General features: G+C 74.4%; 47 protein-coding genes, 1 tRNA gene and 1 pseudogene (1 of these 49 running past the window's edge). 21 read left to right on the top strand and 28 right to left on the bottom strand.

The window, feature by feature from the left end:
• Positions 1-93 precede the first annotated feature (93 nt).
• The gene (locus tag ACFY04_RS22285; RefSeq protein ID WP_389119005.1) at positions 94-522 is read right to left on the bottom strand and encodes an OsmC family protein; all 429 of its coding nucleotides are present in this window, start codon (positions 520-522) and stop codon (positions 94-96) included.
• Between the two features lie 63 nt (positions 523-585).
• Positions 586-1,641 (bottom strand): cell division protein ZapE, encoded by a 1,056-nt coding sequence (gene zapE / locus ACFY04_RS22290; RefSeq protein WP_389119103.1) that lies wholly within the window; start codon positions 1,639-1,641, stop codon positions 586-588.
• An 84-nt stretch (positions 1,642-1,725) separates the two neighbouring features.
• Here zapE and ACFY04_RS22295 point away from each other — a divergent pair, with 84 nt between their 5' ends.
• From ACFY04_RS22295 to msrB, 4 genes are all read left to right on the top strand, one after another.
• Entirely contained in the window at positions 1,726-2,508 is a 783-nt protein-coding gene (locus ACFY04_RS22295; RefSeq protein ID WP_389119007.1) for a pyrimidine reductase family protein, read from the top strand.
• A 148-nt stretch (positions 2,509-2,656) separates the two neighbouring features.
• Positions 2,657-3,124 carry an indole-3-glycerol phosphate synthase gene (locus tag ACFY04_RS22300; RefSeq protein ID WP_389119009.1) on the top strand — a complete coding sequence of 156 codons (468 nt, stop codon included), beginning with the start codon at positions 2,657-2,659 and terminating at the stop codon, positions 3,122-3,124.
• 61 nt (positions 3,125-3,185) lie between these two features.
• Entirely contained in the window at positions 3,186-4,583 is a 1,398-nt protein-coding gene (gene murC, locus ACFY04_RS22305; RefSeq protein ID WP_389119010.1) for a UDP-N-acetylmuramate--L-alanine ligase, read from the top strand.
• A 23-nt stretch (positions 4,584-4,606) separates the two neighbouring features.
• Positions 4,607-5,020: a peptide-methionine (R)-S-oxide reductase MsrB gene (gene msrB, locus ACFY04_RS22310; RefSeq protein ID WP_389119011.1), complete on the top strand. Its 414-nt coding sequence runs from the start codon at positions 4,607-4,609 to the stop codon at positions 5,018-5,020.
• Between the two features lie 49 nt (positions 5,021-5,069).
• Here the strand turns inward: msrB and ACFY04_RS22315 are convergent, their stop codons facing one another.
• The 4 genes from ACFY04_RS22315 to ACFY04_RS22330 form a co-directional block, all read right to left on the bottom strand.
• Complete coding sequence (locus ACFY04_RS22315) at positions 5,070-6,359, bottom strand: MFS transporter (RefSeq protein WP_389119012.1); 1,290 nt, start codon at positions 6,357-6,359, stop codon at positions 5,070-5,072.
• Positions 6,360-6,362: 3 nt separating this feature from the next.
• Positions 6,363-6,899 (bottom strand): DUF5825 family protein, encoded by a 537-nt coding sequence (locus tag ACFY04_RS22320; RefSeq protein ID WP_389119014.1) that lies wholly within the window; start codon positions 6,897-6,899, stop codon positions 6,363-6,365.
• A complete protein-coding gene (locus ACFY04_RS22325; protein WP_389119015.1) occupies positions 6,896-8,779 on the bottom strand; it encodes a RiPP maturation radical SAM C-methyltransferase in 1,884 nt (627 codons plus the stop codon). The genes ACFY04_RS22320 and ACFY04_RS22325 overlap by 4 nt, the downstream gene beginning before the upstream one ends.
• Before the next feature lie 115 nt (positions 8,780-8,894).
• Positions 8,895-9,017, bottom strand: coding sequence for a hypothetical protein (locus tag ACFY04_RS22330; protein ID WP_258309265.1), 123 nt, complete (start codon positions 9,015-9,017; stop codon positions 8,895-8,897).
• Between the two features lie 251 nt (positions 9,018-9,268).
• Between ACFY04_RS22330 and ACFY04_RS22335 the strand changes: the two genes are divergently transcribed.
• Both ACFY04_RS22335 and ACFY04_RS22340 read left to right on the top strand, forming a co-directional pair.
• On the top strand, positions 9,269-13,759 hold the full coding sequence (locus tag ACFY04_RS22335) for an Hsp70 family protein (protein ID WP_389119017.1): 4,491 nt from the start codon (positions 9,269-9,271) through the stop codon (positions 13,757-13,759).
• A 5-nt stretch (positions 13,760-13,764) separates the two neighbouring features.
• Entirely contained in the window at positions 13,765-15,117 is a 1,353-nt protein-coding gene (locus tag ACFY04_RS22340) for a serine/threonine-protein kinase (protein ID WP_389119019.1), read from the top strand.
• 57 nt (positions 15,118-15,174) lie between these two features.
• Here ACFY04_RS22340 and ACFY04_RS22345 read toward each other — a convergent pair whose 3' ends face one another.
• On the bottom strand, positions 15,175-15,618 hold the full coding sequence (locus tag ACFY04_RS22345; protein ID WP_389119020.1) for a nuclear transport factor 2 family protein: 444 nt from the start codon (positions 15,616-15,618) through the stop codon (positions 15,175-15,177).
• A 512-nt stretch (positions 15,619-16,130) separates the two neighbouring features.
• On the opposite strand from ACFY04_RS22345, the gene ACFY04_RS22350 reads away from it, so the two are divergent.
• From ACFY04_RS22350 to ACFY04_RS22365, 4 genes are read left to right on the top strand one after another with little or no spacing between them, the layout of a single operon-like run.
• Positions 16,131-18,515 carry a nitrate- and nitrite sensing domain-containing protein gene (locus ACFY04_RS22350; protein ID WP_389119021.1) on the top strand — a complete coding sequence of 795 codons (2,385 nt, stop codon included), beginning with the start codon at positions 16,131-16,133 and terminating at the stop codon, positions 18,513-18,515.
• The gene (locus ACFY04_RS22355) at positions 18,512-18,928 is read left to right on the top strand and encodes a roadblock/LC7 domain-containing protein (RefSeq protein ID WP_030012808.1); all 417 of its coding nucleotides are present in this window, start codon (positions 18,512-18,514) and stop codon (positions 18,926-18,928) included. The genes ACFY04_RS22350 and ACFY04_RS22355 overlap by 4 nt, the downstream gene beginning before the upstream one ends.
• The gene (locus ACFY04_RS22360; RefSeq protein WP_389119023.1) at positions 18,928-19,302 is read left to right on the top strand and encodes a DUF742 domain-containing protein; all 375 of its coding nucleotides are present in this window, start codon (positions 18,928-18,930) and stop codon (positions 19,300-19,302) included. The genes ACFY04_RS22355 and ACFY04_RS22360 overlap by 1 nt, the downstream gene beginning before the upstream one ends.
• Complete coding sequence (locus tag ACFY04_RS22365) at positions 19,289-19,894, top strand: ATP/GTP-binding protein (protein ID WP_389119024.1); 606 nt, start codon at positions 19,289-19,291, stop codon at positions 19,892-19,894. Before ACFY04_RS22360 ends, ACFY04_RS22365 begins: the two co-directional genes overlap by 14 nt.
• 192 nt (positions 19,895-20,086) lie before the next feature.
• Here the strand turns inward: ACFY04_RS22365 and ACFY04_RS22370 are convergent, their stop codons facing one another.
• From ACFY04_RS22370 to ACFY04_RS22390, 5 genes are all read right to left on the bottom strand, one after another.
• A complete protein-coding gene (locus ACFY04_RS22370; protein WP_389119026.1) occupies positions 20,087-20,995 on the bottom strand; it encodes an NAD-dependent epimerase/dehydratase family protein in 909 nt (302 codons plus the stop codon).
• Positions 20,992-22,113, bottom strand: a complete 1,122-nt coding sequence (locus ACFY04_RS22375; protein ID WP_389119028.1) for a cytochrome P450 — start codon at positions 22,111-22,113, stop codon at positions 20,992-20,994. Before ACFY04_RS22375 ends, ACFY04_RS22370 begins: the two co-directional genes overlap by 4 nt.
• 116 nt (positions 22,114-22,229) lie before the next feature.
• A complete protein-coding gene (locus ACFY04_RS22380) occupies positions 22,230-23,723 on the bottom strand; it encodes an AMP-binding protein (RefSeq protein WP_389119030.1) in 1,494 nt (497 codons plus the stop codon).
• Entirely contained in the window at positions 23,723-24,478 is a 756-nt protein-coding gene (locus ACFY04_RS22385; RefSeq protein WP_389119031.1) for a glycosyltransferase family 2 protein, read from the bottom strand. Before ACFY04_RS22385 ends, ACFY04_RS22380 begins: the two co-directional genes overlap by 1 nt.
• The gene (locus ACFY04_RS22390; RefSeq protein WP_389119032.1) at positions 24,475-25,509 is read right to left on the bottom strand and encodes a 3-oxoacyl-ACP synthase III family protein; all 1,035 of its coding nucleotides are present in this window, start codon (positions 25,507-25,509) and stop codon (positions 24,475-24,477) included. The genes ACFY04_RS22385 and ACFY04_RS22390 overlap by 4 nt, the downstream gene beginning before the upstream one ends.
• 179 nt (positions 25,510-25,688) lie before the next feature.
• Between ACFY04_RS22390 and ACFY04_RS22395 the strand changes: the two genes are divergently transcribed.
• Together ACFY04_RS22395 and ACFY04_RS22400 are read left to right on the top strand one after the other, a co-directional pair.
• Positions 25,689-27,170: a hypothetical protein gene (locus ACFY04_RS22395; protein WP_389119034.1), complete on the top strand. Its 1,482-nt coding sequence runs from the start codon at positions 25,689-25,691 to the stop codon at positions 27,168-27,170.
• 19 nt (positions 27,171-27,189) lie between these two features.
• Complete coding sequence (locus ACFY04_RS22400; RefSeq protein WP_373038685.1) at positions 27,190-27,516, top strand: hypothetical protein; 327 nt, start codon at positions 27,190-27,192, stop codon at positions 27,514-27,516.
• Between the two features lie 9 nt (positions 27,517-27,525).
• On the opposite strand, the gene ACFY04_RS22405 is transcribed toward ACFY04_RS22400, so the two are convergent.
• The 8 genes from ACFY04_RS22405 to ACFY04_RS22440 are packed head-to-tail and all read right to left on the bottom strand — an operon-like array spanning position 27,526 to position 38,359.
• On the bottom strand, positions 27,526-28,857 hold the full coding sequence (locus ACFY04_RS22405; RefSeq protein WP_389119036.1) for a protein kinase: 1,332 nt from the start codon (positions 28,855-28,857) through the stop codon (positions 27,526-27,528).
• Positions 28,854-29,795, bottom strand: a complete 942-nt coding sequence (locus tag ACFY04_RS22410; protein WP_389119038.1) for a PP2C family serine/threonine-protein phosphatase — start codon at positions 29,793-29,795, stop codon at positions 28,854-28,856. The genes ACFY04_RS22405 and ACFY04_RS22410 overlap by 4 nt, the downstream gene beginning before the upstream one ends.
• Complete coding sequence (locus ACFY04_RS22415; protein ID WP_314248747.1) at positions 29,792-30,454, bottom strand: VWA domain-containing protein; 663 nt, start codon at positions 30,452-30,454, stop codon at positions 29,792-29,794. The genes ACFY04_RS22410 and ACFY04_RS22415 overlap by 4 nt, the downstream gene beginning before the upstream one ends.
• 36 nt (positions 30,455-30,490) lie before the next feature.
• Positions 30,491-30,619 carry a hypothetical protein gene (locus ACFY04_RS22420; protein ID WP_373038682.1) on the bottom strand — a complete coding sequence of 43 codons (129 nt, stop codon included), beginning with the start codon at positions 30,617-30,619 and terminating at the stop codon, positions 30,491-30,493.
• Positions 30,616-32,301: a hypothetical protein gene (locus ACFY04_RS22425; protein WP_389119040.1), complete on the bottom strand. Its 1,686-nt coding sequence runs from the start codon at positions 32,299-32,301 to the stop codon at positions 30,616-30,618. The genes ACFY04_RS22420 and ACFY04_RS22425 overlap by 4 nt, the downstream gene beginning before the upstream one ends.
• Position 32,302: 1 nt before the next feature.
• The gene (locus ACFY04_RS22430) at positions 32,303-34,726 is read right to left on the bottom strand and encodes a GTPase-associated protein 1-related protein (protein ID WP_389119042.1); all 2,424 of its coding nucleotides are present in this window, start codon (positions 34,724-34,726) and stop codon (positions 32,303-32,305) included.
• On the bottom strand, positions 34,723-35,997 hold the full coding sequence (locus ACFY04_RS22435) for a hypothetical protein (RefSeq protein WP_389119044.1): 1,275 nt from the start codon (positions 35,995-35,997) through the stop codon (positions 34,723-34,725). The genes ACFY04_RS22430 and ACFY04_RS22435 overlap by 4 nt, the downstream gene beginning before the upstream one ends.
• A gap of 1 nt (position 35,998) precedes the next feature.
• Positions 35,999-38,359 carry a hypothetical protein gene (locus ACFY04_RS22440; protein WP_389119046.1) on the bottom strand — a complete coding sequence of 787 codons (2,361 nt, stop codon included), beginning with the start codon at positions 38,357-38,359 and terminating at the stop codon, positions 35,999-36,001.
• 185 nt (positions 38,360-38,544) lie between these two features.
• Between ACFY04_RS22440 and ACFY04_RS22445 the strand changes: the two genes are divergently transcribed.
• Positions 38,545-40,605 (top strand): phosphocholine-specific phospholipase C, encoded by a 2,061-nt coding sequence (locus tag ACFY04_RS22445; RefSeq protein ID WP_389119048.1) that lies wholly within the window; start codon positions 38,545-38,547, stop codon positions 40,603-40,605.
• Here the strand turns inward: ACFY04_RS22445 and ACFY04_RS22450 are convergent.
• On the bottom strand, positions 40,592-41,296 hold the full coding sequence (locus ACFY04_RS22450; protein ID WP_389119050.1) for a hypothetical protein: 705 nt from the start codon (positions 41,294-41,296) through the stop codon (positions 40,592-40,594). The genes ACFY04_RS22445 and ACFY04_RS22450 overlap by 14 nt on opposite strands.
• Before the next feature lie 72 nt (positions 41,297-41,368).
• On the opposite strand from ACFY04_RS22450, the gene ACFY04_RS22455 reads away from it, so the two are divergent.
• Positions 41,369-42,124 (top strand): alpha/beta fold hydrolase, encoded by a 756-nt coding sequence (locus tag ACFY04_RS22455; protein WP_389119051.1) that lies wholly within the window; start codon positions 41,369-41,371, stop codon positions 42,122-42,124.
• A gap of 79 nt (positions 42,125-42,203) precedes the next feature.
• On the opposite strand, the gene ACFY04_RS22460 is transcribed toward ACFY04_RS22455, so the two are convergent.
• Positions 42,204-42,276: transfer RNA gene (locus ACFY04_RS22460), tRNA-His, on the bottom strand.
• 74 nt (positions 42,277-42,350) lie between these two features.
• The gene (locus tag ACFY04_RS22465) at positions 42,351-43,112 is read right to left on the bottom strand and encodes a hypothetical protein (RefSeq protein ID WP_389119052.1); all 762 of its coding nucleotides are present in this window, start codon (positions 43,110-43,112) and stop codon (positions 42,351-42,353) included.
• An 88-nt stretch (positions 43,113-43,200) separates the two neighbouring features.
• Between ACFY04_RS22465 and ACFY04_RS22470 the strand changes: the two genes are divergently transcribed.
• Entirely contained in the window at positions 43,201-44,046 is an 846-nt protein-coding gene (locus ACFY04_RS22470; protein ID WP_389119054.1) for a LysR family transcriptional regulator, read from the top strand.
• Positions 44,043-45,167 carry a M24 family metallopeptidase gene (locus ACFY04_RS22475; RefSeq protein ID WP_389119056.1) on the top strand — a complete coding sequence of 375 codons (1,125 nt, stop codon included), beginning with the start codon at positions 44,043-44,045 and terminating at the stop codon, positions 45,165-45,167. Before ACFY04_RS22470 ends, ACFY04_RS22475 begins: the two co-directional genes overlap by 4 nt.
• Positions 45,168-45,170: 3 nt before the next feature.
• Here the strand turns inward: ACFY04_RS22475 and treZ are convergent, their stop codons facing one another.
• Complete coding sequence (treZ, locus tag ACFY04_RS22480; protein ID WP_389119058.1) at positions 45,171-46,916, bottom strand: malto-oligosyltrehalose trehalohydrolase; 1,746 nt, start codon at positions 46,914-46,916, stop codon at positions 45,171-45,173.
• Between the two features lie 110 nt (positions 46,917-47,026).
• Between treZ and ACFY04_RS22485 the strand changes: the two genes are divergently transcribed.
• Positions 47,027-47,590: an FHA domain-containing protein gene (locus tag ACFY04_RS22485; protein WP_389119059.1), complete on the top strand. Its 564-nt coding sequence runs from the start codon at positions 47,027-47,029 to the stop codon at positions 47,588-47,590.
• 207 nt (positions 47,591-47,797) lie between these two features.
• Entirely contained in the window at positions 47,798-48,643 is an 846-nt protein-coding gene (locus ACFY04_RS22490; RefSeq protein WP_389119061.1) for a 2OG-Fe(II) oxygenase, read from the top strand.
• 23 nt (positions 48,644-48,666) lie between these two features.
• On the opposite strand, the gene ACFY04_RS22495 is transcribed toward ACFY04_RS22490, so the two are convergent.
• Positions 48,667-49,971 carry a M14 family zinc carboxypeptidase gene (locus ACFY04_RS22495; RefSeq protein ID WP_389119105.1) on the bottom strand — a complete coding sequence of 435 codons (1,305 nt, stop codon included), beginning with the start codon at positions 49,969-49,971 and terminating at the stop codon, positions 48,667-48,669.
• A gap of 331 nt (positions 49,972-50,302) precedes the next feature.
• Between ACFY04_RS22495 and ACFY04_RS22500 the strand changes: the two genes are divergently transcribed.
• The gene (locus tag ACFY04_RS22500) at positions 50,303-51,523 is read left to right on the top strand and encodes an RNA-guided endonuclease InsQ/TnpB family protein (RefSeq protein ID WP_389119063.1); all 1,221 of its coding nucleotides are present in this window, start codon (positions 50,303-50,305) and stop codon (positions 51,521-51,523) included.
• Between the two features lie 15 nt (positions 51,524-51,538).
• On the opposite strand, the gene ACFY04_RS22505 is transcribed toward ACFY04_RS22500, so the two are convergent.
• Positions 51,539-52,786, bottom strand: coding sequence for an FAD-dependent oxidoreductase (locus ACFY04_RS22505; protein ID WP_389119065.1), 1,248 nt, complete (start codon positions 52,784-52,786; stop codon positions 51,539-51,541).
• On the opposite strand from ACFY04_RS22505, the pseudogene ACFY04_RS22510 reads away from it, so the two are divergent.
• A pseudogene (locus ACFY04_RS22510) lies at positions 52,736-53,168 on the top strand (LysR family transcriptional regulator substrate-binding protein); the annotation flags it as partial. The gene ACFY04_RS22505 and the pseudogene ACFY04_RS22510 sit on opposite strands and share 51 nt — an antisense overlap.
• A 27-nt stretch (positions 53,169-53,195) precedes the next feature.
• Here ACFY04_RS22510 and treY read toward each other — a convergent pair.
• Positions 53,196-55,466 (bottom strand): malto-oligosyltrehalose synthase, encoded by a 2,271-nt coding sequence (treY, locus tag ACFY04_RS22515; RefSeq protein WP_389119067.1) that lies wholly within the window; start codon positions 55,464-55,466, stop codon positions 53,196-53,198.
• An 82-nt stretch (positions 55,467-55,548) separates the two neighbouring features.
• Here treY and ACFY04_RS22520 point away from each other — a divergent pair, with 82 nt between their 5' ends.
• On the top strand, positions 55,549-56,865 hold the full coding sequence (locus ACFY04_RS22520) for an MFS transporter (RefSeq protein ID WP_389119069.1): 1,317 nt from the start codon (positions 55,549-55,551) through the stop codon (positions 56,863-56,865).
• Here the strand turns inward: ACFY04_RS22520 and glgX are convergent.
• Positions 56,850-57,439, bottom strand: the end of a protein-coding gene (gene glgX, locus ACFY04_RS22525) for a glycogen debranching protein GlgX (protein ID WP_389119071.1). 1,525 nt of this gene lie beyond the right edge of the window; 590 of the gene's 2,115 nt are visible here — the last part of the coding sequence; its start codon lies off the right edge, out of view — the gene reads right to left on this strand; the stop codon is at positions 56,850-56,852. The genes ACFY04_RS22520 and glgX overlap by 16 nt on opposite strands.

The following is a 57,439-nucleotide window of genomic DNA, read 5'->3' on the forward strand; positions in this document are numbered from 1 at the left end:
CGCCCGGCCCCCGCCCGCGCCGCGGCGCTGGCGGGGGGGGGGGCGCGCGGCGGCCCCCCCCCCCCCCCCCCGCCGGGGCGGAAGCGGGAGCGATCAGACGAGCTTGGCGCTCAGGGTGATCGTGGTGCCCGTCAGCGCCTGGCTGACCGGGCAGTTCGCCTTGGCGTCCTCGGCCGCGGCGGTGAACGCGTCGGCGTCCAGTCCCGGTACCTCGCCCTCGGTGGTGAGGTGGATGCCGGTGATGCCCTTGCCGGGCACGAAGGTGACGGCCGCCGAAGTGGTCAGCTTGGCCGGGGGGTTGCCCGCCTTCGCGAGGACGTTCGAGAAGGCCATGTTGAAGCAGCTGGAGTGCGCGGCGGCGATGAGCTCCTCCGGGCTGGTCCGCCCGTTCGCCGCCTCGTCGGTGCGCGCGGGCCAGGAGACCGGGTAGCTGCCGAGGCCGGACGAGTCGAGGGAGACGACGCCCTTGCCCTCGAACAGGTCGCCTTCCCAGACGGCGTGTGCGTTGCGTGTGGCGGCCATGGTGGATCCCTTCGTAGAAGTGGGAAACGGCCGGGCTCCCGAAGGTTCCCGGCGTCCCCAAACCTACTGGGAGACCAGGGGCTTCGCGTCGCGCGCCAGCGCGGTGAGCCGCGATATGGCGCGGAAGTACTTCTTCCGATAGCCGCCGTTCAGCATGTCCTCACTGAACAGCCGGTCGAAGGGGACCCCGGAGGCCAGCACCGGGATCTCGCGGTCGTACAGCCGGTCGGCCAGTACCACCAGCCGCAGCGCCGTCGACTGGTCCGGCACCGGGCCGACGTCGGTCAGGCAGACCGCCGTGAGGCCGTCGGTCAGCGCGCCGTACCGGCTGGGGTGCACCCGCGCCAGGTGTTCGAGCAGGCCGGGGAAGTCGTCCAGGCTCGCGCCCTCGGTCGCGTACGCGGCCTTGGTGACCTGTTCGTCCGAGAACGGCGCCGGGGCCTCCGGGAGACCGCGGTGGCGGTAGTCCTGGCCGTCGATCCGCAGCGGCCGGAAGTGCGCCGACAGCCCCTGGATCTCGCGCAGGAAGTCGGCGGCGGCGAAGCGGCCCTCGCCGAGCTTGCCGGGGAGCGTGTTGGAGGTGGCGGCCAGCGCCACACCCTGCTCGACGAGGCGGCGGAGCAGCGAGGACACCAGCACGGTGTCGCCCGGGTCGTCCAGCTCGAACTCGTCGATGCACAGCAGCCGGTGTCCGCCGAGGGTCTGCACGGTCTGCTGGAAGCCGAGCGCGCCGACCAGGTTGGTCAGCTCCACGAAGGTGCCGAAGGCCTTGAGCGCGGGCTCGGCCGGGGTGGCGTGCCACAGGGAGGCCAGCAGGTGGGTCTTGCCGACGCCGTAGCCGCCGTCGAGGTAGACCCCGCGCGGGGCGGCGGGGGCGGCCGGCTTCTTCGAGAACCAGCGCTTCCTGCCCGCGCCGCTGGCGTGCGCGCCGCCCAGACCGGCGGCGAAGCCGCTCAGCACGGTGACGGCCTCGGACTGGCTGGGCTGGGTCGGGTCCGGGTTGTACGTGTCGAAGCGCACCGAGTCGAACCGCGGCGGCGGCACCATCTCGGCCACCAGCCGTTCGGCGGGCACCCGCGGCTCGCGCGCGCAGAGGGCCTGGGGCCCCGCGTCGGCTATGGGGGGCCGGCCGGAGGTGTAACCGGAGGTGGAGAGAGATGTTGACACAGCTCTTAACTCTACGGGGCGTGGCACACTGCACCGATGCGACGCCTGTTCCCTGTGACCGATCAGACATCAGCCTCGCCCCAGGACCGGGCCGACCGGGAGTGGTCGCTCGACGAGCTGGCGGAGGCCTACGCGTACCCCGCGCTGAAGGCGGACGGCCACTGGCTCCGGGCCAACATGGTCTCCACCCTGGACGGGGGCGCCCAGCACGAGGGCCGCTCGCAGCCCATCTCCGGCGAGACGGACATGCGGATCTTCGGCACCCTGCGGGCGCTGGCCGATGTGGTGGTCGTCGGCGCGGAAACGGTTCGCCAGGAGGGCTACCGCCCGGCCCGCGCGCGGGAGGCCTTCGCCGCCCGCCGCGCCGCCTCCGGACAGGGCCCGGCCCCCGCCATCGCGGTGGTCACCGCCAGCATGGACCTGGACTTCTCGCTGCCCCTGTTCACCTCCCCGCTGGTGCCGACCCTGGTGGTCACCGGGGCCGCCGCGCCCGCAGCCCGGGTGGCCGACGCGGCCCGGGCCGGGGCCGAGGTCGTGGTGGCCGGTGACGGCGCGGGCGTGGACGCGGCCCGGGCGGTACGGGAACTCGCCGCGCGGGGGCTGCGCCGCCAGCTCACCGAGGGCGGCCCCCGGCTCCTGGGCCAGTTCGTGGCCGCCGACGCCCTGGACGAGCTGTGCCTGACGATCTCCCCGATGCTCGTGGCGGGAGGCGCCCAGCGAATCGCCGGCGGCCCCTCCGTCACGGTTCCGCACCGGCTCGCGCCCGCCTGCGTACTGGAAGAGGCCGGGTTCCTCTTCACGAGCTACCGTCGGATCTGACAAGGCGCGGAATTTGTCGTTCCGCTTTGCTTCCGCTGGGCACATAACTGGGCAGGTATGTCTGCGCAGGGCCCCGTGCGACGGCGGGGCAGGATGGTTTCCGCAGGGGCCGGCCGGCCGGCCTCGGCCCATGAAGGAGAGGGCGTCCGTGTTCACGAGCGTATTGATGATCGAGCAGCCGCTGACCGCGGTGGACGTGGACTTCGTCACCAACCTGCACGGGGACGACGCGGTCTCCTTCATCGTGCTCATGCAACCCCGGGGCGACCAGGACCGACTGCTGCGCGCCATCGACGACGTAGCGCTCGGTGAGCTCCCCGAGGCCATCCGTGAGGGCGACGAACCCGAGGGCGAGGCCGCCCTCGGCCCCGCCGCGCACGCCCTCGCGCACTCCCTGAACGCGCTGCGCGCCAAGGGCGCCAAGGCCGTCGGGCAGATCATCGAGGACCACCCGCTCGACAAACTGAAGTCCGTCGTCGAGGAGCACGAGGCAGACGAGGTGATCGTCCTGACCGCCCCGCACTTCGTGGAGGAGTTCTTCCACCGGGACTGGGCCTCGCGCGCCCGCCACAAGGTCGGCGTTCCCGTGCTCAAGCTCTTCGCCCACAACGAATAGGCTTGGGGCCAGTCAGAGCCTCACGCGCACCCGCAAGAAACACGACCCTGGAGCGACCTGAATGAAGCCCGGCCTGCCGACCGCCATGGAACGGCCCCACTTCATCGGCATCGGCGGCGCCGGCATGTCCGGCATCGCGAAGATCCTGGCCCAGCGCGGAGCGCAGGTGGCCGGCAGCGACAGCCGCGGTGACTCCGAGACCGCCGAGGCGCTGCGCGCCCACGGCGCCACGGTCCACGGCGGACACGCGGCCGGGAACCTCACCGCCGACTCCACCTGCGTGGTCGTCTCCAGCGCGATCCGCGCCGACAACCCCGAGCTGGCCCGCGCCGCCGAGCTCGGCATCCCCGTCGTGCACCGCTCCGACGCGCTGGCCGCCCTGATGGACGGGCTGCGGCCGATCGCCGTCGCCGGCACGCACGGCAAGACCACCACCACGTCGATGCTGGCGGTGTCCCTCTCGGCCCTGGGCCTGGACCCCTCGTACGCCATCGGCGGCGACCTGGACGCCCCCGGCTCCAACGCCCACCACGGCGAGGGCGACATCTTCGTCGCCGAGGCGGACGAGAGCGACCGCACCTTCCACAAGTACACCCCGCAGGTCGCGATCATCCTCAACGCGGAGCTCGACCACCACGCGAACTACGCCTCCATCGACGAGATCTACGAGTCCTTCGAGACCTTCGTCGGCAAGGTCGTGCCCGGCGGCACCCTCGTCGTCGCCCACGGCCAGGAGGGCGCCGCCGAGATCGCCCGCCGGGTCGCCGGCCAGGAGGGCCTCACCGTCGTCACGTACGGCGAGGAGGAGGGTGCCGACGTCCGGATCACCAAGATCACCCCGCGCGGCCTGACCAGCGAGGTCACCGTGATCCTGGACGGCCGGATGCTCACCTTCACCGTCTCGGTCCCCGGCCGCCACTACGCGCACAACGCCGTCGCGGCCCTCGCCGCGGGCGTGGCGCTCGGCATTCCGGCGCACAACCTGGCCAGCGCGCTCGGCAAGTACACGGGCGTCAAGCGCCGCCTCCAGCTCAAGGGCGAGGCCGCGGGCGTCCAGGTGATCGACTCCTACGCGCACCACCCCACCGAGATGACCGCCGACCTGGAGGCCATCCGCGGAGCCGCCGGTGACTCCCGGATCCTGGTCGTCTTCCAGCCGCACCTCTTCTCCCGCACCCAGGAGCTCGGCAAGGAGATGGGCCGGTCCCTGGCCCTCGCCGACGCCTCCCTGGTCCTGGACATCTACCCGGCTCGTGAGGACCCGATCCCCGGCGTCACCAGCGAGCTGATCATCGCGGCCGCGCGGGCGGCGGGTGCCGACGTCACCGCCGAGCACGACAAGGCGGCCGTCGCCGACGCCGTCGCGGGAATGGCCAAGCCCGGTGATCTCGTTCTCACCATGGGCGCGGGAGACGTCACGGACCTCGGTCCGGCCATCCTCGCCCGGCTGTCGAGCTGAAGGTACGAGGGAGCGGGAGAGTCATGTCCTACGAGGTCGAGAAGACGGACGAGCAGTGGCAGGCGGAGCTGACCCCGTCGGAGTACCAGGTACTGCGCCTGGCGGGCACCGAGCCGGCCTTCCGCGGTGAATACACGGACACCAGGACGGAGGGCGTCTACTCCTGCCGCGGCTGCGGGGCCGAGCTGTTCCGCTCGTCGGAGAAGTTCGAGTCGCACTGCGGCTGGCCGTCCTTCTTCGACCCGAAGGACACCGACGCGGTCGAACTGATCGCGGACACCTCGCACGGGATGGTCCGCACGGAGGTCCGCTGCGCGAAGTGCGGCTCCCACCTGGGCCACGTCTTCGAAGGGGAGGGCTACCCCACCCCCACGGACCAGCGTTATTGCATCAACTCGATCTCGCTGCGGCTGACTCCGGGCGGCCAGGGGAGCTGAACCCCTCCGGTTCCCTTCGGGTCCAGGTCCCGTAGGGAACCGGCCTCGGTCACGGGGCGGGCGGCAGTACGGCAGTGCCGGTGCGCTGCGGCAGCCAGAAGCAGGACGCGGCCAGGAGTGCCGCCGTCGCAGCGCCGGTCAGCACCGGGACGTTCCCCAGCCAGGCCGCCAGCGCGCCTGCGGACAGGGCCCCGACCGGGACGGTGGTTAGGAGTGCCGCCTGGGCGAAGCCGGCGACGCGGCCCTGGAGGTGGTGCGGGGCGATCAGTTGCTGGGTGGTCGTCATGGAGATCGCCCACACGGTCGCCGCGATGCCGAAGACCAGTTGGTAGGTGAGCAGCGCGGGGAAGGCGAACCCCAGCGACGCCGCCGGGACCAGGAAGATCGCGAGGGCTGCCACCACCGCGCAGATCCGTGTCGCCCGGTACAGCTCGACGGACGTCGCGAACCGGCCCGCGAGTAGAACCCCGGCTACGGTGGCCACACTGAACGCGGCGTACACGGTCCCCAACTGCCATGCAGAGAGGGCGAGTTCGCGACTCGCGTACACCACGAAGAGGGCGTCCGCAGCCCCGCTGCCGAGGTTGAACCCGGCGCCCGCGAGCACCTGCCGGCGCAGCACCGGTTCCGCCCGGACCACCGCCAGCCCCTCGCGGAGCGCGGCGAGCCGGGGGCCCTGGCGTCCGGTGGGCTCGGCAGGTCTGTTCAGCGAAGCGGGCAGGGCGAACAGCAGCGCGGCCTCGACCGCATAGGCGGCGCTGCCGGCCAGCAGGGCGGAGGACGCCCCGACGAGACCGACGAGGACGCCGCCCAGGGCGGGGCCGCCGATCATGCCCGTCGTACGGGCGCCGGTCAGGGCCGAGTTGCCGGTCAGGAGCTGCTCGGGCCTGACCACTCGGGGCAGCGCCGCCTGCAGCGCCACCGAGAGGGTCCAGGTCAGCGTGCCCGACAGGGCGGCCACCACGTACAGGTGCGGCAGACCGAGGCTCCCGAGTGCCCCGGCGAGCGGCACCGAAGCGACGACCACCACCTGGAGCGAGGTGAGCGTGACGGCCAGGCTGCGCAGCCGGGCCCGGTCGGCGAGCACACCGGCGAGGGGGCTGAGCACGGCGCCGGGGAGATAGGTCAGGGCCAGCAGCGCCGACGCCCCGAACGGGCCCGCGTCCAGTCGGGTCACGGCCAGCATCGCCAGTGCCAGCGCGGTGATCTGCCGTCCGACGGAGCTGGCCGCCTGTTCGCCGCAGAGCAGCAGGAACGGCCGGTGCCGCCGCAGCGCACCCAGGGGCGTGCCGCCGCCGTCGGCGGCCGTGGACGGGGGTCGGGTCGGCGACGAGGTCACCGGTCAGACGCTCGTGCAGGGGACGGGCCAGCGGCGCAGGCGCGGCGGCAGTGCCACCACCCACCCCTGCGTGACCAGGACGAGACGTTCGTCCGCCAGCAGGGACACGGCCTCGCGCCGTGCCGCGTCGAGCTCGTCGAGGGCCGTGGGTTCCTGCACGGTGAGGAAGGCGCCGAGCAGCGAAGGCTGGTCGATGGTGAACCGGGCCGAGGCCGAGGGATCCCTGCGGTCCATGACCGTCACGAAATCCGGCCCGCGGCGGTGGTAGAGCAGGCCGTACGCGTACCGGGACCGCCACACGGCCGCCTCGTCGGACCTGCCGGACCTGCCGGACCCGTCCGGGGAGGCGGGCCGGGGAGCCGGTGGCGGGAGGTGGTGCAGCAGCTCGGTGTCGAAGGGCAGGGCGTCGCTGTCCGGGACCCAGCGCACCGTGAGCGCCCGACTCTGGCAGTCGCGCAGGAAGCGCACGGCGTCCGCCGCGCCGCGTCCGCCCGTGCCCAGCGGCAGCGGCTCGTCCACCACCACCTGCGCGCTGGTCATATGGCCGCCACCTCGGTGCCGGCCCCGGCACCGTCCGTGACGGCGACCGTGCGGACCGGAGCGTTCCGCAGAGGCAGCGACACGTACGACCGTCCGTCGAAGAACAGCAGTCCCAGGGACATGCCCTCGCCGAGCCACTCCGTGAGCCGTTCCGGGGTGACCGGATGCCCCTCCTCGGTGAGGAGCCGGTGCAGGGCGGACCCGGAGCGGCCGTGTTCCAGGTGCCGGAACGCGGCGGCCTCCCAGCCGCTGAGCCGATGCGTCCGGGCCGGCCATCCGCACCGCCGGTCGTGTACCAGCAGGTCGCCGTCCGCGCCGGATTCCATCAGCAGCGTCGAACCGGCGTGCCCGGCCCGCCAGTCCCCGACGGCCCGTATGAGCCGCTCCTCCGCCCTGCCGCCGATCCCGCGCGGCGGGGTGTCGAAGAGGTACACGAGATCGGCCAGTTCCTCCTCGGGGAGGTCGTACACATGGCCGTACATCTCGGCAGGGGTCCGCTCGGCGAAGCCGAGGGCGGGATCGGCGAAGTGCGGGCTGAACCGCTCCAGCTGGATGCGGAACGCGCCGCCCGGCGGCTGCAGGTGGACGAGTGCGGGGATCTGGTCGACGACCGGGTCGTAGTCGTCCGCGGTCTCGCCCGGGAACCCGTACAGGTAGTTCCACGTGCACGTGAGCGACCGGTCGGCGCATTCCCGGAGCGTGCGGACGTTGCGGGAGCCGGTGACGCCCTTGTCCATGAGACCGAGGACGCGGTTGTTGAGGCTCTCGATCCCAGGTTGGATGTGCACCGCTCCCGAGCGGGCCAGGAGCGCCAGCTGGTCCGCGTTGAGGTTGGACTTGACCTCGTAGTGCATCAGAAGGTCCCAGCCGCTGTCGGCGGCGAGCGGCAGGAAGTCCGTGAAGTACGCCATGTCGATGATGTTGTCGACCGTGACGATGTCGAGGATCCGGTGCCGCCGGACGAGCCGGTCGACTTCGGCCCACAACTGCTCACCGGGCTTGGCGCGGAACGCCATCGCCGAGCCGTTGAGACCGCAGAACGTGCAATGGTGCTTCTCGCCCCACCAGCAGCCGCGTGCGCCCTCCACGACCAGTTTCGGACGGACGTACTCGGCCACCGGGGAGGCGTCGAGCTCCGCCTGCCAGATGTCGTAGTCGGGCGAGGCGATGTCACGCGGCGCCACCGTACGCCGGGTCTCCTCGTTCGCCCGCGAGGTCCCGCCGTCCCACCAGCACAGGCCCGGTACGTCGACGGGCGGGGTCCCGGCGTCCAGGTGGGCCAGCAGGGCGGGGAACGCGTACTCCCCCTCCCCGCGCACCACATAGTCGACGAAGGGATGGTTGCGGTGCAGGGCGTGGCCCATCGGCCCGTCGCAGTTGCTGCCGCCGAAGACCACGGTGAGGCCGGGACGGCGGCGCTTGAGCTCGGCGGCGAGCGCGAGCGAGGACACGTTCTGCATGAACGTGCTGGTGAACCCGACGACGTCCGGGTCCTCGTCGAGGATCTCCGAGGCGCTGCGGGAGATGAAATCCGCCGCGTGGACCCGCATGGCATGCGCCTTGTCCACCGGGATCCCGCGCCGCTCCGCGTACGCGCCGAGCCGTGCGACGCCCCAGTCGGGGTCCGCGTAGAGCACACCCGAGAAGACCCAGTCGCCAAGCCCGTCGAAGATCGAGTCGCTGCCCACCTCGGCGTGGTCGGCCGGGCGAAGCAGTCCGTCCGTCCGCTCCAGCAGGAATTCCGCCCAGCGCAGCGAACCGTGGAACTCGTGGATCTCGTCGAAGGGCCGGGTGCTGGTCAGGAGGGAGTGCAGCAGGCCGATCTGGAGCGAGGGCAGGTCGACCGGCTGCCAGGGCATGGTCACCAGATGGACGCGCATGCGGTCCTCCCCGCCCGGCCGTTCTCCGTCCGCCGGGCCGGCCGATCGGCAGCCCGGCACGGGGCCTCGGCGCCCGGTGTCCTCAGTGCCGCGCCGGGCGCCGACTCCCGCGCGGTCAGGACGACGGTCGCTTGTCGATGGTGAGCCGGTCGCGCTTCCTGGCCTCGTCGCGGACGGCCACCTTCTTGATCTCCGGCTTGGTCCGGGTGTCGTCCTCTGGTGCCCTGTCGCTTTCCATGGTGCCTCCCGTTCCTCAAGTCCGCCGACCCTAAAGGCCGTTACCCGTGGTACGCAAGGGATGATTTCGGCCGACGGGGCAGTGTGCCCTCCTCCGGGGCGGCGTCGGTTCCGCCGAGCCGCCGGGCCGGATTCGAACCTGTGTCCACCCGGAGATCGCGAGCAGTCCCGCAGTCCCATCTCCCTTTGTCCCCAGGGTCGTTAGCATGTGAGATCAGGGCCCGGCCTTGTGATGCAGGGGGATGAGGACAGGTGTGGCTCAACAGGTCTTCGGACGGCAGACCCCGCAGCCTGCGCAAGGCGCTGAAGCTGGTGGAGCAGACCTTCCGGCCCGCACTGCTGACCGGAAGAGACCTGGACCAGGCCGCCGAGGCCTTCGGCCGGGCGCTCGTGGAGGCGCTCGACCACGACCCGGCGCTGGCGGCCGACCTGCTGGAGCGGCCGGGGCGTCGCCTGCCCGCCGAGGGGTACGCGGCGGCCCTGGGGCCGGCCCGGAAGGCGGCACTGCACGAAGCCGTCGGGCACGGCGACCGTACCGTCCTCACCGTGATCGCCGAGGCGGCGGGCCGCGCCGGAGACCTCGCGCTGGAGCGTGAGGCCGGGGGCCGGCTGGCGGTGCTGGCGGGTGAGCGGGACAGCGCCGACAGCCTCGTCTCCTTGCTGCGGCGCCGCCAGGACGCAGGTCTCCTCGACATCGGCACGGCGACGCAAGCCTTACGGGCGTACACCGGGAGGGCCGCGCTCGCCCACGACGCCGCGCTGTGGAGCACCTTCTTCGACCACCTCGCCGACCCCCTGGTGCCGGACCTGTACCCGGTGAAGCTCTTCCTCGGCCGCGGCGGCGATGCCGTGCGGCTCGCGGACAACCCCGTACGCAAGCGCGAGGCGCTGGACTGCTGTGCGGCCTCGCAGCGGATCGACGACGTCCTGGCCGCACTGGAACTGGCCCGGGCCGAAGGCTTGTCCGAGCGGGTCCGGGACTTCCACGAGCGGGCCGGTGAACTCCTCCTCGCCGCGGTCCGGCCCGCCGAGGCGCTGGCGCACTGCGAGCAGGCCGGCCGGCGCGATCTGGTGAGCCGCTGCCACGAGCGGCTCGGCGATCACCGGGCCGCGCTCGCGACCTGTCCCGCGGAGGAGCCCGACCGGCTGGCCTCCCTGGCCGCCGCCTGCCGCCCGGACATCGACGACCTGGTGCAACGGGGCGACCGGACCGCCGCCCTCGGGCTCGTCTCGGACATCCTCGGCCAACTGGAACGGGCCGCGGGGCCGACGGAGCTGATCGCCGGCCGGAAGGCCGAGCTGGAGGGTTTGCGCGCGGCCGTCGTCGCGGTCGAGCGGCGCCGGCTGGACGATCTGCTGCGGCAGGCACCCGCCGCGGACCGCCCGGCCGTGCACCTGGAGTGGAGCCGGTTCGAGGAGGCGGCCGGCGAGCCCGCGCACGCGGCGGGGCATGCCGAGGACGCCGGTGATCTCTACCGTGCGCACACCCTCTTCCGGAAGGCCGAGCGGTTCGGCGACGCCGACCGTGTCCTCAAGAGCGAGGACTCGGCCGAGGGCCGGGCGGCTCGCGCCGCGGCCCGCGAGGCCGGCGGCGACCTGCTCGGCGCGGCCCGCCTGCACGAGCAGGACGGCCGGTACGAGGAGGCTGTCGCCCTCTACGGCCGGGCGGACGACGCCTCGGCGGCGGCCCGCTGTCTGATCCGCTGGAAGGGCGAGGAGGCGATCGAGGACCCGCGGCTGGCCCCGTTCCTGCGCCGGACGGGCGACTTCGCCGAGCTCGTCGAGCGCTGCCTGGACGCCATGGAGCGCAGGGGACGCGACTCGGCGGCCCCGGGGCTGCTGAGGTCGCTGGTCGAACAGGACGACGCGGCCGTCCCCGAGCTGCAGCGGGAACGGGTGAGCCAGGCCCTGGACGCGATCGGTGCCGTCGGCCGCAAGGCGTTCGAGGAGCGGGCCGCCGAGTGGGCGCAGCGGGCCCGCGCCGAGACGGACGCCCGCTTCGCCACCGTCTGGGGTCTCGACCTCGGGACCCACTCGTGCGTCGCCGCCCTCTACGACGCGCGCAGCGGGCAGCCCGTGATCTGTCCGGACGGAGTGAACTCCCAGTTCGCCTCCACCTTGACGGTGACGAAGGGGGGCGAGGAACTCGTCGGACTGACCGGCGACCAGATCCTCGCCTCCTGGGTGGTCGGCCACATCAGCGCGTCCAAGCGCCGGATGGGCGACGGCATGTCCTACACCATCCTCGACCGTTCCTACCGGCCGGAGGAGGTCGCCGCCCGCCTGATCGCGCACGCCCGGACGCTGGTGGAGAAACACCTCGCCGGGCAGGTACGGGAACGGCTCGGTGAGCTGGCCCGCGAAGCGCTCGGGCAGGTTCGCGAGGACTGGCTGGACTGGGCGGCCGAGCACCACGACCTCACACTGAAACGGGAGGAGGCGATCCTCACCATCCCCGCGTACTTCCTCAACAACGCCAAGCACGCCACCCGCAGCGCGTGCGAGATCGCCGGGGTGAAGGCCCGGCGCCTGATCCACGAGCCGACCGCGGCCTGCCTGGCGGCCGCCGCCCAGCGGCGGCTGAGCGGCGAGGTCACCGTCGTGGACCTCGGCGCGGGCACCCTCGACGTGAGTGCCATGGAGGTCCAGGGCAACCGCTACCAGGTCCGGAACATCCTCGGCGACAACGAGTACGGCGGGTACGACTTCGACCGCATCGTGGCCGACGAGCTCGCGCGGCGGCTCCGCGCCCGCGGACTCGAGGTCCCGGCGACCGGCCGGGCGCGCCGACGGCTCGAACTGGCCGCCGAGCACCTCAAGATCGCCCTCTCCTCCCAGCGCGAGGCCGAATACACCCTCAACGCCTACCTCGGGCAGCCGGAAGTGCGCCTGGAGCTGACCCGCGACGAACTCGCCGCCCTGCTCGCCGACTCGCTGCGCACCCTGCGCGACGTCTGCGAGCGGATGATGGACGAGCGCGGCCTCCCGCCCGACCACCTCGTCCTGGTCGGTGGCCCGATGCTCTCGCCGCTGATCAGCGGGACCGTGGAAGAGGTCTTCGAGGCCGACCGCACCGTCCTGTCTGATGCCCGGACGGCCGTGGCCTGCGGTGCCGCACTGGAAGGGGCGGTGCTCTCCGGCCACCTGGAGGACATCCAACTGGAGGACGTGACCCCGTTCGACCTCGGGATCGCGGTCGCCGAGGCCGACGGCACCAGGGGCTTCTCCGTCCTCATCGAGCGGAACACGCCCATTCCGACCCAGGAGTCGAAGATCTACACCACGACCCAGGACCTTCAGGCGCAGGTGGACGTCGAGGTCTACATCGGCGGGATCGATCCCCGTTCGCTGGTGGGGGTCCTGCGGCTGACGGGCATCCCTCCGGTCGCGCGCGGAGTACCGCAGATCGAAGTGACCTTCGGCTTCGACAGGAGCTGCGTCCTGACGGTCACGGCGCGCGACACGGTGACCGGGAACGGCAGCTCGGCCGAGTTCACCGAGACGACCCTGCTCGCACCGGGCCAGATCGAGACGATGTCGCGGCGGCACACCGTCCAGCGAGAACTGGAGGAACTCAGGCGCGCCCTGCGCCGGCTGGTCGAGGAGGCGGCCGAGCTCGGCGACTGCGAGCCGCTCTGCCACGAGTTCCGCGAGCGCCTGAGCGCCCACCGGCCGTCCCGCCGGGCCCTGGACCCGGCCACGCAGGGCATGCTCGCCGAGATGTACGGCCCGCAGTCGGCCGAGCTGGAGGGCGAACTCCTCTCCCTGCGCGCCCCGTTGCGGGACCTGCTGGCCACCGCGCGGGACCACCTCTCCCAGCCGGTCCTGGCGGAACGGGCAGCCGCGGGACAGCACCTCGCCCACCAGCTCGGGGTGCACCTCGGCGCCATGCGGCAGGGCATGGCCCGGCTGACGCGCTGGAACGGCGTGCTCGCGGCCCTCGCCGCCGTGGACAGCGACCCGCTGACGCGCTTCCGCGCCCTGCACGACGCCGGTGACCACGGCCGGGCGCTCCACGCGCTGGAGGAACTGGCCGAGCCGCTCACCGACCCCGAAGACCTCCGGCGGCGGCTGCACTGCCTCGCCGGCGCCGGGGACGCAGAGGGCTACCGGCGGACGCTGCTGGCCGACGCGGCCCGGCTGCGCGCGGTCGTGCTCGACCCCGGGGAGCCCGGGGTGTTCGTGGCATCGGCCAGGTCCGCCCTGGTCCGGGTGGTGGACGGCAGCGGCCGGGAGGGCAGCGGTTTCCTGATCTCGGACCGCCACGTCCTGACCAGCCGACGGTGGTCGGCGCAGGACCCCGAGGCGATGACGGTGCGGCTGGCCGAAGGGGAGCGGGCCGTGCGCCGGGTCTTCCGCGCCGACTCCTCCGCCATCGACACGGCCGTGCTGCTCCTGGCCGAGCCGGTGCAGGCGGCGCCGCTGCGCCTGGGCTTCCCCCGGCTCGTGCACATCGGCGACCTCGTCTGGGCCCCCGCCCCGGACGACGCTCTGCTGCCCGGCATCGTCGAGAAGTTCGAGGTCTTCCCGGAGCAGCGCCTCCAGTTGTTCAAGACCGATCTGGGACTGCCCCCCGAAGCGGCCGGCGGCCCCCTGCTCAACGAGCTCGGCGAGGTGATCGGCACGCTGGTCCTGCGCGCGGAGTCGGAGCCCGCCTTCGCCGTCACGACCGACGCGCTGGCCGCCCTGCTCGCGAGCGCCGGATTCGGTCTGACGGGCGCGGCCGGCGGAGACGGAAGGTGAGTGCGGTGACCGGCGCCACGGACGGCCGGCTGCTCGACGGGCGCTACCGGCTGGGCGCGGCGCTGGGGGCGGGCGGGATGGGCGAGGTGTGGCGCGCCCACGACGAGCTGCTCGACCGGGAGGTCGCGCTCAAGCTGATCCACCCCGCCGCGGCGCAGGACACGCACTTCCGGGCCCGGTTCGAGCGCGAGGCCAGTTTCACCGCACGGCTGGCCGGAGACCCGCACATCGTCACGGTCTACGACTTCAGGAAGGACCCCTGCTACCACGTGGTGATGGAGCTGGTCGAGGGCAGCTCGCTGGACACCCTGGTCCGCGGCGGGGCCCCGCCGCCCCTGACCGACGTACTCGCATGGGCCCGCCAGATCTGCGCCGCGCTGCACACCGCACACGCGAAGGAGATCGTCCACCGGGACCTCAAGCCGTCGAACGTCATCCTGACCCGGACCGGAACCGTCAAGGTCGTGGACTTCGGCATCGCCGCGCTGCTGCCCGGAGCCGCGCCGGGCCGCCGGGGCCTGACCAAACTGACGGTGAGCGGGCACTTCCTCGGCAGCCCGCCCTACGCCTCCCCGGAACAGATCCAGGGCGTGGCGGTCGACGCCCGCGCCGACCTCTACTCGCTCGGCTGCCTCCTGTACGAACTGGTCACCGGGGCGCCGCCGTTCGGAACCGGAGCGGCCTACTCCGTCCTCGCCCGGCACCTCCACGAACCTCCGCCCCCGCCGACGGAGCTCCGCCCCGGCCTGCCCGCCGGCCTGGAACGGCTCATCCTCGATCTGCTGGCCAAGGACCGGGAGGCCCGGCCGCCGGACGCCGCGGCCGTCGGCGGGCGGCTCCGGCAGCTGGAGGCGCCTAGTGGCTACACGCCCACGCTGGCCGACCCGCTCGCCGACGCGGACGCCCCGCGATCGCCGGACGGCGGGACGTCCCCGGCCGGCGCGCTGCACCTCGCGCGGGTCTTCGACTTCCGGGGGCCCGACGGAGCACCCGCCATCGCGCCCGACCGTGAGCACGTGACCTCCGCCGAGGAGTGCACCGCCCTGCTCAGGTTCCTCAGGGAGGCTCCCGTGGCCCTGCACGGCCTCGTCCCGGAACCGGACCGCCTTGATCCGGCCCGGAGCAGGGTGGTGCCCGCCGGATTCCGCACCGACGGCCTCTGGGTCTGGTCCGACCAGATCGCCTACTACCTCGAACGCTACCGGTGCGCCCCGGACCCGGCCCTGCGCCACCACCTCGCGCAGCGCGCCCAGCACCGGCCGGACGTTCCGGCACGGCTTCTGAGCGCTGCCGGAAAGCTCGTACGGGGCGAGCCCCAGGGATCCCTGACCGGCCGCCCGGCCGCCGATGCCAGGTAGTCCGCGACCTCGTCGCCCCCCGGCCGCGACCCGAAGGACCCGGACAAGGCCGGTTCTTCACCGGTTCCCGGCCTCGAACGCCCGGGCGACGGCGAGGCTGTCCTCGTAGACGTGGTGCCGGGTGACACGTCCGTTCTCGACGGTGAGGTGCAGAGCGAACCGTGCGCGGTACGCGCGTCCGGTGGGCCGGGCGGTCCGGCGGATCTCGCCGAGTACGACGGCGTCGGTTCCGTCGATGAGGATGCGTTCGACCTCGGTCCCCGCGTCCTCCGGTACGTGGTGCTCGGCAAGCTCGCGATAGTGGGCGGCCGCGTCGGCCCGGGTGGACCGGTGCCGGATCCACGGCGTGGCAGTACGGCCGTGCTCGGCCTCCGGCCAGTCGAGCTTCCAATCACCCTGCTCGGCATACAACTCGGCGATGCGCTCGGGGTCCCCCTCGCCGATCCGGCGCAGCAACTCCTCGACGACGGCGCGGGTGTCCGTCGGTACGGCCATGGACATGGCTGACCTCTCCGTCCAGATTCCGCGTCCTCCGACGCGGAGAGATCACCGATCCTGCCCGTGCAGGCATGCCGAGACGATTACCTCTGAGGTAGGGCAAGTCCGTTGCACCCACCACAGGTCATCCAGTGGCTCATGTCCGTACGGGCCGGCCGGCGCCGGCGCCGACCGTTCTCGTCACCGCAGTCGGTTCACGGTAGCGAACCGGCCGGCGGCCCCGTACGGGGTACGGGCGGGTCAGGTGGTGCAACTCGCGGACCAGCGGCTCGGCATGGTGCGACGCATGGGCTCACCCTGCCACCGGACACCCGTGACCTCCACCGGTTAACCGGCGGCCGGAACCCGAGGGGGCCGTCTTGGTGTCGAGTACGTCGCGGTTCGATTCCGATCCGATCTCTGGCCTGCGATGATTTCCCGCAACTAGCACGCTTCGGCCTCTGAAGACACCTATCCGAATCTCCGCCATGTCTGGTTATGATCGGCCTCCCGCCGTCCCCCGCTCGCGAGGACCGATGTCTCCCATAGAACCCGAAGGCGTACGACGGCAGTCGACGACCCGTCGGCGGCGCACCGTGCGTCTGCGCACCCTGCTGATCTGGCTGGCGGTGGTCCCCACCCTCGCGATGGGCACCCAAGTGACGGTGACCGCGGAGCGGTTGCTGGCCCAGGCGGAGAAGCTGCGGTCCGACGTGGCGGCCGCCGAACAGGTCGGCGCCCCGCTCTACACGCTCATGGTCGACATGCAGGCCGAGCGGACGGCGACCGCCGCCCGGTGGGCGGGCGCCGACGGGTCCGAGGGCGAACTGCGCGCCCGCCGCGATGCCACGGACCTGGCCGCGGCCGAGTTCCGTCGACTCGCGGTCGATCCCTCGCGGTCCTTCGTGGACGTGACCCGACTGCTGGAGAAGCTGGACGCCCACCGGCAACGCGCGGACACCCGCAGCGGCTCCGCCGACAGCACCCTGGCCTACTACTCCGATGTGATCGGCAAGGTCATCCAGGTCTACCAACAGGAGTTCAGCCACGCAGAGGACGCCGAACTCGCCCAGGCGAGCCGTCCCGTGGTGTCGATGCTCCAGGCGACCGAGATGGTGGCGCGCGAGGACACCGTCCTGGCCCTGGCCGGACCGTCCGGGGACCTGAGCTACGTCGGCTACGACCAGTTCGTCAGTGCCCTGGGCGCCCAGCGGTACCTGCACGAGGCGCTGATCGTGCCGCACCTGACGGTCCGGGACCAGCGGTCCTACGAGCGGGTCGTCGGCTCCCCGGAGTGGCAGACCAAGACGCGCATCGAGAGCGCGGTCCTCTCCGGGCACAAGGACATCGCCACGGGCATCAGGCTCTCCGCCGAGACCCGCGGCTGGTCCTCCGCGCACGCGACCTTCTCGGTGCAGATGACCACGCTCAACATCGACCTGGCGCGTTCGGTGCTCGCCCGCGGCGAGGCCAAGGCCGACGACCTGCAGGCCGAGGTCGCCTGGCTGATCGGGGGCAGCGCCGGCGGACTGCTGGCCGTCGTGATCGTGGTCGTCTTCACCACCCGGTCGGTGCTCCGCCGCCTGAACGACCTGCACGAACGCACGGTCACCGTCGCCGAGGAGACCCTTCCCGAGGTCGTCGCCCGGCTCCAGCGCGGGCAGTCGGTGGACCCCGACGCCCTGCCGACCGTGAGCGGGGACCGGGACGAGGTCGGGCGCATCAGCGACGCCTTCGCCCGGGCCGTGGCGGTGTCCGTCGACGGACACCGCGAGCTCGCCGCCGAGCGCCACGGATTCGGCCTCTTCGCCTCGGGCATCGCCTCGCGCACCGGAAACCTGGTCAGCCGCCAGCTGAGCCTCACCGAGGACCTCCAGGACACCTTCGGCCACGACGAGGCACTGCTCGCCGAGCTGATGCGGGCCGACCAGCTGACGGTCGGCATGCGGCGGCAGATCGAGAACCTGCTCATCCTGGCCGGCGGCGAGGTCCCCGACCCGCACACCGAGCCCATGCGCGTCGCCGACCTGCTGCGCGAAGCGGCCGCGGAGGTCGAGGACTTCCGGCGCATCGAGCGGCAGGCCCTGGACGAGACCAGCGTCGAACCGAGCGCGATCAGCCAGATCAGCCACCTGCTCGCGGAGCTGCTGGACAACGCCACCCGGTTCTCCCCGCCGAAGTCCAAAGTGGTCATCCGCGCCGAACTGGTGACGGACGGGCTGTCGGTCGAGATCGAGGACCGCGGGCCGCGCGTGAGCCCCGAGCGCTACGAGGAGATGAACGGGCGCCTGCACGAGGCCCCGCCGTACTCCGTGCTGGCGCAGAACGCGCACCGGCTCGGCCTCTTCGTGGTCGGGCACCTCGCCGACCAGCTCCGCGCGACGGTCACCCTGCGCCGCTCGGTGTACGGGGGCACCTCGGCGGTGGTGATCCTGCCCAGGCAGCTGCTGGTGGCGACCGACGCGCAGGCCCCCCGCGAGATCGAGCCGCAGGCCCGGGTCCTGGAGCTGCTCCCGGCCCCGGCACCGGCCCCGACCTTGGCCCTGGCCGCCTCCGTGCCGAGCCTGCCCGCGGCGCCCGAGCCCGGGCCCGCCCCCGAGCCCGCCCCGGAGCCCGAGCCGGTCGTGCACACGAGCGCCGGGCTGCCGAGCCGCCGTACGAAGGCACCCGCAGCCGTGCCCGTGCCCGTGCCCGCAGCGCCCGCGGCCGTGCCCGCACTCGTACCCGCGCCCGCGGTCCGCCCGGCCCTCCCCGAGCGCGTCCCGCAGACCCACATCGCCGAACAGCTGCGCGAGCCCCGCGCGCAGGAAACCGTGGTCCGGCCCGACACCGCGACACCCGAAGAGGTGGCCGATGCCTGGGCGGACTACGAACAGGGGACCCAGACAGTGGAAGAAGAGCTCCGACGGGATCAGCCATGACCACCTCACCGAACACCGCGGCATCCAACGACGCGATCTACAGCGTCCTCGACAACAACCTGAGCAGGATCGCCGGCGTCCAGGGGGCCGTGCTGCTCTCCAACGACGGCATCAAGCTCAGCGCCTACCTGCTGGACGAGCCCCAGGCCGAGCGCATGGCGGCCGCGGCCTCCGGCATCGCGTCCACGATGAAGGCGATATCCCGGGAGATCGACGGCGGCCGCGTCATCCGCCAGCTCGTCGAGATGGACGACCGGTACCTCTGCATCGTCGGATGCGGCGAGGGCAGCACGCTCATCGTGGTGACCTCCCGCAAGGCGCGGCTCGGGGAGCTGGGCGGCGAGGCCGTACGGACCGCCCAGGCGCTCGGCGAGTGGCTGGGCACCCCCGAGCGCGGCCAGCCGTCCGCGTAATGCCGCAGGACGAGCCACAGCCGCAGCCGGCAGGCCGCCGCCGGACGCGGCTGTACGCCCTGACCGACGGGCGTACGGCTGCCGCGCACTCCGTCCTCACCATGGACACCACGATCACCGCGGCGGCCGACGGCGAGGTGGACGGGACCCTGCCCACCGAGTGGCAGGAGATCCTCGCCATGTGCGCGCCGCCGGGCGGACGGGCGGTCGCCGAGATAGCGGCGCGGATGCACATCCGCCTCACCCCGATGACGCTGCTCCTCGGCGAACTCGCCGACCGCGGGCTGATCCACCACCGGCCGCCCCTGGCGGCCGCCGAGACCACCGACGTCCACCTGCTCATGAGAATCAGGGACAGCCTTGCCCGGATATGACACGACCGAGACCGCCCACCGGGAACCGGCCCCGGTCAAGATCCTCGTCGCCGGTGGGTTCGGGGTCGGGAAGACGACCCTGGTGGAGACGATCTCCGAGATCGAGCCGCTGCGTACGGAGGAGCGCCTGACGTCCGCCGGTATCGGCGTCGACGATCTCGACGGCATCGAGTCCAAGACGGTGACCACCGTGGCGATGGACTTCGGCCGGCTCACCCTCACCGACGCCGGTGTCGTCCTCTACCTGTTCGGCACGCCCGGCCAGGAACGCTTCTGGTTCATGTGGGACGACCTGCTGAACGGGGCGCTCGGTGCGATCGTGCTGGTCGACACCCGGCGCCTCGACCGCAGCTTCCCGGCCGTGGACTTCTTCGAGAGCCGCGGACTGCCCTTCGTGGTCGGCGCGAACTGCTTCCACGGCGAACAGCCCTACACCGCCGAGGAGATCGGGGCGGCGCTGCACCTGCGCGATCCGAACACGCCCGTCCTCATGCTCGACGCCCGCTCCCGTACGGACGTCCGCGGCTCCCTGCTCGCGCTGCTCGACCTGATCATCGCCAAGGCGCAGGCCCCGGCGGCCGTCAGCCGCTGAGCTGGGCCGTCTCTTTCGGATCTTGTCGGATGAGCCCGGGTCGTCCGGTGCGGTGCCTCGCAAGGCGGAGGGGCGCTCGTGTACTGGACGTACTCAAGTGCCCCGACAACCTGGGGGTCCCCCCGGACGGAGTCTGGGGGATGAGGTGCCGTGCCGGGCGGGCCGGGCCCGGCAAGATCCGGAAGAGACGGCCTAGGGCCGGGCTCCGGTCACCGAGGCCAGGTGGTCCGCCAGGTTCCGGTGCGGGACCCAGCCCTGGGCGCGGGCCCGGGTGAGGTCCAGGACCACCGGGTGCGCCAGCTGGTCCACCGCGTAACGGCTGAGGGCCGGCTCGGCCCCGGCCACCGTCGCCACGGCCTCCGCGACCCGGGCCGCCGCGGCCGCCACCGGCAGCGGGAGGTGCCGGATCCGGGCCCGGACGCCGTGGGCGCGCAGGACCGCGCGGACCGCCGCGTCGCGGCCGTACGGCTCCCCGTCGGCGATGTTGTACGCGCCCGGCGCCCAGGCCGCCGCCGTCAGACAGGCCCGCGCCAGGTTCTCCACCGCGGTGAGGCTGAGCGTCACGTCCGGGCCGGGCAGCAGCAGGGTGCCCGCCCTGACCCGGGAGAGCAGCCGGGGCAGCAGCGTGGTGTCGCCCGGCCCGTAGACGGCCCGGGGCCGCAGCACCACCGCCCCGGCGGCCAGCGCCAGGGCCTCGCCCTCCGCCTTCGTCCGGCCGTAGGCGTTCAACTGCCCGGCGCGCGGGTGCTCCTCGCCGACCAGGCCGCGGTCGTGCCGCGGATCGTAGACACTGGCGCTGCTCACCCACACCACGGGCCGCCCGCCCGCCGCTTGGAGCAGCCGCACCGTGCCGTCCACGTTGACCGCGCGCATCAGCGCCGCGGCCCGCGACCCGGGGGCCGGATCGCCCACGGCCGCCGCGCAGTGCACCACCAGGTCCACGCCCGCCAGGTCCGGCGGCTCCGCGGCGGCGTCCCAGAAGCGGTGGGTGCCCACCGGGCCCGGCCTGCGGCCCAGGCACACCACGTCGGCCCCGGCCGCCGCGGCGGCGCGGGCCACGTGCCCGCCGCAGAAGCCGCTCGCGCCCGTGACCGCGATCACGCCCCGGCCTCGGAGACCCCGGCCCGTACGGTCAGTACGCGCCAGCCGGGCAGGGCCGCCCCCCGGTCCACCCGGGCCCGCGTCACCACCGGCCGGTACGGGGCCAGCGCGCCGAGGACGTCGGCCAGCTGGGCCCGGGCCAGCCGGGCTCCGGGACACGCGTGCGGTCCGGCGCCGAACACCAGCCGGTCCACGGCCGGGCCGGCGGGCCGCACGGCGTCCGGGTCGCGCCGGTGCGCCCCGGCCGCGTGCCGGGCGACCAGCAGCAGCCGGTCGCCGCCGCGCACCGGGCAGCCGCCCACGACCCCGTCCGCCGCGGCCACCCGGGGCAGCAGCGGCGAGGCCGAGGTGACCCGCAGCAGCTCGTCGGCGAGCACCGGCCGCAGGGCCTCGTCCGCAGCCTGCTCCCACAGCCCGGCGTCGGCGCACCAGGCCACCGCCCGGGGCAGCGCGGCGACGGTGGTGTTGACGGCGGCCACCGCCACCATCGCCGGCAGGGCCTCGCCGGCGGGCCCCAGGAGCCGGCGGAGCCGGCCGGCGGCGCGGGCCGCGGCGGCCTCGGCGCGCGGGCGGCGCGGCCCCGGCAGATGGCTGCGCACGGAGGCGGCCGCCGCCTCGGCCGCAGCCCCGGCGACCGCCCGCGGGTCGGCGCCGGACCCGAGCAGGGCGCACACCACCGACCCGGAGAGCTCCCGCGCGAGGTCGGCGAGGTCCACCTCGCCGCCCCGGTCCAGCGGCGCGAGACGGCGTACGAGCAACGGCCGCCAGAGCGACCGGAGATCCTCGACCCCGGCACCGCCCAGAGAGCCCGCGAGGCCCCGCCGGTCCGCCCGGTGCCCGCCGCCCTCCTGGTCGAAGAGCACGCCCCCGGCCCCGCCCCCGCCGGCGCGCAGGGCCGTCCGCGCGGCGGCGCCCGTCGTACCGGCCGCCGTCCGGTCGAGCGGCAGCCGGGTCAGGGCCTCCCGGTAGGCCTCCGGGCCGTGCACCAGCAGGGTCCGGCCGAGCCGGCGCACCGGACGGCCGCGGGTGGCGGCGAGCAGCCCGAACAGCAGGGGATGGCTGCGCAGATAGACCCGGCGGTCGCGGCGGCGCGCCCTGGTGTGGGACGTGGTGCTCATCAGGGGGTGTACCTCCGTGGAATCGGCGGGCCGGGCAGGGGTGGCCAGGGAGGGCTCCGGGCGCGCGGCCCCGGAACCGGCCGTGACGCGGGTCCCCGGACCGGCGGTACGGGCTGTCATCGCGCGGGGCCCAGGCGTCGCGCCGCGAGGGCGGCCGTCGCCGCCCGGTCCGGTTTGCGCGAGCGCCCCGACAGCGGGATCCGTGCGAGCAGCAGGGCGTCGGGCCGGGCCGTGCCCATCCGCCGCACCGGCTCCGACAGGGCGGCGCGCAGGGCCCGTTCGTCCGCGCCCCGCCGCGGCTGCACGACGGCGACGAGCCGTTCGTCGCCGTCACCGGCCGGGATCCCGACGAGCACGGCCAGCTCCACCCCCGGCACGTGCAGGGCGGGCTCGTACAGCCCCGGGTAGATGTTCTCGGCCCGGCGCAGCACCATGTCCTTGCTCCTGCCTTCGAGGACGATGCGGCCCGCGCCGTCCAGCCGCGCCCGGTCGCCCGTACGCACCCACGGGTCGGGCTCCTCCCCGAGGTAGCGGTGCCGGGCCGCCGGGCCGGACAGCAGCAGCTGCCCGTGCTCGTCCGGCTTGGCGAGCACGCCCGGCAGCGGCGCCCCGACCAGGTCCCCGGACTCCCCGGCCTCCTCGAAGGCGGACTTCTCGCGCGACTCGACCGCGGCGGCCGGGAACAGCTCGGTCAGCGCGTAGACCCCCCAGGCCTCGGCGGCGCCCGCCGCGCGTACGCGTTCCAGCAGCCCGGCGCCGGCCGGGGCCGAGCCCGTCCACACCCGGCCGTGGAAGCGGGCGCCCGCGCCCAGCGCGTCCCGCAGCCGGGGCGGGGTCAGATAGGTGTCCTCGGGCCGCAGCCGGTGCAACTGGCGGGCCAGTACCCGGGAGTTGCCCGCCGGGAGGGCGACGGAGGCGCCCCGCGCCAGCGAGGGGACGAGGACGAAGAAGGTGCCGCCGAGCACCGGCCGGTCCCCGCGCGCGTCGAAGAGGGCGGAGACCGTGGTCATGCCGGCGGCCAGGCTCGCCCGGGTGTGGACGACGGCCCGCGGCAGGGAGGTGGTCCCGGAGGTGAACACGATCACCGCGTCGGCGTCCCCGTCCAGTCCGTCGCCGGGCGCGGGCACACCCTGGCGGGGCGCGCCCAGGTCCAGCGCGGGCGCGCAGCCCGGCAGCCGGGGCCCGACCGTGGCCACCGGCCCCAGTTCGGCCAGGTCCGGCAGCGCGAGCCGGGCCCGGCGGGCCAGCGGCCGCGCCCAGCCCGCCACCGCCTGCGCGGCCGCGTCGGCCAGCACCAGCGCGGGCCGGGCCAGCGCGAGGCGGGCGCGCAGCACGTCGGGCCCGGCCCCCGGGTCCAGTACGGCCCCGCGCAGCCCGAGCCGCCACAGTGCGAGCAGGACGGCGAGGGCGCGCGGCCCGGGGCGTACGGCGACACCGACGGTGTCCCCGGCGCGCAGCCCGCGCGCGTGCAGGGCCGCGGCGAAGGCGTCGGCCAGCTCGGCGAGTTCGCCGCGGGTGGCCCGTACCCGGGGCGCGCCGGTGCGGGTGGCGGTGAGCACGGCGGGCCGCTCGGGGCGGCTGCGCAGTGCGCGGTCGAGGTGGTCCAGCATCAGCGGGGGTCGTCCGTTCCGTGCGTGCCGCTGCCCTGGTCGAGGTACCAGCGGGCGGTGCCGGCGATCCCGTAGGCCCGCAGGCGCCGCGTCGAGTTCTCCACGACCATCTCCCGGCAGTGCGTGATCCGGTCGGTGTGGCGGCGTACGGCGTTGAGGAAGAGCCGGTCGGTCGGCGAGGGGCGCCGGGGCATCCCGCCGACGCTCAGGTACAGCTCGGCGGTGATGGCCATGTTGTTCCCGGCGTGCATGCGGTACGGCGCCCGGTAGCCGCGGCGCCGGGCGTGCCCGGGCCGCAGCCGGCCGAAGAGCGCGGCGAGGGCCACCAGCGCGCCGAACCCGGCACGGCCCAGCGGGCCGTGCTCGTCGCGGCGGGCCACGATCCGCCCGCACACCAGCCCGGGGCTGCGGACCAGCGCGGTACGGGCGGCGCCGGTCCAGCCCGGCCGGGGCAGGCAGTCGGCGTCCGTACGGGCGAGCAGCGCCGCCCCGCGGCCGATCGCGTACCGGAAGCCGGTGTCCACCGCGGAGCCGACCCCCTTCTCCGGCTCCTCGATCACCTCCACCGGGAAGGGCGCGCCGGCCGCGAACGCGCGGGCGACGGCGCCCGTACCGTCCGTCGAGGCGTTGTCGACGACCAGCAGGGTGAAGTCCCGGTCCCGCTGCGCGGCGAGCGCCCGCAGGGTCTCGGCCAGCCGGGCCTCCTCCTCGTGCGCGGGCACCACCACCCACAGCGGCGCGGCCGCGGCCGTCACGACTTCTCCCAGACCATCGTCATGATGCTGATGCCGCCGCCGAGACCCACGAACAACACCCTTTCCCCTGGGGAGAGTTCGCCGAACACCCGGTCCAGCTGGAGCCCGATGCTCGCGCTCGCCACATTGCCGAGCTCGGGCACCGTCACCACCAGCTTCCCGGCGGGCACCCCGGTCAGTACCGCGAACCGCTCCAGGTACGGCACCGTCACCTGGTGCACCAGCACCTTGGCGAAACCGTCCCAGTCCATCCCCGTGCGGTGCAGCGTCCGGTCGATGACGGCGGTGCCCACCTTCTCGAAGACGCCCCGCAGTTCGTGCCCGTCGCCGCGGAAGTAGGTGTACGCGTCCCCGCGCGGGTGCCGTGACCCGCCGCCCGGGATGCCCCCGACCTCCCAGTGCTCCGAATGGGTCTCGGTGTCCACGTCGATGATCCCGCCGCGCTCCACGGCCTCCACGACCACCGCCGCGCCCGCGTCGCCGAAGGTGTACCCGGCGAAGCCGTCGCGGAGTTCGGCGAGATCGGCCGGGTCCCTGCGCACCGCCCGGCTCGGCGTCTCGCCCGTGACCACCAGGGCCCGCCGCGCCCGCCCGGCGAGGATCACGGAGCGGGCGAGGTCGATCCCGTTGACGAAGCTGTTGCAGGCGTTGGTGACGTCCAGGGCGTGGGCCCGCGACCCCAGTTCCGCCTGCACGATGTGCGCGGTGGCCGGCTCGACCAGGTCGCGGGAGGCGGACGCGAACAGCAGCAGGTCGACGTCGAGCGGACCGAGTCCGGCGGCGTCCAGGGCCCGGCGGGCGGCGCCCACCGCGAGGGTGGAGGCGTACACGCCCTCGCCCGCGACGCGGCGCGAGACGATCCCGGTGGCCTGCGTCAGCAGCCTCGGCGGCAGCGTCAGCCCACTGCGGAGCGCCACCTCCCGCTGAAGGGCGTCGGAGGACAGCACCTCGTCGGGCAGCAGGCTGCCGACGGCGGTTATCCCGGCGCGTATCCCGGCGCGCGGCAGCGGATCACATGGCTGAAAGAACATGCACACACGATGACAAGCCGGCCGCGCCGGAGCCTGAGTACGGATGCTCAGTTCGGCGCCACCGGCCGCACAGGCCGCCTGAGTACGCGGACCACCGGGGGCACCTCCCGCCCAACCCCGGGACAGCCAGGGCCCGTTTGCATAGGGTGGGACGACACGGCCACGGGGGAGGACGCGACATGGCGGCACGCCGATTACCGGTGCTGGCGCAGTACCGGGACGACGCGGTGACCCGGCTGCTGTGCGCGGGAGCACACCTCGACGAGGGCTTCGCCCGCGAGGTGGACGTGGAACTCACCGAGGACCGGCTGCGCGCCACCGGGCTCTCGCTCGGCATCGACCTGGTGGCCCTGGCCCGCCACGCGCGGGCCTCCGTACGGCGGATCGACCGGCGCGACCGGCGCCTCGCCGGGCTCTGCGCGGCCGGCGTGTGGGCTGCGGTACCGGCCGCGCTGTACGGGCTGGTCGCGGGCCTGCCCGCCCTCGCCCTCGCAGCCGCCGCCGCGTTCGTCCTCGCGTACGCGACCGCCTGGGCCCTGGTCCGGCAGGCCGAGAACGGGGCCCGTACGGCGGCGCTCGGCGTCGAGCACGGCGCCGGGCGGGCCAAGGACCTCGCCCCGGAGGTCGGGGCGGAGGTGGAGGACCGGCTGCTGGAGCAGAAGCGGGCCAACGTGGTTCCGTACACGGCGGGGGCCGAGCGCACCAACCCGTTCGTCGGCAGCGGCTCGAAGATCAAGGAAATGGTCTGGCAGCCCATCGACGTCAGCCGGCCCGCCGACGATCCGGCGGGCGGCGGCAAGCTGGCCATCAAGCCCTTCGACGCCGTCGACCTGCACAGCTTCGTCGCCCGCGAGATGGAGCACATCGCCGGGCTGAAGGGCCTGCGGGCCCGCAACCGGCTCTACGTGATAGGCGATCACGTCTCCTACGTCGGGCCCGACCTGCTCCCCGACCGGCTGCGCCGCCCGCGCGCCCAGATCCCCAGGCAACTGGTGCAGGCCGGAGTGGTGCAGCCCGGCGCCGGCATGCGCACCTATCTCAGCCTGGAGCGGACCGGCGAGGGCGGCCGCGTCATCGTCTCCATGCACCTGCGGGCCCGGCTCCAGCACCCCAGTCTCACCTGGGAGGTGGCGGCGTACGGGATCCCTCCGCTGCAGTCGCGCTTCTACCGGGTGCACGAGCTGCCGCCGGGCGGATGGGAACGCTGGTGGGACCTCTTCCGCATGGCCACCACCGCCACCGGGCCGGCGCTGTTCGGCGCCCCCGGACGGCTGGTCCGGCGGGCTGCCGCCCGCGGTGAGCGGGCCCGGTCGCTGGAGAGGCTGCGCCGCGAGATCGGCCGGCGGCACCTGCGCTTCGACTACGGAGCCGTGGACAGCCTCCGCGAGCGGGTCGCCGACTGGGCTCAGCTGGGCTTCTCGGAGCGGACGGACTCCCAGGACTTCCTCCAGCGTCTCCAGCAGGGCGTGCTGATAGCGACCGAACGGTTCCTGAAGGACCACCACGTCGACACCAGCTCCTACGACCAGGCGCAGCAGGTGATCAACACCCACACCTACACCTTCCAGGGCGATATCCACGCCAGCAACATCGGCGCCCACGGCACCGTCAACCAGGGCGGTCAGGCACAGACTTCGGGGAAGCCGCCCGGGCAGCCCTGAGCGAGCACGAGGAGCACGCGTGAGCACCTACCACTTCCACGGGAACATCTCCGGCCCCAACAACATCGGGGACAACGGCACCATCAACATCGGGCAGCAGGACACCGCCGCGCAGACCCTGCGCCTGGCCACCGAACTCGCCCAGTGGCTCCGGGCGCAGGGGGCGGCGCAGGAGCGGCTCGACGCGGCCCAGGCCCTGCGCGGCGAGCTGGACCGGGCCGGACAGGAGGGGCGCGCCGCCGAACCGGGCCTGATCCGGCGGTCGCTGGAAACCATCACCCTCGGGCTGGGCGCGGGCAGCACCGGCCTCGCCCTCGCCCAGGAGATCAGCCGCCTGCTGGGCTGACGGGCCGTCTCACCTCGCCCGTACGACGGCCCGCGCGCCGCCGAAGTCCAGCTCCAGCCCCGAACGCAGCGGCACGGTCTGCCCCGGGGCGATCTCCTGCGTGCTGCCGTCCGCCCGGGTACCCGTCCACGCCGACCCGGAGCGGTTGGCCAGCCCGAACTTCCCCGGCCGCTGCGGATGCTCGGTCAGCTGCGCCACCAGCGTGCCGTCGCCGTAGTCGTGCCGGGCCGGCTCCGGCGCCAGGTGGTGCGCCTGCACCCGCGAGGACCGGTGCAGCAGGATGTGGTGCTCGGAGCGCGGCGGGGGCGTGGTCAGCACCAGCCGGGGCGGCAGCACCAGCGCGTTCCCGCAGCTCCAGCAGGTGCCCGGGGTCGCGGACCGGGGCTCGGTCATGTTCTGCTTCCCGCAGTGCGCACAGTCCACGACCGCGTCGAGGACCGCCCGGAGCGCGTCGCGCCACTGCGACTCCCGCACCCGGGCCGCCGGGTCGTGCAGGCCCCGCGTGAAGTTCCTGGTGAACAGGGCGCGCAGGGAATCGGGCACCACCGCCCAGGTGGCCAGTACCGTGGCGTGCTCCACCGGGTCGGGGGCGTTGGAGCGGTCCTGCGGGTCGAAGAGGAACAGCGGGTCCTTCCCGTACAGCTTGCGCTCGGCGGCCTCGTCGAAGCAGCGGATGTCCAGCTCCCGCCTGCCCATCAGCGGGTGATGGTTCATCAGCAGCATGAACAGCAGCACGGACAGGGAGTGCAGATCGCTCTGGGTGCCGGGGGAGACCCCGGGCTCGCCGCGCACCAGCTCGGGCGCCATGAAGGCCATGGTCCCCGAGATGCCCGTGCTGTCGCCCTCGACCACCGCGTTGTCGTTGTCGCAGACCAGCACCTCACCGGTGGCCGGGTCGAAGAGCAGGTTCCCCCAGGAGATGTCCCGGTAGGCGATCCCGCGCGAGTGCAGCGCCTGGTACGCCTCGACCGTGTAGAGGCAGGCGGTGAGCAGCGCGCGGATCGTGGTCCGCAGCTTGCGGCGGAAGAGCAGCGGCAGGCCCTTGAACCGGTCCGGGCGGATGTCCATCAGGTAGCCGAAGCCGCCGCGCCCGTCGCCCACGAAGTCCCGGGGCCACAGGAAGCGGTCGTCGTCGAAGCCCCGGTCCACCAGCTGGCGGACGATGTCCTCCTGCTCCGGGGTCGCACAGGCCGGGTAGTACCACTTGAGGGCCTGGTCGCCGGCCGGGGTGCGCACCCGGTAGACCTCCCCCTGGCCACCGGCGCCGAGCAGGTCGAAGACCTCCACGCCCAGGCCGCTGTCGGCCGTCAGCCGGGTACCGCTGTCGAGCATGCCGCTCATTCGTCACTCCTGTACGGGTCTGTCATGTCGGCCGGGTCGGCGGCGCCGGCGCTGTCGGGCGGCACCCCGCCGGGTTCGGTCAGGGCTGGGGCGGCGTGCCAGGCCGCCACCAGGGTGGTGTCGTCCCCCGAATGCCGGGAGGCCTCGGTCAGCCACTCCGGCAGGGCCGCCCGGACGCACTCCGGCCCCTCCTCCGACAGCCGGTCGTCCAGTCCGGCCATGAACTGCCGGAAGCCGGTGTCCGAGGCGAAGCTCTTGGACAGTCCGTCGGTGGAGAGCGACACCAGCCGTGGCGCCCGCGCGGGGGCGGTCACCGGCGCCCAGTGCGTACGGACCCGCAGCCAGGCCTGCGGGGAGCACAGGGACTCCGTCTCGTCGCCCAGATCCGCCTCGTCCGGCGCGAGCGGTACGGTCACCTGCCCGTCGTCGGTCACCACGGTCAGCTCCCCGTCGCCGAGCTGCCAGGCCGCGAAGACCCGGGGGGTCAGCACTGCGCCGACGAGCGTGCTCCCGTACAGCACCAGCTTGTCCGTCGGGGACAGCCCGGGCTGGCCCGGCGAGCTGCTGCGCTCCCAGTGCCCGAGCGCCTCCTCCTGCCAGGCGCTGACCAGCTGGCGGGGCAGCGTGTACTGGGCGTAGTTCATCAGCCAGGCCAGGCTGGGCGGCCGCGTCCCGCCCCGGGGCTCGGCGAGCGCGGCGAACTGCCGGGCCTGCCGGACGAACAGGTCCACGGCGAACCGGGACCCGAAATGACTGCGCGCGTGCGCCGCCGATCCGTGGCCGTCGGCCACCGCCATGATCAGGGGCTGTGCGGCGGTGCCGAGCCCCTCCGCGTCGTGGTGGTCCTGGTTGAGCGCCTTGTTCACGCCCTGGACGCTGCCCTGGACCGTGTCCCAGAGCGGCAGCGGTCCGCGGGTCATCCGCACGGGCTCGCTCACCACACGTCGTCATCGTCGTCGTCGAGCACCGGCGGGGCGTACGGCGGCTGCTTGACGGTCGCGTCCGCGAAGCCCGCCACCGGCTGGGAGGCCGCCTTCACCGCAGCCGTGGAGGCCCAGCGGATCGCCGCCGCCAGCTGCTTGGGGCTGTTCGCGTCCAGCGGCTGGAGCTCGGGATTGCCCAGGAACTCCTGGAGCACGTTGCGGTCGGCGTCCGCGCCGATCGCGATGGCCACCCGGACCGCCTTGCGGCCCCAGGGCGTCGCGTCCACCGCCCGCAGCCCCGCCTTCCAGTCGTCCGTCGGCACCCCGTCGGAGACCAGCGCCAGCACCGGCTTCAGGGCACGCTGCGGCATCGGCGGGGTGTCCAGTTCGCGCGCCGCGAGCTGGAGGGCCTCACCGAGATTGGTCATACCGTCCACCTGCACGTCCTGCCAGGTGAACTGCTCGACCGGCACCGGGTCCTTGTGGTGCCAGCGGGCCGTCGTGGAGAACGTCATCGTGCGCAGCAGCAGTTGGGCCGCCGGATTGTCCTGCGCCACCGAGAGCATCTCCGGAATCGCTTCTCTGATCGCGTAGTTGAGCTGACCGATCTTCTCGCCCTGCATCGAGTACGAGCAGTCGATCAGCCAGATGAAATGGACGGGCCGGTTCGCCATCGGCCCGCCGGGGATGTCACTCACCGCGTGTCTCCTTCAACTTCCGGTCCATTGCGGGATGTACCGCACCAGCGCCGCCACCGCGGCGGCCGCCGTCATCACGACCGCCGACACGAACAGGACCGTCATCATCCGTCGGCCCCGCGTGATCTGCGGTGTCATCATGGGGTGTTGCTCCTTTCCTCACTGGCCGCTACCTGCGGGTCCTGGGTGCCTCGGGTGTCCTGACGGGCCTGAGTGCCGTCCGGCCGGGCCCGCCCGTCCGGCCGCTCCCGCCGGTCCCGTACGAGCCGTCCGACGCGCAGCCCGGTCCGTGACAGCAGCCACAGCACCGGCTCCGCCGCCCGCCGCCCTTCGGTGTCCAGGGCGCCCGCCCCGGTCGCGGCGCGGGCGCTGACCACCCAGTACCGGGCCGCCGCGAAGTCGTGGCCGAGGGTGCGGACCAGCTCGTCCAGCCCGATCCCGGTCAGCCACGCCTCGACCGGCTCCGTCGGCCGCGGCAGCGAATCCAGCTGGTCCAGTACGTCCCGCTTGGTCACCACGGTGGCCACGGGGAGGCGTCCGCGACGGCCGCCGAGCCCCTGCAGCTCGCCGGTGAACCCCGCGTACGTCTCCACCGGGCCGAGGTCGGCCGGCCGGGCGGCCTGCGCCCGTTCGGTGTCGCCCGCGTGCAGGGCACGGCGTACGACGGGTGCGGCGAGCACGTCGGTCACCAGCAGGACCCCGTCGGCGTGCGCGAGGTAGCCCTGGCCGCGGGTCGTGTCGGCGTCCCGGAGGGACTCGCCCATCGGGTCGTACAGGTAGAGCAGCCGGCGCCGGCGGCCGTGCCCGACCAGCAGCATCAGGGCGCGCGGCTGCCCGCCCTGGGTCTTGAGGGTCCACCCGGTCCGGTTCAGCTGCTGCCCCAGGGTGTTGGCCTCGCGGAGGTCGTCGGGGGAGGCGTACTCGACGGTCAGCCGGGATTCGTGCGACCAGGACCGCAGTCCGTCGAGCATGGCCGCCAGCAGCATCGTCTTCCCGGCGGAGGTGCCCCCGATCAGCGGCAGGTGCACGACCCGGGTGGTGCCGACGGCCGGCGGCAGGCCCCGGTCGCAGTGCGGGCACCGGGCGGCGAGCCCCCGCCGCCCGGTCATGAGGGTGCTCGGCAGGGCCTTGCCGCAGCGGCAGACGTGCCGCAGGGCGCCGAAGGCGCCGGGCCGCAGCTCACGGTGGGCGGCGCCGCAGCCCGGGCAGAGGTGCACGGCCAGCGGGAACGGCCGGTAGCAGCCGGGGTAGGGGCACTTCATCCGGATGCCCAGGACCAGCTTCCACAGCCGCTCCGCGACGCGCCCGGCCAGGGTGGCGGCCAGGGCGGCGAGCGCGACCAGGACGAGCTCGGCCGCGAAGAACAGCGCGACGCCGGCCAGCAGGACCGAGGCGAGCAGCGCGGACAGCAGCGCGGCCAGCGCCGTACCGGGGGCCAGCAGGCGCAGCAGCAGCCGGCCGAAGCCGTTGTCCGCGAGCTCACCGGTCTGCCCGTTGCGGCCGCGCAGCAGGCGGCGGCGCACCACCTCGCCCAGCCAGTGCCGGGTCAGCAGGAACCAGACGGTCAGCGCCGCGGCCTGTCCGGCGAACCGGGCGTCCAGCCACATCTGTCCGGCCCAGTACGCGGGCCGCGCCGGTTCGGGACCGGCGTACGGGGTGATCCGCGGGTCGGTGCCGCCCGGAGGATGCGTCCGGAAGGCGGCCCAGGCGGCCGACAGGGCCAGCGCCAGGAACCGCCACAGCCCGTAACCGAGGCACACGGCGACCCCGACCACCCCGGTGAGGGTGGCGAGGACCCGCGCGATCAGCTCCGGATCCGTCACGTCAGCCCCCGTTCCCGGCACCGCCGGAGCGGCGCCCTCCGAAGCGTTCGCGCAGGCGGCCGAAGGCGCCGGGCCGCTGCCAGCCGCGGAACTCGTCCGCCCAGCGCCCGCCCAGCCGGGCCAGCGACTGCTCCAGCTCGGCCAGCTCCGCCGCCGCGAGGCTCCGCACGGCCGGCCGCAGCACCCCGTCGAGCAGGTCCGTGCGGGCCTCCTGCCAGGCCGGGCCGGCCTGCGGCTGGGAGGACCACACCGTGAAGCAGTCCGCGGCATAGCCCGGATCCAGCCGCAGCCGGTCACGGACCGCCGGCGTGCGCGCCGCCGCCCGGTAGGCGGCCAGCAGCTCCGTGTCGTTGCTCTCGATCAGCGCCCGCAGCTCGCTGTCCGGCCGGTCCGCGGCCAGCAGCCGCGCGCACAGGGCCGCGTACGCGCTCTCCCGCGGGCCCGGATCCGGATCCAGCGACCCCAGGTCCAGCGCCTGGCGGACCCAGCCCCCGCCCGCCGAGCCCGACCGCAGGTTCCGCACCAGCTCCAGCAGCAGCAGCGACGGCCGCAGCCGGGCCGGGATCTCCTCCTGGAACTGCCCGAGGAGCTCCGGAGCCAGCTCCGCGGCCTCGGTGTCCCCCGCCGGGGCCCGCACGGCCGCCTGCACGAGCAACTCCCAGGTCCCGGCCTCCCGGTGGACCTGCGCCCCGGTCGCCATCAGCACCAGCCCGGCCTCGCCCGCCCCCGGCGGATCCCCGTCCCACACCAGCCGCATCGCGGTCCGCAGCACCAGCGGCTCCGCGTACAGCGAGACGCCCGAGTGGGCCAGCAGCGCGTTCAGGGCGCCGATCCGGTCCGGAGCGGGCGCGGCCGGCGCCGCGGCCTCGGCGCACATCCGCAGGTGCGGCCGCGCGTCGGCCGCGGTCGGCCGCAGCGCGGTCCGCTCGAACAGCCGCCGTCCGGCCGCCGGATCGCCCGCCGCGAGCGCGTCCAGCCGGTCGAGTACGAGGGCGCGCAGCCCGGGCAGTTCGGCCAGCGCGGCCCGCACTCCCGCCCCGTACGCCCGCTCCGGATCGCTGAGCAGCGCGAGCGCCAACTGCCGGGCCGTGCCGGGCAGCAGGTCGCTCACGTCCACCCCGAGCACCGAGGCCACCCGCAACAGCCCGGCGGGATGTGCCGGTTCGGCCGCGGGGCCGCCCAGCGCCGCCCGCAGGCCCGGTTCCAGCTCCGCCGCGAGCCGGCCGCGGACGGCCGCGCCCAGGGCGCCCGCGGTCGGCAGGGCCGCGGGCGGCGCGCCGGTCCGTACCGCCTCGGTCAGGGTCAGGGCCACCAGCGGCTCGCACACCGTGGGCGGGGCCCAGCCGTCCAGGGCCGCGAGCAGCCGCCCGGCCGCGGCGACCTCCGCCGGGTCCCGGTCCCCGGCCGGGCGGCCCAGCGCCCGGGCCAGCGCGTGCAGCCGTACGCCGTCCAGCGCGTCCCGGTGCCCGGCGGCCCAGTCGGCGGCCGCGGTCCGGCCGGGGGAGGGCAGGGCGATGTCCGCGGCCAGGGCGAGGGCGGCCAGCGGGCCGGCGTCGTAGGGCCCGGCGGCCAGCCGCCGCACCTCGGCGACCAGATCCTGGCGCTGCGCCTGCCAGACGCGCGCGGCGGTGTCGGCCCACACGTCCGGTTCCCCGGCGGCGGTGGGGGCGGTGGCGCGCGTGGCGTCGTAGACCCGGTAGCGGTGTTCCTGCCCGGCGAGGCCCAGCCCGTCCTCGGGCATCACCCCGATGATCTGCTGCCGGGCGAGCTGCGGCCGCCGGGTGTAGGTGGTGAAGGTGAGCCACTGCCCGCGCTGGTGCGGCAGCACGCTGCACGCGAGCATGATCCAGCGGGCGACGGCCTCGCTGTCCGCCTCCACGAGCACGATCTGCGGGGCGTCCTGGTCCTCGCCGAGCCGGCGCACATCGGCGAAGAAGGCGGCCAGCCAGGGCCCGCGGGCGGCGACGAAGGCGGCCAGCGCGGCCCGGTCGAGGCGGCCCGGCGCGGGCACCGCGGCCAGCACGGGGGCACCGGCCTCCGGGGTCGCGGCGGCCCACTGCGGCGAGCCCCAGGCGGTGATCGGCAGTTCGCCCACGGCCGGACCGGAACCGGCGGGCTGCGGCAGGTGCACCGCGTGGGCGTGGAAATTGCCCCAGCGGCCGCTGTAGTCGGCGCCCGTGTACACCGAGCGCGCCAGCAGCCGGCTGCCGTCGGCCAGCACGTTCAGGCTGAGCGCCTGCGGGAAGGCGGCCAGCTCCTTCGGCCCCGGGCGCGGCGGCGCGTCCCGGGGCGGCTCGTAGCCGATCAGCTGCTCCGCCTCGCGCAGCAGCGCGGCCGGCACCCCGGGGCTGACGGCCGTGAACCGGAAACCGGAGCCGTCGGGACCGGGCGGCGCCGAGGTGTAGTGCAGTTGGGCGAGATTCATGAGTTCCCCTCGGAGCCGGTACGGCCACCCGGGCCGGCGGCGCCACCGGTGCGCGGCAGCAGCCCGCCCAGCCCCAGCAGCCACAGCAGCGGATCCTCCACACGCAGCGGCCGCGGACCCGACTTCGGGGCGTCGGCCGGCGCGTGCGCGGGCGGCGGCGAGCCGAGCGCCGACAGCCCGAACAGCGACAGCTGGGCGAAGTCCCGCTCCAACTGCCTCAGCAGCGCCCCCGAGTCCCAGCCGTCGAGGAGCGAGCGCATCTCCTCGTGCACCGCCCGCCGGTCCTCTTCGTCGAGCGCGCCGGCGCCGTGGCCGGCATTGCGCAGCAGCGGCGAATGCGGCTCCAGCAGCGGCGCCAGCGAGTCCGTCTTGGTCACGGCCACCGCCACCGGGGTGGTGACCCGGCCGCGCGAGGAACCCCGGCCGTGCGCCCGCAGCTGCGCCGCGAGATCGGCGGCGATCTGCTGTGGCGGGGTCTCGATGACCGGCAGCGGCGGCCCGTCGTCCACCGGCAGCCGGTCGCGCACCGCCCGCATCTGCAGCGGGTCCACGAGCAGGATGATCCCGTCGGCGGCGGCCAGGTAGTGGGTGTAGCGGTCCATGGCCTCGGCGCTGCCGAGGTCCTCGCCCGCCGCGTCGAAGAACACCAGCGCGGTGTGCCGGCTGCCGTCCCCGCGCAGCCGGCGCCGCAGGGGCAGGCTCAGCCGGTACAGCAGCGGGTCGTTGAAGCCGAGGGCCGCCGGCCGGGTGGCCTCCGGCAGCCGCAGCCGGTCGTAGAGGTCCTCGGCCAGCTCGCGGTCCCGGCGCTGGGTCTCGCCGCCCATCGCGGTCACCGACGCCCCGTACGCCCGGCCCACCCTGCCGCGCATTTCGTTGAGCAGGACCGAGACGTACGTGCTCTTGCCGGACGCCTTGGGGCCGAGCAGGGCGATGATCCGGGTGTCCTGGTCGCAGTAGTCGCTCGGGAAGTCGCTGTGGCAGCGGCGGCAGACCCGGACCGGGGTGGACCCGCCGCAGGCGGGGCAGTCCGCGCGGGATCCGCCCCCGTTCGTGGTCAGGCGCAGCCCGAGGCCGCGCGGGGCCGTGAAGACCGGGCCGCGCATCTTCAGTGCGGGAGGCACGCTCGGGCCCATGAAGTCGGCCCATATGGTGTCGAGTTCGGCGCTGCAGGGCTTGGCGCCGCGCACCCCCGTGGCGGACATCTGGCAGCGGTAGGGCAGCCGGGCCGCCGGGGACCGGTCGAAGCAGTAGGGGCAGACGACGGAGGTCATGTCAGCGGACCACCAGGGAGAGGAGAGGAGGCTCTTCGAGCCGGACGGAGGCGGCGGCGCCGCCGAGGAGAAAACCGCGCAGGGCGTACGGGCGGCCGGGCGCGACGGAGGTGTCGATCGGGCGCTCCACCGTGCCGGTGCCCGTTCCGGTGCCCGCGGCCGCGGCCGCGAGTTCGGCCCCGGTCACCCGGCACACGGCCGTTCCGCCGGACGGGCCGCCCGGGCGCCGCGGGTTGCGGCCGCCGTCCCCCCGGGCCACGAGGACGAAGCCGGGCAGGTCCGGGCCGGGCGCGCCGCCCGGCGCCCGTACGGTCACCCGCAGGACGGCGGGCCCGCGGCGCAGGCCGCGCCGGGCGCCGGGCACCAGCTCGTAGGCGATGGCCACGTCGGCGGGCAGTCCGGCCCGTGCGTCGCCCCCGGCCGAGGCGAGCACGGAACGGGCGCTGCGGGGTGCGGCGTGGACCTCGACGGACAACGCGGCCGGGGTGACCGGCAGCCGCAGGCCCTCGCGCAGGAACACGCTGCGGGCCACGGCGAACTCGGTGCGCCGGCCGTCCTGGGTGACGACGGCGGTGACGGTGCCGGCGGTGCCGGGCCAGTCGAAGCCGACCTCGACCAGGCCGGGCGCGGCCCGCCGCAGCGCGAGCCCGGTCACCGGCAGCGGGGCCTCGACCAGGACGGAGGGCCCGGCCAGGGCCCGCGCGCCCAGTACGGACACGGCGCAGACGCTGGTGAGCGATCCCGGGGGCGGGTGCCCGACGGAGACCGGGCCGCTCCCGGCCGGGCCGCTCCCGGCCGGGCCGCTCCCGGCCGGGCCGCTTCCGGCCGGGCCGCTCCCGCCCGGGCGGGACCAGCCCGGACCGGCCCAGTCCAGGGGCGGCGGCAGCTCGGCCGCCGTCAGTTCGGCCCGCTCGGCGGGGGCGGCGCCGGGCCACTCCACCAGCCGCACCTCGGCCCCGTCGCCGCCGGTCCGGTGGAACTCCACCCCGCCCGCCTCCCGGGCCAGGGCCGTCAGGGTGAGGACGGGCTCCGGCCAGGCGTGCACGGTGGCCGGGACGGTCACGGCCGCGGACAGCGCGCCGCGGTCGGCGCGGCCCGTCGGGGCGTACCGGGCCCGCACCGTCAGCTCGTACCTCCCGGGCGCCAGCCCCTCCGCGCGCAGGGTCTCCCGCAGGCCCGCCCGCGCCGCCGGGGGCACCGGGGCCGGTCCCTGCGGCCCGGTCAGTGTCACCTCGCAGTGGGACGCGCCCGACGGTGCGGTCCACGAGGCCCCGATCCACCCGTTGCCGTCGACGGCGGCCGCCTCCGTCACCGCCGGGGCGACCGACAGCGGGGCTGCGATCAGCGGCGGCCCGTCGACGGCGCCGTCGGCCCGCAGCGGCAGCGCCACGTGGCGGATCTCCTCGCCGATCCCGGCGCCGCGGTCCATGAGCACGCCCCCGGCCGGCCGCCCCGCCACCTCGGCGAGCGGCGCATCGGCCGGCTCCCCGCGGGTGAGCCGCACCACCCGCCAGCGCGTGTCACCGAAGTCCCCGACGGGCCAGCGCAGTTCGACACCTCCGGGGACGAGGGCGGACACCGGCGGGCCGGGATCCCCGGGCTCGGGCCGGTAGGTGCGGACCAGCCCGCGCACCGCGCGGGGGCAGTCGCCCGCCAGCGCCGCGGCCTCCTCGTAGTGGACGCAGGCCCGCTCCGGATCCTCCTGCTCCTCGGCCCGCCGGGCCACCGCGAGCTCGGTGTCGGCGGCCGTCACCCGGGCGGCCAGCCCGCCGAGGAGGGCCGCCAGCGCCCGGTCCTCACCCGCGGGCGGCAGCAGGGCGGCCCGGCGGGCCGCGGAGCGGATCCGGTGCGCCAGCACGTCGTCGAGCAGGGTCTCGGCTGCGGCCCGCTGCCCCTCGTCCAGCCGGGCCCGCCGGGCGGCCGCGTGGACCAGGGCCGCGGCCTCGGCCGGGTCGACCCCGAAGCCGGCCGCGGTGGCCGGCAGCCGCCCCTCGGGATGGTCCTGGAGCAGGTGGGTGAGCTGGTAGAGCAGGATCCGGCGCAGGGCGGCGGGGTCCGCCTCCTGGATCGCGGCCAGCCGCTCCAGCAGCCGGGCCGCGCCCGGCTCCGGCCGGTCCCGGCGCAGCGACCGCAGCGCCCCGGCGCCCACGTGCCGGCGCCGGCCGGGCCCGGTGACGGCGAAGATCCCGTCGAGCACCCGTAAGCGGCCGCCGGGCGGGACCAGTAGTTCGCCCAAGTGCCGTAATCCGATGGTCTGTTGCGCGGCGAGGAGTTCCCCGTACCCTCCCACGAGCGGCGACAGCGGCAGGCCGGAGAGCGCGCGGGGCAGCCCGATGGCATGCCCGAACTCGGTCCCGGCCATCCGCTCTGCGCCCCCCGTGCAGTGTGTGGGAGGTCATTTCAGCAGATACGCAGGTCGTTCGGGAGCTCTTTTCGTTCTCCAGGTGTACGGCGCAGTGTCACGAAGTGATCTCCGGCAGGTACCCCGGGACCGCTGTCCTTGGGGCGCCCCTCGACTCCCCCCTCACCCCCAGAGGTCGTCACCCCATGGCAGAACTCGACCGTCGCAGGTTCCTGCAGATAGCCGGTGGCACCGCCGCGCTCGCGATGCTGAACGACAGCATCGCGCGGGCCGCCGCCATCCCGGCGCAGGGCACCACCGGAACGATCCAGGACATCGAGCACATCGTCGTCCTGATGCAGGAGAACCGGTCCTTCGACCACTACTTCGGCGCGATGAAGGGGGTACGGGGCTTCGGCGACCCGCGGCCGGTCCTCCAGGACAACGGCAAGCCGGTCTTCCACCAGTCGAACGGGACGAAGGACATCCTGCCCTTCCACCCGCAGGTCCAGGACCTCGGCATGCAGTTCCTGGAGGGGCTCAACCACGACTGGGCCGGCGGCCACCAGGCGTACAACAACGGTAAGTACGACAAGTGGGTCCCGGCCAAGACGGCCACGACCATGTCGTACATGACCCGGAACGACATCCCGTTCCACTACGCCCTCGCCGACGCGTTCACGGTGTGCGACGCCTACCACTGCTCGTTCATCGGCGCCACGGACCCGAACCGCTACTACCTGTGGACGGGGCACACGGGCAACGACGGGACCGGCGGCGGTCCGGTCCTCGGCAACCAGGAGGCCGGCTACGGCTGGAAGACCTACCCCGAGCGGCTGGAGTCCGCCGGGGTCTCGTGGAAGGTCTACCAGGACATCGGCGACGGCCTGAACGCGGCCGGTTCCTGGGGCTGGATCAACGACGCCTTCCGCGGCAACTACGGCGACAACTCCCTGCTGTACTTCAACACCTATCGCAACGCCCAGCCCGGCAGCGCCCTGTACGAGAAGGCGCGCACGGGCACGAACGCCAAGGCGGGCGAGGGCTACTTCGACCGGCTGCGCGCGGACGTGGTGAACGGCGCCCTGCCCCAGGTCTCGTGGATCGCCGCCCCCGAGGCATTCAGCGAGCACTCGAACTGGCCGACGAACTTCGGCGCCTGGTACATCTCGCAGGTCCTGGACGCGCTGACCGCGAACCCGGCGGTCTGGGCCAAGACCGCCCTGTTCATCACCTACGACGAGAACGACGGCTTCTTCGACCACGTGGTCCCGCCGTACCCGCCGGCCTCCTCCGCCTGGGGCCTGTCCACGGCCGACGTGTCGAAGGACCTCTACGCCGGTGGCGGCGGCTACGCGGCCGGACCGTACGGGCTCGGCCCGCGCGTCCCGATGATCGTGGTCTCCCCCTGGAGCAAGGGCGGCTACGTCTGCTCCGAGACCTTCGACCACACCTCGGTGATCCGCTTCATGGAGAAGCGCTTCGGGGTGCAGGAGCCCAACATCTCCCCGTGGCGCCGTGCCGTATGCGGCGACCTGACCTCGGCCTTCGACTTCACCCGCGCCGATGCCGCACCCGCCGCGCTGCCGTCCACGGCCGGGTACGTCCCGCCGGACAAGGACCGCCACCCCTCCTACCACCCGACCCCGCCGGCGACCGGCACCCTGCCCCGGCAGGAAGCCGGCTCCAAGCCGACCCGCGCGCTCGGCTACAGCCCCTACGTGGACGGCGCCCGCGCCACCTCCACCGGCAAGTTCACCCTCACCTTCGCCGCCGGACCGGCCCTGGGCGCCCACTTCCACAGCACCTCGGGCAACCGCACGGACGGCCCCTGGCCCTACACGGTCGAGGCGGGCAAGACGCTCTCGGACACCTGGTCCACCAGCAGCTCCACCGGCAACCAGATCAACCTCACGGTGTGGGGCCCGAACGGCTTCCTGCGCACCTGGAAGGGCCCGGCGAAGAAGGCCGGCCCCGAGGTCACGGCCCGCCACCTGGCGGCCACCGGCAACCTGGCCCTGACCCTGGCCAACTCCGGGACGGCGGCCGTCAACCTCACGGTGACCAACACCTACGGCGGCGCCGCCCAGATCCTCAGGGTGGCGGCCGGCGCGACGGTCTCCCACACGGTGGACCTCGCCGCCTCGGGCCGCTGGTACGACGTGCAGGTCGTCTCCGACGCCGACGCCACCTTCCTGCGCCGCTTCGCCGGACACGTGGAGACCGGCGCCCCGGGCGTCTCGGACCCGGCGATCAAGACCGTCTGATCCGGTCCTCCGGTGCGCGCAGCAGCCGCCGTTCCAGGACCGGGAGGTCCGCGGGACGGTGGCTGCGGGCGTGCCGCAGCAGGAGGTCCCGCGCGGTGTCGGGCACCCGGCGCCGCTTCGGGTGGCGGGTGGTGAACTCCTCGCTCGCGAAGAACCGCACGGCGCCGTCCAGCCCGGCCCGGTCCGTCTCCCTTACGCCCCAGGCGAGTTGCTCCGTCGGAGCTCCGGCGAGCAGCCGCTCGGGGGCCCGCTCCGCGAGGAGCCACGCCGCGTCGCGGGGCTCCTCCCGTACGGCGCCCAGCCAGCCGAACACCGTCCCCAGCGGCACCCCGCGCGGCGCCCGGGGCTCCTCCTCGCCCGCGGCGAGGGCCCCGGCGTACTCCCGCAGCCCCGCGGGCGCCGCGGCCACCCACCGCGCGCGGTGCCGGGCGGGGATGCCGTCGGGGGACAGCGGGTCGAGCAGACGCCGCACCTCCGGCCCGTGGTGATCCGTACGCAGGCCCCCGCCGCACATACAGCTGAACGACTCGTCGGCGGGCAGGTCGTCGCCCGGCCGTCCGGCCTCCTCCACCGCGCCGATCTCGGCCGCGTCGCTGATCACGTACGTCCGGGGGTGGTGCGGGTGGCACGCTCCGTCGGGCCGCGCGAAGTACCCCATGACCAGGGGCTGCCGGCGTGGTGTCGGGTTCACGGTGTGATGGTAGATCCATTGGGCAGAACCCTCGGCGTCGGTTTTCTTCGCCACGTCACCGAGGGAGAACGCATGGCCATCGCCCACCGCAGGATCGGTACCGGACCCGTCCGCGTCATCGTGCTGCACGACTGGTTCGGCACCTCCGCGAACTGGGGTTCCGTACTGGACCACCTGGACCCGGAGGGCTTCAGCTACGTCTTCCTCGACTACCGCGGCTACGGCGACCGCCGCGACGTCCCCGGCCGCCACACCCTGGCCGAGATCGCCGACGACGTCCTCGAACTCGCCGACCAGCTCGGCTGGGACACCTTCTCCCTCCTCGGCCACTCCATGGGCGGCAAGGCGGTCCAGCAGGTCCTCGTCCGCGCCCCCGAGCGGGTGGAGAAGCTGATCGGGCTCGCCCCGGTCCCGGCCGCGCCCTACGCGATGGACGACGCGACCCACGCCCTCTTCCACGGCGCCGCCGCCGATCCCGGGAAGCGCCGTGTCATCCTCGACCTGGTCACGGGCAACCGCGTGAGCCGCCACTGGCTCGACGGGATGGTCGCCCACTCGCTGGCCGTCTCCCGCCCCGAGGCCTTCGCCGGCTACCTCGCGAGCTGGCAGCCGCTCGACCTGTCCGCCGCCGTGAAGGGCAACACCGTCCCGGTGCTCGTCCTCGTCGGTGAGTACGACCTCGCGATCACCGCGGATGTGATGAGGGACACCTGGCAGGCCTCCTACCCGGACTGCCGGGTCGTGACGGTCCCGGGCTCCGGCCACTACCCGCCGCACGAGACCCCGGTGGCCTTCGTCACCGAGGTGGAGGCCTTCCTGCGGATCTGAGCCGTCTCTTCCGGATCCTGCCGGGCACACGAAAAATCCCGTGGGGTACGAGGAAACCTCGTACCCCACGGGATCGAAGGGTGAGTGACGGGACTTGAACCCGCGGCCACCTGGACCACAACCAGGTGCTCTACCAACTGAGCTACACCCACCACGAAGGGCGGCGGACCGCCCGTTCGATGTGCAAGCACAGCATAGCCGATCAGAGGGGTGGTCCCGCGACGCCTTATCGGGCGGCGGACGTGCTCGCGGCCGGGCTTCCGGCCCGGTCGGAGGCGTGGGCGACGGCCGCCGCGGCGAGCGCCCGGACGATCGGGTGCGGCCTCGACCCGTCCCCGTGCAGCTCCGGCTGGAACAGCGTGGCCAGGAAGAACGGGTGCCCGGGCAGCTCCGCGATGCGCACCTGACCGTCCTCGTCGCGCCCCGACAGCCGCAGGCCGTGCGCGGTGAGCTCCGGCAGGTGCGTGGGCGCGGGCCCGAACATGCAGTGGTAGCGCTCCATCGACCGCTCCGCACCGAGCGCGGCCTCGGCGAGCGAGCCCGGCTCGCACCGTACGAGGCCCTCGTGCCCGACGAGCGAACAGGCGAGCGGCGCGATCAGCGGGTCCGCCGCCCCGGGATCGTTCTCGGCGTGCGCGGCCCCGGCCAGCCCGCACACGTTCCGCGCGTACTCCAGCAGGGCGTGCTGGAAGCCCCCGCAGGTCCCGAGGAACGGGATGCGCTCCTCGCGGGCCGCCCGGATCGCGGCCAGCGCCCCGGCCTCGCTGGCGTACGGGCTTCCTGGCAGCACCCACACGGCGTCGAAACGGGCCAAGGTCCCGGCGGCCGCTTCGGCCTCCGCCTCGCCGGTGGGGATCCAGTAGGCGTCGAGGACGAGCCCGTCGCGGGAAGCGAGGGAGTCGAGGAGGAGCGGGATCCGGGTGTGGGACTTCACGTGCGGGGAACGGTCGCCGACAAGGGCGATCCGCGCGATCGGGGCGGTGGTCATACCCGTCATCGTGCGACCCGGACCCGGTTCAGCGCCAACGATGGTTCCTGCATCCCCGATCAGTGATCCTGATGGGATCCTGCGGGTCATGGATCCGCACCTGCTCCGCACCTTCATCGCCGTGGCCCGGCTCTCCTCCTTCTCCGCGGCCGCCCGCGAGCTGGGCTACACCCAGTCGGCCGTCTCCCAGCACATCGCCGCGCTCGAAGGGGACCTGCGGGCCGAGCTGCTCACCCGCCGGCCCGTCGCGCCGACCCCGGCCGGGGTGCGGCTGCTGGAGCACGCCGGGCCGCTGCTGCTGCGGCTCGACGCCGCCCGCGCCGATGTGCTGCGGCTGGCCGCCGCCCCGCCCGGGCGCGTCACCCTCGCCGCCTCCCCGCTCGCCGTCGGCCCCCGGCTGCTCGCGGCGCTGCCCGCCACCGGGGTCACCCTGCGGGTGCTGCCCCCGGCCGAGGTGCCCGCCGCCGTCGCCACCGGGGGCTGCGACCTCGGCCTGGTCGACGGCCTCGCCGCGCCGAGCGACCCGCTGCGGCTGCCCGACGTGGCCCCGCTCACCGTGACGGGCGCGGGGGAGGAGGAACTGGCCGTGCTGCTGCCCGCCGGGCACCCGCTCGCCGGGCGGGCCGCCGTCCGGCTGGACGACCTCGCCGACGCGCGCTGGCTCGACGCCCCCGGCGTGGGGCTGCCGCTCACCGCCGCCCGTGCCTCCGTCCGCTACGAAGGCACCGACCTGCTCGCGCTGTGCGCCCTCGCAGCCGCCGGGCACGGCCTCGCGCTGCTGCCGCGCCGCGTGGCGGAGGCCGCCGGCGCGGGGGTCGCCGTACCCCTGGCGGCCCCGCGCCTGGTGCACCGCACGGAGCTCCTCTCGCCGGGCCGCCCGACCGGCGTGGCCGCTGCCCTCGCCGCCCGGCTCACGGCAGGATCACCCGTATGACACGTGAACCCGCACCCTTCACGGCCGATGACTACGCCGCCCGGATGGCCGCCGCCGCCCAGACCGCCGCCGCCGCGGGACTCGCCGGACTGCTGATCGCCCCCGGGCCCGACCTCACGCACCTCACGGGCTACCGGCCCACCGCCGAGACCGAGCGGCTGACCCTGCTCGTCCTGGCCGCCGGGCAGGACCCGGTGCTCATCGTGCCCGCGCTGGAGGCACCCGACGCGGAACAGGCCCCGGGCGCCACCGCGCTGACCCTGCGGGACTGGGCCGACGGGAAGAACCCGTACGCCGTCGCCGCCCCACTGCTGGACTTCCGCGGGCGCTTCGGGGTGAGCGACAACACCTGGGCGCTGCATCTCCTCGGCCTGCAGCGGGAACTGCCGAACAGCACCTACGCGCCGCTCACCGACTGCCTGCCCATGCTCCGCGCGGTCAAGGACGAGCGGGAGCTGGAGCGACTCGCCGCGGCGGGGGCCGCCGCCGACGCCGCCTACGCGCAGATCCTCCACCTCCCGTTCGCCGACCGGCGGGAGACCGACGTGGCCGAGGACCTGGCCGGCCTGCTGCGCGCGCACGGCCACTCCCAGGTCGACTTCACGGTCGTCGGCTCCGGCCCCAACGGGGCCAACCCGCACCACGAGGCCGGCGACCGCGTCATCCGCCACGGCGACATGGTGGTCCTCGACTTCGGCGGCCTGCGCTTCGGCTACGGCTCCGACATCTCCCGCACCGTGCACGTCGGCGAGCCCACCGCCGAGGAACAGCGGGTCCACGACATCGTCCGCGAGGCCCAGCAGGCCGGTGTGGCCGCGGTCCGGCCGGGGGTCTCCTGCCAGGAGATCGACCGGGCCGCCCGTGCCGTGATCACCGAGTTCGGCTACGGGGACCGCTTCATCCACCGCACCGGCCACGGCATCGGGGTCACCACCCACGAGCCCCCGTACATGGTCGAGGGCGAGGAGCAGCCGCTGGTCCCCGGCATGTGCTTCTCCGTGGAACCGGGCGTCTACCTGCCGGGCCGGTTCGGCGTCCGCATCGAGGACATCGTGACCGTCACCGAGGACGGCGGGCTCCGCCTCAACAACGCCCCGCGCGAGCTCGCCGTCGTGGAGTGAGCCTCACGGGGCCAGGACGACCGCCGTTTCGCCGGGTACGTGGATCCGCCCGTCGGGACCCGGATGTGCGACCGGCTCCCAGGAGGCCCGCACCCGTACCCCGTTGCGGCCCAGCGCGATCGTCACCGGGTCCGGGGAGAGGTTCACGGCCACCCGGACGTCGCCCCGCCGGAAGGTGAGCCAGCGACGCTCCTCGTCGTGCGCGACCCGGACCGCCCCCAGGTCCGGGTCGCGCAGGTCGTGATGGGTGCGGCGGAGTGCGATCAGGGTGCGGTACCAGTCCAGCAGGCGGGCGTGGACGGCCTGTTCGGGTTCCGTCCAGTCCAGGCAGGAGCGGTCCCGGGTGGCCGGGTCCTGCGGGTCCGGGATCTCCTCGGACTTCCAGCCGTGTGCCGCGAACTCCCGGCGCCGGCCGGACCGTACCGCCTCGGCGAGGCCCGGGTCCGGATGGTCGGTGAAGTACTGCCAGGGCGTCCTGGCCCCCCACTCCTCGCCCATGAACAGCATCGGCACGAACGGCCCGGTCAGGGCCACGGCCGCGGCGCACGCCAGCAGTCCGGGGGAGAGCGAGGCGGAGAGCCGGTCGCCGAGCGCCCGGTTGCCGATCTGGTCGTGGGTCTGGGTGTAGCCGAGGAAGCGGTGGGCCGGGGTCCGGCGGTGGTCCACCGGGCGGCCGTGGGTACGGCCGCGGAAGGAGGACCAGGTCCCGTCGTGGAAGAAGACCCGGGTCATGGTCTTGGCGAGGGCGGTGAGCGGGGCCGTGGCGAAGTCGGCGTAGTACGCCTGGGATTCGCCCGTCAGCGCGCAGTGCAGGGCGTGGTGGAAGTCGTCGTTCCACTGGGCGTGCAGGCCCAGGCCCCCGGTGGCGCGCGGGGTGGTGGTGCGGGGGTCGCAGCGGTCGGACTCGGCGATCAGGAACAGCGGGCGGCCGGTGTCGGCGGCCAGTTCGTCGACGGCCGCGGACAGTTCCTCCAGGAAGGTCAGCGCCCGGTCGTCGGCCAGCGCGTGCACGGCGTCCAGCCGCAGTCCGTCGATCCCGTAGTCGCGCAGCCAGGCCAGGGCGCTGCCGAGCAGGTAGGCGCGTACCTCGTCGGAGCCGGCCGCGTCCAGGTTCACCGCGGAGCCCCACGGGGTGTGGTGGGTGTCGGTGAAGTACGGGCCGAAGGCGGGCAGGTGGTTGCCGGACGGGCCGAGGTGGTTGTGGACCACGTCCAGCACCACGCCCAGCCCGGCCTCGTGCGCGGCGGCCGTGAAGCGGGCCAGGCCGGCCGGGCCGCCGTACGGCTCGTGCACGGCCCAGGGCGCGACCCCGTCGTACCCCCAGCCGTGCCGGCCGGAGAAGGAGCAGACCGGCATCAGTTCCACGTGTGTGACGCCGAGGGCGGTGAGGTGCCCGAGCCGGGCGGCGGCCGCGTCGAAGGTGCCCTCGGGGGTGAACGTGCCGATGTGCAGCTCGTACAGGACGGCGTCCTGGAGCCGGGTGTGCGGCGGTTGCGCCGGCCGCGGGGCGAGGCTTTCCGGATCGACCACCGCCGACAGGCCGTCGGGCCCGTCGGGCAGCCGGCGTCCGCGCGGGTCCGGCCGCGGGCCGTCGCCGTCGAGCAGGAATCCGTAGCGGCTCCCGTCGGCGGCCGGGGCCTCGGCGGTCCACCAGCCGTCCCGTTCCGGATCGCGTGCCATGTCGTACGTCGTCCCGTCCAGCAGCATGGCGACGTGACCTGTCAGTGGTGCCCACACCTCGAACTGCACGGACGGTCCCCTCGTCGGCGGCGGTGTCCAGCATGCGTATCGTGCCCATCATTCCGGGCGTGGCGGGGGAGTTCTGGACACTCCGGCCCCGACGGGCCGACAATCACCCTGTGACGTCCAGTTTCGAGATTCCCGCCTTCCCCGCGCCGCGGCTGTCCGACGCCGAGCGCGACCGGGCGCTGGGCCAGCTCAGGGAGGGCGCGGCCCTCGGGAAGCTGTCCCACGACACCTTCCTGCGCCGGATGGAACTCGCCCTGGTCGCCCGCCGCTCCGAGGACCTCGCCGTGCTCACGGCCGACCTCCAGTCCCGGGAGGCGGCCGAAAGCCCCTGGACCCGTCGGCTGTTCGGCTGGGTCGGCCGGGCCTCGGCCGTGTCCCTCGGGGTCCGGCGCGCCTGGAACGCCGAGCGGCTGCCCAAGCTGCTGCTGCCGCATCCGAGCGCGGCGGCCCTGCGGATAGGCCGCGACCCCGGCAACGGGCTGCGGCTCAGCCACGAGACGGTCTCCCGGGCGCACGCGGAGCTCAGGCTGCAGGGCGGGGTGTGGGTGCTCAGGGACCTCGGCTCCACCAACGGGACCACGGTCAACGGACACCGGGTGACCGGCTCCGCGGTGGTCCGCGACGGGGACCAGGTCAGCTTCGGGAACATGACCTTCCGGCTCTCGTCGAGCTGAGGGCGTCCCCCGAGGGCATCCGCCGAGGGTGTCCCCTGCGGGCCCCGGGGCCCGGACGAGGCACCCCCCGGGCCCGGGCCCGGGCCCGGTTCCGTTTCCCGCTGACCGCGACGCTCCGGATGCCCGGCGCGGGCGTGCGCCGTGCACTTCTGTGCGCCCCCTTGTGCTCCTTCGGCGCGGGAGGCCGCCGTCGTACGGTTCCGGGCTATGAGCGGATACACGATGGAACCGGCCACGCCGATGGAAATCAGCCTGCGAGTCCTGCCGCCCTCCGACCGGTGGTCCCCCACGCTCGCGGTACCGGCACCGTTCTGCCGTTTCGAGAACTTTCTGGGGGCGGAGCGCGCCGCCGCCCTGCTGGAGTACGCGATAGCGCGGGAGGAGGACTTCACGGCGGGGACCGTCCTGGACCCCCTGACCGGACAGGTGTCCCGCAAGGGGCGGGACTCGCTGGTCCTTCCCGTGACCAGCGAGGTGTTCAGCGCACACCTGGCCGACTGTCTGCCGCTCGTCCAGGAGGTCCTCGGTCACCGGGCCGCGCTCGCGCAGTCGTTGACCGTCCTGACGGCGCACGGTGAAGGCGGCCACTTCGGCGTCCACACCGACGCCTCGCGTGTCCGGGACGTGAGCACGGCCCTGTCCGCCGTGTACTACCTGCACCGCACGCCGCGCGGCTTCGGCGGCGGCCGGCTCCGCCTGTACGACACCGTGGTGGACGACGGCCGGGCGCGTCCGGGGGAGTCCTACCGCACGATCGATCCCGAGCACGACACCATCGCCTTCTTCCCCTCCGGGGCCTTCCACGAGGTCGTGCCGTCCACCTGCCCGAGCGGGCGGTTCTCGGACCACCGGTTCACCCTCACGACCTGGATCTCCGGAGGGGAGCCCGCCGTGGGTCCGGGCGCCCGCAGGCCGTACGTCTGGCAGTGGCTGGCGGATGCGGCCGAAGGCACCCGCCCCCTCCACGACGCCGGGGAGGACCACGATGGAGCCAGGCCGGTGGCCCTGCCGCCGCCCGGCCCCGACACCCGCCTGGGGGCGCCCAGGACCTGACCGCCGCTCAGCCCGCCCCCCGCTCAGCCCGCCCGCTCGTCCCGGCCGGCCGCGACGAGGCGGTCGTAGGCGGCCAGGACGGTCCGGGACTGGTGTTCCACCTGGGTGGCCACCGGGACCCAGCGGGCCCCGAAACGGGCCGCGAAGTCCTCGCACCACCCGGTGACCAGCCGGTCCAGCCCGGGCGCCGCCGGATGCCCCTGGGTGCGCAGCACCCGCAGCAGCATCGCGGCGGCGCGCAGCGACAGCCGCCGTCCGAAGGCGTCGATGCTGGCGATGTACGCCGCCGTGGCCTCCTCGGGAGCCCCGGCCGTCCACTCGGCGGCGATCCGGGGGATCAGAGCGAGCGTCCAGTCCACCGCGCGCAGCAGGGGCGCCGCGGCCGGGTCCTCGTACGGCGGCGGACCCGGCCGTACGTCGGCGCCCGCCCGGACCGAGGCGACGAGCGAGGCGTCCGAGGTGAGCCGCTCGGCCAGCATCCGCAGGGCGCCGCGCGGGTCCGGGTGCGGTGCCGGATCGTCCACCAGGTCGGAGGCCCACATGGGGACTTCGACGATGGCGGTCGTGCCGGCGTAGCGATGGGCGTGGTACCAGGTGCTCAGCCGGGTGTCCTCCGGGTGGAAGGCACCGGCGGCCTCGCTGCCCGGCTGCGGGATCACGAAGATCCCGGGCCCGGGGGAGGGCCAGCCGGCCGCGTCCGAGGCGCCGTTCTCCACCGGGATGCGCAGCTCGGCGGCCGATTTGGCGAACGGCTCGGCGAGGCCGGGTACGTCCCGGGTGAGCTGTACCCAGGAGCCGCCGAGGTCGGTGGCGTGCAGGGAGACCTGCAGGACGGGCCGCAGCTCGTCGATGAGCGCCATCAGGGCCAGGGTCTCGGGCGGCAGCCGGTCCGGGGGCAGTAAGGACGGCGCCCACTCGGGCTGTTCGGGGCCGGGCGGCCGGAAGAAGTTCCGGTGGTAGTCCAGCAGCGAGTACGGGTGCGGGGTGCGGTGCAGTTCCGCGCCGTCCGGGTCGGCACAGAGCAGGAAGTGCCAGCCGCAGCCGGCCCGCGGCGCCGGGTCGTCGAGGACGCGCCGGGCGAGCGAGAGGGCGGTGGCGCCGCCGACGGGCTCGTTGGCGTGCGCCCCGGCGACGACGAGGACGTTGCGGTCGGCCCCGCGCGGGGCGCCGCCGGTCGCGGCGACGGACAGCACCCAGAGCGGCTGTCCGGCCCGGGAGGTGCCGGCCTGGCGGAGCCGGGCCTCGCCGGGGTGTTCGTCCGCCAGAGCGCGGGCGGCGAGCCCGAGTTCCCGCGGTGTGGGGTAGCGCATGTCACGGAGGAGAGTCACAAGGGATGCCATGCCCCGAGGGCCCGCCGCCTACTGCTCCGCGGGCCCCGCAGTTCCCCGAATTCCGGGTGAAACCCCTGGCCAAGGCCCGGGGACCCGGCGCCGGGGCCGTGCCGCCGGGGCCGCAGAGGTTCGGGCTGCTTAAGTCAATCGCAGTGCACTGGGTTTCAGCCCGGTGGTGAAGCGATTCTCGGAAGTGCGCTGACCGGCAGGTCACCTTGGACGGTATTCGTCACGAAAACCAAGTGGGTGTGAAGGAGGAAAGTGCAGTGCCGACCCGTGCGGATGTTCTGATACTCAGCCGTAAACCAACCGCAGTACGCTGATCGGCGTGCAACTTCGGTACAGCTTCCGCCTGTACCCGAACGGTCCGCAGCGCTCGGCGCTGGCGAGGGCGTTCGGGTGTGCTCGTGTGGTCTACAACGATGCCCTTCGGGCCCGTGAGACCGCTCGCGCCGCAGGCGAGGCGTTCCCGAAGACCGGAGACCTGTCCAAGCTGCTGATCACCGAGGCGAAGACCACCGAGGCCCGCGCTTGGCTGGGCGAGGTGTCGGCAGTGATCCTGCAGCAGTCGCTGCGGGACCTGGACACCGCCTACCGGAACTTCTTCGGCGGGCTCGCGGGGAAGCGCCCGCGCATGGGGGCGCCGCGCTTCAAGTCGAAGCGGGACAATCGGCAGGCCGTACGGTTCACGGCCAACTCCCGATGGAAGATCACTTCCGGCGGCGACCTGTCGTTGCCGAAGATCGGCGACGTGCGGGTGAAGTGGTCCCGCGCACTGCCGTCCGTCCCGTCCACGGTGACCGTGGTCAAGGATGCGGCCGGCCGGTATTTCGCCTCATTCGTGGTCGAGACCGGCGCGGACGAGGCGCTTCCCGAGACGTCTGGCCAGGTCGGTATCGACCTGGGGCTGACTCACTTCGCGATCCTCTCGGACGGCACGAAGATCGACAGCCCCCGTTTTCTGCGCCGGGCCGAGAAGAAGCTGAAGCGGGAACAGCGCCGTCTGTCCCGCAAAGCCAAGGGCTCCAGCAACCGCACGAAGGCCCGTATCAAGGTCGCCCGCGCACACGCGCGGGTGGCCGACGCACGGCGCGAGTTCCACCACCAGCTCTCAACAAAGATCATCCGTGAGAACCAAGCGGTTGCCGTTGAGGACCTGGCGGTCAAGGGACTCTCCCGTACGCGCATGGCCAAGTCCGTACACGACGCCGGATGGTCGGCGTTCTTGTCGATGCTGGAGTACAAGGCCGCCCGGTACGGGCGCACCCTCGTACGCATCGGACGCTTCGAGCCGACCTCCCAGGTCTGCTCGCAGTGCGGCGTCAGGGACGGCCCCAAGCCCCTCCACATCCGCGTATGGGAATGCGGGGCGTGCGGGGCCTTCCTCGACCGGGACATCAATGCGGCGGTCAACATTGCCAAGGCCGCCGGACTGGCGGTACCAGCCTGCGGGGCGCGGGTAAGACCGGGACTCGTCTCGGCACAGCGCGTAGAAACAGGAACCCACCGAGACGGTCAGGCGACCGTGGTAGGAATCCCCGCCCTTTAGGGCGGGGACCGGAAGTCAATGCTGGTGCAGTCCGCGGCCCGCCAGGCTGAGGAAGGCCTCCCCGACCGCCTCCGACAGCGTCGGGTGGGCGTGGATGTGCCGTGCCACATCGCCCGGTTCCGCGTCCCAGCCCACGATCAGCTGGCTCTCCGCGATCATCTCCGACACGTGCGGTCCCACCAGGTGCACGCCGAGCACCCGCCCGTCCCGCTCTGCGACCACCTTCACCGTGCCGCCCTGCCCGTGCACCATGCCCTTGGCCACGGCGGTCAGCGGCATCGTGTTCACCACCACGTCGTACGCCGCCTCGCGCGCCTGCGCCTCCGTCAGCCCGACGGCGGCGGTCTGCGGGGCCGAGTAGGTCACCCGCGGCACCGCCGCGTAGTCCACCGGCGCGCTCGCCACCCTGGCCAGGGTCTCCGCGACCAGCAGGCCCTCCGCGAAGGAGGCGTGCGCCAGCCCGAGCGAGGGCGGCGGCAGCAGGTCGCCCACCACGTGGATCCCCGGGTCGGCGGTCTCCAGCCGGGACCAGTCGGCCGGGGCCACGAATCCCCTCCCGTCGGTGGCCAGTCCGGCCGCCGCGAGGTTCAGGCCGTCGGTCACCGGGCCCCGTCCGACCGCCACCAGCAGGCGCTCCGCCCCGATCTCCCGCAGCTCCCCCCGCGCGGTGCGCACGGTGGCCCGGACACCGCCGGAGGCGAGCCGCTCGGCCCCCTCCAGCCTGGCCCCGGTCTGCACGTCGATCCCGCGCTTCTTCAGGCCCCGCGCCAGATGCCGGGACACATCCGCGTCCTCCGGCGGGACCAGCCGGTCCGCGGCCTCGACCAGGGTCACCTCGGCGCCCATGGAACGGTGGAAGGACGCGTACTCCACCCCGATCGCCCCGCCGCCCAGTACCAGCACCGAAGCCGGCAGGCCGGGCGCGAACAGCGCGTCGTCACTGGTCACCACCGTGCGGCCGTCGGGCTCCAGACCGGGCAGGGTACGCGGCCGGGACCCGGTGGCCAGCACGATCCCCCGGGCGGCGGTGAACTCCCGCCCGTCCTCGGTCCGTACCGAACGCGGTCCCATCAACCGGGCGCCGCTGCACACCACCCGCACCCCAGCGTGGTCCAAGTGGCTTTCCACACCCTTGTGGTTGCGGGAGACGATGTCGTCGCGGGTGGCGGTCAGGGCCGACCAGTCGACCGACTCCACGCTCGCCCGGACCCCGACGATCCGCTGGCCGGCCGCACGGCCGTCGCCCTCGCCGAACTCGCCCACCGCGACTGGATCCGCTGCGATGGAACCGCTGGTCGACGGTGTCCTCGTCCTCGACCGGGCGTGCGGGGCGCTCGGTTTCACCCCGCACACGGTGCTGCGTACGGAGCACACCTCGACGGCGGTACGGATGGCGGCCGCCGGGGTGGGCGTCGTCATGGCCCCGGCCCACATGGTCCGCGGCGCCGTCGGCGAGGACTGCGTGCTGCTCTCCCTCGACCCGCCGTGGCACCGGCCCCTGGCGGTCTTCTCCCGGGTCCCGCTGACCGGTGCCGCGGCCGCCTTCGCGGAGCTGATCGGTGCTGGTGCCGGTGCCGGTGCCGGGGCCGGTGCCGGTGCCGGGGCCGCGCCGGATCCGGGCTGCCCCGGCGGTCCGCCGCACTGAGCGGCGTACGGCCCCGGCTCCGCCGGATCACCGGCGCAGCCAGACACCCACCGGGCGGCCGTCCAGCAGGGCGGCCACCTCGGCCGGACCGCTGTACGACACGGTCGAGTCCGCGCGCGGGGAGACGGGGGCGAAGCGGGTCCAGGTGCCGGGAGGCAGGTGCAGGCGGGTGTCCCGCCAGCCGCCCGACGCGGCCAGCCGGTGGGACAGCCGGGTGGCCGCCACCAGGAGCCCGGGGGCCCGGGTGAAGGCCAGCAGATGACCGGCCGCCGGGCCCCGCGCGAGGACCGGCGCGTAGCCCCGGAAGAGCTCCGGCCGGTCCCGGCGCAGCCGCAGCAGGGCGGCCGTGAGCCCCAGCTTCTCCTCGGCCGGGTCCCCGGGGGCGGCCCCCGTGTCCAGCCGGGCCAGTGCCCGGCGGGGGAAGCGGGCCGGACGCCGGTTGTCGGGGTCCACCAGGGCCCGGTACTCCGTCTCGGCGCCCTGGTAGACCTCCGGGACCCCCGGCATCGCCAGGTGCAGCAGGGTCATGCCGAGGAGGTTCGCCCGGGCCGCCCCGGCCAGTTCCGCCGGGAGGTCGAGCGGGGCCGGGACGTACCCGGCCACGCCCGCCTCGTACTCCTCGTCCGGTTCGGTCCAGCTGGTGTGCAGGGCCGCCTCGCGGACCGCCTTGAGCAGTGCACCGGCCAGCCGCGGCCCGGCCTCGGGGACCCGGCCGAGCCCCAGCGCGGTCTGCCGGGCCACCCAGGCCAGCTGGGGGTCGGGTCCCTCGGGGCGCCCCATCAGCTCCGGCGCCTGGGACAGTGCCGCGATCCGGGCCCGGACGTCCGCGCTGCGCTTGGTGTCGTGCGTGGACAGGACCGTCCCGGCCGCGGGCCACTCCTGGGCCAGGGCGGCGCAGTACGCGTGGAACTCCGCCGCCGACACCGCCGGCCGTCCCGGCTCCCCGCCGACCTCGGTGGCCGACAGCAGCGGCGCGTAACGGTAGAAGGCCCGGTCCTCCAGGGACTTGGCGCGCAGGGCTGCCGAGGTCTGGGCGAAACGGGCGGCGAAGGCCGGATCCCGCAGCAGCAGCTCCCGTACGGCGGCCACCGCGCCCGGACCGGCCGCCGCAGCCGCCTGCTCCAGGGCCCGCGGCGGCAGGTCCGGCTCCCCGGGATAGGGCCGGTAGACGGGGAAGGCGATCAGCAACTCCCGGACGGCTGAGGCGAGTTCCGGACCGGCCTGCCGTTCCAGCGCCCCCAGTTCGGCGGCCAGGTCGCCGGTCAGCACCTCCCGGGCGGACGCCCGGGCCGCCTCCGGCCAGCGGGGCAGTCCGGTGGTCTCCCCGTACCGGGCCGCCAGCTCGGCGGCGCCCTCGGGGTCGGTGAAGACCCCGTCGACCCGGTGCAGGGCGTCGTAGCCGGTGGTCCCCGCCACCGGCCAGGCGGACGGCAGCCGCTCCTCGCGGGCCAGGATCTTCTCGACCACCACCCAGCAGCCGTCGCCGGTCGCCGCCCGCAGCCGCCGCAGGTACTGCTCCGGGTCCGCGAGGCCGTCCACGTGGTCGATCCGCAGCCCGTCCGCCACCCCGTCCCGGACCAGCTCCAGCACCTTCGCATGGGTGGCCGTGAACACCTCCGGGTCCTCCACCCGGACCCCGATGAGCTCCGAAATGGTGAAGAAACGCCGGTAGTTGAGCGAGGTGCGGGCTTCGCGCCACCAGGCCGGCCGGTACCACTGCGCGGCGAGCAGCTCGGGCAGCGCCAGCCCCGAGGTCCCTTCCCGCAGCGGGAACTGCTGCTCCCCGTAGCGCAGCACCTCGCCGTCGGCCCGCAGCTCGCAGGAGTCCACCGGCCCGGCCAGCACCGGCAGCAGCACCTGCCCGCCGCCCGCCTCCCAGTCGATGTCGAACCAGCGGGCGTACGGCGAGCCGGGGCCCTCCCGCAGCACCTCCCACAGGGGCCGGTTCAGCCGCAGCGGGGTCGGTACCGCCATGTGGTTGGGCACGATGTCGAGGACCAGCCCGAGCCCGTGCGCCCGGGCGGTCCCGGCCAGGGCCCGCAGTCCCGGCTCGCCGCCGAGCTCGGCCCGCACGCGGGAGTGGTCGGTGACGTCGTAGCCGTGCGTCGAGCCGGGCACCGCCTCCAGGACGGGGGAGAGGTGCAGGTGCGACACGCCGAGCGAGGCGAGGTACGGTACGGCTGCCTCGGCCGCCGCGAAGGGGAACTCCGGGCGCAGCTGGAGGCGGTAGGTCGACGTCGGAGTGACTGGTGTCGGAACGTCAGATTCCGATTTGGGGGTCGCGTGCGGCTGGCTCATGAGAACGTACGTACCCAACCTGCCGGATTCCGTGCCATTACCCAATGCATCCGAGTGACTGCGCCGGGTTAGTGTCGATCAAGTGGTTGGAACCGTCAGCACCTATCGACAAGTCATCGCCCTGACCGGGCCCCTACTTCCGCTCGTCTCTTTCCTCGCCCGACTGCCCGTCGCGATGTCCCAGTTCGGCAGCTTCCTGCTGGTCGCCCAGACCAGCGGATCCCTCGCCACCGCGGGCACGGTCGGCGGCGCCCTCTCCATCGGGCAGGTCCTCTTCGGGCCCGTCCTCGGCTGGCTCGCCGACCGCCACGGGCAGCGCCGCGTGGTCCTGGCCGCGGCCGCCGTCAACGCCGTGGCCACCGCCGCCCTGGTCGCCGGGGCGCTCACGCACCTGGCCACCGTCCCGCTCGCCGCGATCGGAGCCCTCACCGGCGCCTCCGTACCGCTGATCGGACCGCTCGCCCGCACCCGCTCGGTGGCCCTGGCGCACCGGGCCAAGTCCGGCGAGAGCGTCGTCGGCGCCGTCCACGCGCTCGAAGGCACCCTGGACGAGGTCTCCTTCGTCTTCGGACCCGCCCTCGTCGGACTCGCCGCTCTCCTGGCACACCCGGCCGTCGCCCTCGCCGGCGCGGCCGGCCTCGTCGCCGTCTTCGGCACCGCCTACGCGCTGCACCCGACCGCCGCCGTCACCGGGGGGTACCCCCGGACGGAGTCCGGGGGAGGGCCGCCCGCGCGGGACCGGCTCCCGGGAAGCCGGGTCCGGCCGCCCGGGGTGGTCCACGCCGTACGCGGCTCCCTCGCCCTCCAGGGCGCGATGTTCGGCGCCTGCCAGGCGGGCATCACCGCGCTCACCATCCGGCTCGGCGTCCCCGACCAGGCCGCCGTCGTCTACTCCGCCATGGGCGTCGTCAGCGCGGTCGTCGGCATCTCGCTCGGCGCGCTGCCCGCCCGCTTCGGGCTGCGGCTGCGCTGGCGGGTGGCGACCGGCGCGGCCCTGGTGCTCTCGGTGCCCCTGCTGTTCACCGACAGCCTGTGGCCGCTGTACGCCGTCGTCACCGTGCTGGGCGCCGCCTACGCACCCCACCTGATCACCGCGTTCGCGCTCACCGAGCGGGCCGTGGAACCGGCCCGGCTCTCCACCGCGATGGCCTTCGCCGCCAGCTGTCTGGTGGCCGGGCAGGCCACGGCACTCGTCGTCTGCGGGTGCCTCGCCGAGACGTACGGCCCCGCCGGGGCCTTCGCCGTGGCCGTCGGGGCGGCCGCGCTCTGCCTGGTCCTCGCCCTCGTCACCAAGGTGCCCGCCGCCCGGACGCACACCGCCGGGGTGAGCATTCCGGGCCCGCGGACCGGCTCCGCCCCGGTGACGGACGGGAGCGGCGCCGCCTACGCCGGGCGCTGAAGCACCACCAGGCACCGCCCCGTCAGCGCCACCCGGTCACCGGCCGCATACTGCGGCCCGGTGCCGGGTGGCAGTACGTCCGCCCGCGCCGTGTCGACCACCAGCCGCCACTGCGCGCCGTGCCCCTCAGGAACGGTGAAGTCCTGCGGCTCCGCGCCCGCGTTGAACATCAGCAGGAACGAGTCGTCGGTGATCCGCTCCCCGCGGGTGCCCGGCTCGGAGATCGCCTCCCCGTTGAGGAAGACCGTCAGCGCCTTCGCGTGCTGCGCCTGCCAGTCCCGCGCCCGCATCTCCTCCCCGTGCGGGGTGAACCAGGCGATGTCGGACAGCTCGTCGTGCGTGCCCTCCACCGGCCGCCCGTGGAAGAACCGGCGCCGCCGGAAGACCGGGTGGTCACGGCGCAGCCACACCATCCGCCGGGTGAACTCCAGCAGCGACGGCGCCGGTTTGCCGGGCTCCGGCCAGCACACCCAGCTCAACTCGTTGTCCTGGCAGTAGGCGTTGTTGTTCCCCTGCTGGGTACGGCCGAACTCGTCACCGTGGCTGAGCATCGGCACCCCCTGCGACAGCATCA

The organism is Streptomyces sp. NPDC001549 (assembly GCF_042894025.1).
GTDB classification, from domain to species: domain Bacteria; phylum Actinomycetota; class Actinomycetes; order Streptomycetales; family Streptomycetaceae; genus Streptomyces; species Streptomyces kutzneri.

Bases quoted from the DNA above. Each gene is read 5' to 3' on its own strand.
- ACFY04_RS22320 (WP_389119014.1), bottom strand. From the start codon at position 6,899: ATGACCAGCGCGCAGGTGGTGGTGGACGAGCCGCTGCCGCTGGGCACG.
- ACFY04_RS22405 (WP_389119036.1), bottom strand. From the start codon at position 28,857: ATGAGCGGCATGCTCGACAGCGGTACCCGGCTGACGGCCGACAGCGGC.
- ACFY04_RS22440 (WP_389119046.1), bottom strand. From the start codon at position 38,359: ATGGCCGGGACCGAGTTCGGGCATGCCATCGGGCTGCCCCGCGCGCTC.
- ACFY04_RS22415 (WP_314248747.1), bottom strand. From the start codon at position 30,454: ATGGCGAACCGGCCCGTCCATTTCATCTGGCTGATCGACTGCTCGTAC.
- ACFY04_RS22375 (WP_389119028.1), bottom strand. From the start codon at position 22,113: ATGAGCACCACGTCCCACACCAGGGCGCGCCGCCGCGACCGCCGGGTC.
- ACFY04_RS22360 (WP_389119023.1), top strand. From the start codon at position 18,928: ATGCCGCAGGACGAGCCACAGCCGCAGCCGGCAGGCCGCCGCCGGACG.
- ACFY04_RS22395 (WP_389119034.1), top strand. From the start codon at position 25,689: ATGGCGGCACGCCGATTACCGGTGCTGGCGCAGTACCGGGACGACGCG.
- ACFY04_RS22475 (WP_389119056.1), top strand. From the start codon at position 44,043: ATGACACGTGAACCCGCACCCTTCACGGCCGATGACTACGCCGCCCGG.
- ACFY04_RS22380 (WP_389119030.1), bottom strand. From the start codon at position 23,723: ATGCTGGACCACCTCGACCGCGCACTGCGCAGCCGCCCCGAGCGGCCC.
- ACFY04_RS22390 (WP_389119032.1), bottom strand. From the start codon at position 25,509: ATGTTCTTTCAGCCATGTGATCCGCTGCCGCGCGCCGGGATACGCGCC.
- ACFY04_RS22465 (WP_389119052.1), bottom strand. From the start codon at position 43,112: ATGACCACCGCCCCGATCGCGCGGATCGCCCTTGTCGGCGACCGTTCC.
- ACFY04_RS22455 (WP_389119051.1), top strand. From the start codon at position 41,369: ATGGCCATCGCCCACCGCAGGATCGGTACCGGACCCGTCCGCGTCATC.
- ACFY04_RS22325 (WP_389119015.1), bottom strand. From the start codon at position 8,779: ATGCGCGTCCATCTGGTGACCATGCCCTGGCAGCCGGTCGACCTGCCC.
- ACFY04_RS22285 (WP_389119005.1), bottom strand. From the start codon at position 522: ATGGCCGCCACACGCAACGCACACGCCGTCTGGGAAGGCGACCTGTTC.
- ACFY04_RS22345 (WP_389119020.1), bottom strand. From the start codon at position 15,618: ATGTCCATGGCCGTACCGACGGACACCCGCGCCGTCGTCGAGGAGTTG.
- ACFY04_RS22350 (WP_389119021.1), top strand. From the start codon at position 16,131: ATGTCTCCCATAGAACCCGAAGGCGTACGACGGCAGTCGACGACCCGT.
- ACFY04_RS22355 (WP_030012808.1), top strand. From the start codon at position 18,512: ATGACCACCTCACCGAACACCGCGGCATCCAACGACGCGATCTACAGC.
- ACFY04_RS22435 (WP_389119044.1), bottom strand. From the start codon at position 35,997: ATGACCTCCGTCGTCTGCCCCTACTGCTTCGACCGGTCCCCGGCGGCC.
- ACFY04_RS22490 (WP_389119061.1), top strand. From the start codon at position 47,798: ATGAGCGGATACACGATGGAACCGGCCACGCCGATGGAAATCAGCCTG.
- ACFY04_RS22330 (WP_258309265.1), bottom strand. From the start codon at position 9,017: ATGGAAAGCGACAGGGCACCAGAGGACGACACCCGGACCAAGCCGGAG.
- ACFY04_RS22430 (WP_389119042.1), bottom strand. From the start codon at position 34,726: ATGAATCTCGCCCAACTGCACTACACCTCGGCGCCGCCCGGTCCCGAC.
- ACFY04_RS22445 (WP_389119048.1), top strand. From the start codon at position 38,545: ATGGCAGAACTCGACCGTCGCAGGTTCCTGCAGATAGCCGGTGGCACC.
- ACFY04_RS22420 (WP_373038682.1), bottom strand. From the start codon at position 30,619: ATGATGACACCGCAGATCACGCGGGGCCGACGGATGATGACGGTCCTG.
- ACFY04_RS22470 (WP_389119054.1), top strand. From the start codon at position 43,201: ATGGATCCGCACCTGCTCCGCACCTTCATCGCCGTGGCCCGGCTCTCC.
- murC (WP_389119010.1), top strand. From the start codon at position 3,186: ATGAAGCCCGGCCTGCCGACCGCCATGGAACGGCCCCACTTCATCGGC.
- treY (WP_389119067.1), bottom strand. From the start codon at position 55,466: ATGAGCCAGCCGCACGCGACCCCCAAATCGGAATCTGACGTTCCGACA.
- ACFY04_RS22295 (WP_389119007.1), top strand. From the start codon at position 1,726: ATGCGACGCCTGTTCCCTGTGACCGATCAGACATCAGCCTCGCCCCAG.
- msrB (WP_389119011.1), top strand. From the start codon at position 4,607: ATGTCCTACGAGGTCGAGAAGACGGACGAGCAGTGGCAGGCGGAGCTG.